49 protein-coding genes (2 of these 49 only partly in view) are annotated in these 57671 nt (G+C 42.0%); 37 read left to right on the forward strand and 12 right to left on the reverse strand.

The window, feature by feature from the left end:
* The 13 genes from pepN to rmf all read left to right on the forward strand — a co-directional run.
* Window positions 1–657, forward strand: the 3' end of a protein-coding gene (gene pepN, locus OPS28_RS10790) for an aminopeptidase N (RefSeq protein WP_265609461.1). The gene continues 1935 nt to the left of window position 1, outside the view; the window shows 657 of its 2592 coding nt (coding positions 1936–2592); its start codon lies off the left edge, out of view; its stop codon occupies window positions 655–657.
* Window positions 638–880, forward strand: a complete 243-nt coding sequence (locus tag OPS28_RS10795; RefSeq protein WP_265609462.1) for a DUF2835 family protein — start codon at window positions 638–640, stop codon at window positions 878–880. The genes pepN and OPS28_RS10795 overlap by 20 nt, the downstream gene beginning before the upstream one ends.
* 183 nt (window positions 881–1063) lie before the next feature.
* The gene (locus OPS28_RS10800; protein WP_265609463.1) at window positions 1064–3124 is read left to right on the forward strand and encodes a DUF1302 domain-containing protein; all 2061 of its coding nucleotides are present in this window, start codon (window positions 1064–1066) and stop codon (window positions 3122–3124) included.
* An 11-nt stretch (window positions 3125–3135) separates the two neighbouring features.
* A complete protein-coding gene (locus tag OPS28_RS10805; protein ID WP_265609464.1) occupies window positions 3136–4500 on the forward strand; it encodes a DUF1329 domain-containing protein in 1365 nt (454 codons plus the stop codon).
* Window positions 4501–4574: 74 nt separating this feature from the next.
* Complete coding sequence (locus OPS28_RS10810) at window positions 4575–5609, forward strand: WD40/YVTN/BNR-like repeat-containing protein (RefSeq protein WP_265609465.1); 1035 nt, start codon at window positions 4575–4577, stop codon at window positions 5607–5609.
* Window positions 5610–5617: 8 nt separating this feature from the next.
* Window positions 5618–7939 carry an efflux RND transporter permease subunit gene (locus tag OPS28_RS10815; RefSeq protein ID WP_265609466.1) on the forward strand — a complete coding sequence of 774 codons (2322 nt, stop codon included), beginning with the start codon at window positions 5618–5620 and terminating at the stop codon, window positions 7937–7939.
* 181 nt (window positions 7940–8120) lie between these two features.
* The gene (locus tag OPS28_RS10820; RefSeq protein ID WP_265609467.1) at window positions 8121–12959 is read left to right on the forward strand and encodes an NAD-glutamate dehydrogenase; all 4839 of its coding nucleotides are present in this window, start codon (window positions 8121–8123) and stop codon (window positions 12957–12959) included.
* 64 nt (window positions 12960–13023) lie between these two features.
* Window positions 13024–14031: a quinone-dependent dihydroorotate dehydrogenase gene (gene pyrD, locus OPS28_RS10825; protein WP_265609646.1), complete on the forward strand. Its 1008-nt coding sequence runs from the start codon at window positions 13024–13026 to the stop codon at window positions 14029–14031.
* A gap of 11 nt (window positions 14032–14042) precedes the next feature.
* Window positions 14043–16139, forward strand: coding sequence for a bifunctional 23S rRNA (guanine(2069)-N(7))-methyltransferase RlmK/23S rRNA (guanine(2445)-N(2))-methyltransferase RlmL (rlmKL, locus tag OPS28_RS10830; RefSeq protein WP_265609468.1), 2097 nt, complete (start codon window positions 14043–14045; stop codon window positions 16137–16139).
* Window positions 16133–16363 (forward strand): glutaredoxin family protein, encoded by a 231-nt coding sequence (locus OPS28_RS10835; protein WP_265609469.1) that lies wholly within the window; start codon window positions 16133–16135, stop codon window positions 16361–16363. The genes rlmKL and OPS28_RS10835 overlap by 7 nt, the downstream gene beginning before the upstream one ends.
* Window positions 16360–18300, forward strand: a complete 1941-nt coding sequence (uup, locus tag OPS28_RS10840) for an ATP-binding cassette ATPase Uup (RefSeq protein WP_265609470.1) — start codon at window positions 16360–16362, stop codon at window positions 18298–18300. Before OPS28_RS10835 ends, uup begins: the two co-directional genes overlap by 4 nt.
* 12 nt (window positions 18301–18312) lie before the next feature.
* Window positions 18313–20007 (forward strand): DUF3466 family protein, encoded by a 1695-nt coding sequence (locus tag OPS28_RS10845; RefSeq protein WP_265609471.1) that lies wholly within the window; start codon window positions 18313–18315, stop codon window positions 20005–20007.
* Between the two features lie 269 nt (window positions 20008–20276).
* On the forward strand, window positions 20277–20453 hold the full coding sequence (gene rmf / locus OPS28_RS10850) for a ribosome modulation factor (RefSeq protein ID WP_265609472.1): 177 nt from the start codon (window positions 20277–20279) through the stop codon (window positions 20451–20453).
* A 69-nt stretch (window positions 20454–20522) separates the two neighbouring features.
* Here the strand turns inward: rmf and fabA are convergent, their stop codons facing one another.
* Window positions 20523–21041: a bifunctional 3-hydroxydecanoyl-ACP dehydratase/trans-2-decenoyl-ACP isomerase gene (gene fabA / locus OPS28_RS10855; protein ID WP_265609473.1), complete on the reverse strand. Its 519-nt coding sequence runs from the start codon at window positions 21039–21041 to the stop codon at window positions 20523–20525.
* 141 nt (window positions 21042–21182) lie between these two features.
* Here fabA and OPS28_RS10860 point away from each other — a divergent pair, with 141 nt between their 5' ends.
* From OPS28_RS10860 to OPS28_RS10870, 3 genes are all read left to right on the forward strand, one after another.
* Window positions 21183–21443: a hypothetical protein gene (locus OPS28_RS10860; RefSeq protein ID WP_265609474.1), complete on the forward strand. Its 261-nt coding sequence runs from the start codon at window positions 21183–21185 to the stop codon at window positions 21441–21443.
* Between the two features lie 114 nt (window positions 21444–21557).
* The gene (locus OPS28_RS10865) at window positions 21558–22985 is read left to right on the forward strand and encodes a cryptochrome/photolyase family protein (RefSeq protein WP_265609475.1); all 1428 of its coding nucleotides are present in this window, start codon (window positions 21558–21560) and stop codon (window positions 22983–22985) included.
* Between the two features lie 229 nt (window positions 22986–23214).
* Window positions 23215–24276: a zinc-binding metallopeptidase family protein gene (locus OPS28_RS10870; RefSeq protein WP_265609476.1), complete on the forward strand. Its 1062-nt coding sequence runs from the start codon at window positions 23215–23217 to the stop codon at window positions 24274–24276.
* A 3-nt stretch (window positions 24277–24279) separates the two neighbouring features.
* On the opposite strand, the gene OPS28_RS10875 is transcribed toward OPS28_RS10870, so the two are convergent.
* Window positions 24280–25026, reverse strand: coding sequence for a peptidase (locus OPS28_RS10875; RefSeq protein WP_265609477.1), 747 nt, complete (start codon window positions 25024–25026; stop codon window positions 24280–24282).
* Between the two features lie 153 nt (window positions 25027–25179).
* On the opposite strand from OPS28_RS10875, the gene OPS28_RS10880 reads away from it, so the two are divergent.
* From OPS28_RS10880 to OPS28_RS10910, 7 genes are all read left to right on the forward strand, one after another.
* Window positions 25180–26634, forward strand: coding sequence for a circularly permuted type 2 ATP-grasp protein (locus OPS28_RS10880; RefSeq protein ID WP_265609647.1), 1455 nt, complete (start codon window positions 25180–25182; stop codon window positions 26632–26634).
* Window position 26635: 1 nt separating this feature from the next.
* Complete coding sequence (locus OPS28_RS10885; RefSeq protein WP_265609478.1) at window positions 26636–27556, forward strand: alpha-E domain-containing protein; 921 nt, start codon at window positions 26636–26638, stop codon at window positions 27554–27556.
* 135 nt (window positions 27557–27691) lie between these two features.
* Window positions 27692–28498: an EAL domain-containing protein gene (locus OPS28_RS10890; RefSeq protein ID WP_265609479.1), complete on the forward strand. Its 807-nt coding sequence runs from the start codon at window positions 27692–27694 to the stop codon at window positions 28496–28498.
* 538 nt (window positions 28499–29036) lie between these two features.
* A complete protein-coding gene (gene nagB-II, locus OPS28_RS10895; RefSeq protein ID WP_265609480.1) occupies window positions 29037–30035 on the forward strand; it encodes a glucosamine-6-phosphate deaminase NagB-II in 999 nt (332 codons plus the stop codon).
* An 8-nt stretch (window positions 30036–30043) separates the two neighbouring features.
* The gene (gene nagA, locus OPS28_RS10900; protein WP_265609481.1) at window positions 30044–31171 is read left to right on the forward strand and encodes an N-acetylglucosamine-6-phosphate deacetylase; all 1128 of its coding nucleotides are present in this window, start codon (window positions 30044–30046) and stop codon (window positions 31169–31171) included.
* Window positions 31172–31191: 20 nt separating this feature from the next.
* The gene (locus OPS28_RS10905; protein WP_265609482.1) at window positions 31192–32544 is read left to right on the forward strand and encodes a sugar MFS transporter; all 1353 of its coding nucleotides are present in this window, start codon (window positions 31192–31194) and stop codon (window positions 32542–32544) included.
* A 480-nt stretch (window positions 32545–33024) separates the two neighbouring features.
* Window positions 33025–33540: a DUF421 domain-containing protein gene (locus OPS28_RS10910; RefSeq protein WP_265609483.1), complete on the forward strand. Its 516-nt coding sequence runs from the start codon at window positions 33025–33027 to the stop codon at window positions 33538–33540.
* 879 nt (window positions 33541–34419) lie between these two features.
* On the opposite strand, the gene OPS28_RS10915 is transcribed toward OPS28_RS10910, so the two are convergent.
* The 5 genes from OPS28_RS10915 to OPS28_RS10935 all read right to left on the reverse strand — a co-directional run bounded on the left by OPS28_RS10915 (window position 34420) and on the right by OPS28_RS10935 (window position 39912).
* The gene (locus OPS28_RS10915; RefSeq protein WP_265609484.1) at window positions 34420–34914 is read right to left on the reverse strand and encodes a hypothetical protein; all 495 of its coding nucleotides are present in this window, start codon (window positions 34912–34914) and stop codon (window positions 34420–34422) included.
* Window positions 34915–35538: 624 nt separating this feature from the next.
* A complete protein-coding gene (locus OPS28_RS10920) occupies window positions 35539–36198 on the reverse strand; it encodes a hypothetical protein (RefSeq protein WP_265609485.1) in 660 nt (219 codons plus the stop codon).
* Window positions 36199–36561: 363 nt separating this feature from the next.
* On the reverse strand, window positions 36562–37731 hold the full coding sequence (locus tag OPS28_RS10925; RefSeq protein WP_265609486.1) for a DUF4785 domain-containing protein: 1170 nt from the start codon (window positions 37729–37731) through the stop codon (window positions 36562–36564).
* 11 nt (window positions 37732–37742) lie between these two features.
* The gene (locus OPS28_RS10930) at window positions 37743–38621 is read right to left on the reverse strand and encodes a hypothetical protein (RefSeq protein WP_265609487.1); all 879 of its coding nucleotides are present in this window, start codon (window positions 38619–38621) and stop codon (window positions 37743–37745) included.
* Between the two features lie 478 nt (window positions 38622–39099).
* A complete protein-coding gene (locus tag OPS28_RS10935) occupies window positions 39100–39912 on the reverse strand; it encodes a hypothetical protein (RefSeq protein ID WP_265609488.1) in 813 nt (270 codons plus the stop codon).
* A gap of 149 nt (window positions 39913–40061) precedes the next feature.
* On the opposite strand from OPS28_RS10935, the gene OPS28_RS10940 reads away from it, so the two are divergent.
* Entirely contained in the window at window positions 40062–40478 is a 417-nt protein-coding gene (locus tag OPS28_RS10940) for a hypothetical protein (RefSeq protein ID WP_265609489.1), read from the forward strand.
* Between the two features lie 372 nt (window positions 40479–40850).
* Here OPS28_RS10940 and OPS28_RS10945 read toward each other — a convergent pair whose 3' ends face one another.
* The 3 genes from OPS28_RS10945 to OPS28_RS10955 all read right to left on the reverse strand — a co-directional run bounded on the left by OPS28_RS10945 (window position 40851) and on the right by OPS28_RS10955 (window position 44377).
* Complete coding sequence (locus OPS28_RS10945) at window positions 40851–42344, reverse strand: FAD/NAD(P)-binding protein (protein WP_265609490.1); 1494 nt, start codon at window positions 42342–42344, stop codon at window positions 40851–40853.
* Window positions 42345–42376: 32 nt separating this feature from the next.
* Window positions 42377–43279, reverse strand: a complete 903-nt coding sequence (locus OPS28_RS10950) for an SDR family oxidoreductase (RefSeq protein ID WP_265609491.1) — start codon at window positions 43277–43279, stop codon at window positions 42377–42379.
* Between the two features lie 603 nt (window positions 43280–43882).
* A complete protein-coding gene (locus OPS28_RS10955; RefSeq protein WP_265609492.1) occupies window positions 43883–44377 on the reverse strand; it encodes a DUF421 domain-containing protein in 495 nt (164 codons plus the stop codon).
* Window positions 44378–44634: 257 nt separating this feature from the next.
* On the opposite strand from OPS28_RS10955, the gene OPS28_RS10960 reads away from it, so the two are divergent.
* The 4 genes from OPS28_RS10960 to OPS28_RS10975 all read left to right on the forward strand — a co-directional run bounded on the left by OPS28_RS10960 (window position 44635) and on the right by OPS28_RS10975 (window position 48525).
* The gene (locus tag OPS28_RS10960) at window positions 44635–46353 is read left to right on the forward strand and encodes a YrzE family protein (RefSeq protein ID WP_265609493.1); all 1719 of its coding nucleotides are present in this window, start codon (window positions 44635–44637) and stop codon (window positions 46351–46353) included.
* Between the two features lie 97 nt (window positions 46354–46450).
* Entirely contained in the window at window positions 46451–46831 is a 381-nt protein-coding gene (locus tag OPS28_RS10965) for a hypothetical protein (RefSeq protein ID WP_265609494.1), read from the forward strand.
* Between the two features lie 321 nt (window positions 46832–47152).
* Window positions 47153–47938 carry a PRC-barrel domain-containing protein gene (locus tag OPS28_RS10970; RefSeq protein WP_265609495.1) on the forward strand — a complete coding sequence of 262 codons (786 nt, stop codon included), beginning with the start codon at window positions 47153–47155 and terminating at the stop codon, window positions 47936–47938.
* Window positions 47939–47979: 41 nt separating this feature from the next.
* A complete protein-coding gene (locus OPS28_RS10975; protein WP_265609496.1) occupies window positions 47980–48525 on the forward strand; it encodes a hypothetical protein in 546 nt (181 codons plus the stop codon).
* Window positions 48526–48600: 75 nt separating this feature from the next.
* Here the strand turns inward: OPS28_RS10975 and OPS28_RS10980 are convergent, their stop codons facing one another.
* Window positions 48601–48984 (reverse strand): hypothetical protein, encoded by a 384-nt coding sequence (locus OPS28_RS10980; RefSeq protein ID WP_265609497.1) that lies wholly within the window; start codon window positions 48982–48984, stop codon window positions 48601–48603.
* 979 nt (window positions 48985–49963) lie between these two features.
* Here OPS28_RS10980 and OPS28_RS10985 point away from each other — a divergent pair.
* The 8 genes from OPS28_RS10985 to OPS28_RS11020 all read left to right on the forward strand — a co-directional run bounded on the left by OPS28_RS10985 (window position 49964) and on the right by OPS28_RS11020 (window position 56176).
* Entirely contained in the window at window positions 49964–50320 is a 357-nt protein-coding gene (locus OPS28_RS10985) for a hypothetical protein (RefSeq protein ID WP_265609498.1), read from the forward strand.
* Window positions 50295–50957, forward strand: a complete 663-nt coding sequence (gene gntA / locus OPS28_RS10990; RefSeq protein ID WP_265609499.1) for a guanitoxin biosynthesis heme-dependent pre-guanitoxin N-hydroxylase GntA — start codon at window positions 50295–50297, stop codon at window positions 50955–50957. The genes OPS28_RS10985 and gntA overlap by 26 nt, the downstream gene beginning before the upstream one ends.
* A gap of 1 nt (window position 50958) precedes the next feature.
* Window positions 50959–51546, forward strand: coding sequence for an urea carboxylase-associated family protein (locus OPS28_RS10995; RefSeq protein ID WP_265609500.1), 588 nt, complete (start codon window positions 50959–50961; stop codon window positions 51544–51546).
* Between the two features lie 148 nt (window positions 51547–51694).
* On the forward strand, window positions 51695–52285 hold the full coding sequence (locus OPS28_RS11000) for a hypothetical protein (RefSeq protein ID WP_265609501.1): 591 nt from the start codon (window positions 51695–51697) through the stop codon (window positions 52283–52285).
* A complete protein-coding gene (locus OPS28_RS11005; protein ID WP_265609502.1) occupies window positions 52282–53310 on the forward strand; it encodes a glycosyltransferase in 1029 nt (342 codons plus the stop codon). The genes OPS28_RS11000 and OPS28_RS11005 overlap by 4 nt, the downstream gene beginning before the upstream one ends.
* On the forward strand, window positions 53298–54335 hold the full coding sequence (locus OPS28_RS11010) for a glycosyltransferase (RefSeq protein ID WP_265609503.1): 1038 nt from the start codon (window positions 53298–53300) through the stop codon (window positions 54333–54335). The genes OPS28_RS11005 and OPS28_RS11010 overlap by 13 nt, the downstream gene beginning before the upstream one ends.
* The gene (locus OPS28_RS11015; RefSeq protein WP_265609504.1) at window positions 54322–55350 is read left to right on the forward strand and encodes a hypothetical protein; all 1029 of its coding nucleotides are present in this window, start codon (window positions 54322–54324) and stop codon (window positions 55348–55350) included. The genes OPS28_RS11010 and OPS28_RS11015 overlap by 14 nt, the downstream gene beginning before the upstream one ends.
* Complete coding sequence (locus OPS28_RS11020) at window positions 55337–56176, forward strand: glycosyltransferase family 2 protein (RefSeq protein WP_265609505.1); 840 nt, start codon at window positions 55337–55339, stop codon at window positions 56174–56176. The genes OPS28_RS11015 and OPS28_RS11020 overlap by 14 nt, the downstream gene beginning before the upstream one ends.
* 79 nt (window positions 56177–56255) lie before the next feature.
* Here OPS28_RS11020 and OPS28_RS11025 read toward each other — a convergent pair whose 3' ends face one another.
* Entirely contained in the window at window positions 56256–56423 is a 168-nt protein-coding gene (locus tag OPS28_RS11025; protein WP_265609506.1) for a hypothetical protein, read from the reverse strand.
* 520 nt (window positions 56424–56943) lie between these two features.
* On the opposite strand from OPS28_RS11025, the gene rpoH reads away from it, so the two are divergent.
* A protein-coding gene (rpoH, locus tag OPS28_RS11030) for an RNA polymerase sigma factor RpoH (RefSeq protein ID WP_265609507.1) crosses the window boundary here: on the forward strand, window positions 56944–57671 show its 5' portion. It continues 166 nt past the right edge of the window; 728 of the gene's 894 nt are visible here — the first part of the coding sequence; the start codon lies at window positions 56944–56946; the stop codon falls past the right edge of the window.

Raw genomic sequence — 57671 nt, forward strand, 5'->3', positions numbered from 1 at the left:
CACGAAATTTATGAATCCATTCAACTGCGCGATTATCAGTATCAACAACAAGATGTTATCGCCAGACGCTGTAAAAATGTATTGCTAAACCATTTAGCAAAACTAGAACAAAACGCTGAGTTAGTAAACAACCATTTCCACCACTCTGACAATATGACAAATACGCTTGGTGCTTTAAAAGCCGCGCAACAGACTAGTAGTGCGCTATTTCACAAACTTATGGATACGTTTGGCGAGCGCTGGAAGAATGACCCATTAGTATTGGACAAGTGGTTTTCTTTGCATGCCACTACAGATCGAGCTGACATACTTTCGCATCTGACAATGTTACAATCCCATCCACAATTCAGTATTGAAAATCCAAATCGAGTACGTTCGTTAATCGGAAGTTTTGCTTTTTATAATACCAGCGGATTTCATGCACTGGACGGCAGTGGTTATCGTTTTTTAACTGACTATTTGCTAAAGCTGGATGCAAGCAACCCACAAGTAGCAGCGCGATTAGTAACGCCGCTGACACAATGGCAACGATTTGACATACATCATCAGGACAAGATGAAAATGCAGCTGGCGCGTCTTCTTGAGCATGACGGCCTGAGTAGAGACGTTTATGAAAAAGTAAGTAAGAGCCTTGCTTATGAATCAAAAGTTAATTAATGGTACCGTTTATTTTTTCTCTATTTCATTATCGTATGGAAAGTGTGAAGCGTTTTACCGTCCAGGAAATAATGCTGTTGTAGTAACGGCGGACTCCGGTCATAGAGTTCAAATTCCAACGGCAAGATTACGTACATTTATTACCAAACAGGGTATTCAGGGAAGATTCAGGATGATTATTAATAATAGCAACAAAATTGTTTCATTTGAGAAGATAGGATAGTGTCAACTTTGAATGTTTGAAATAAAGATAAAAAATAACTGATTGATACCTTTCATGTTATGTATTGAATAACTGGTACGATTAGTTCTTGCGATTCCAGCGAAATGATGTAATCATTTTGTTAATCAATATGGTTGGTCTTTATGTCTTCGCTGTCAGCGTTGATTTAGGAGAATAAAAAATATGATAAACAGGCCTAGCGCATTTAAAAAGTCACCTATTGCCGCAGGAGTTATCGCCCTATTAGGCGCAGCTTCAATGCCAGCTCAAGCAGCTAACTGGCAATTTGGTGATGTAAGTATTTCACTCGACTCGAGTTTCACTCTTGCAACCAGTATTCGTACGGAAGACAGGGACTATAGTTTAATCGGGAACAGTAACCACCCTCAATTTAACTGGCGCGGTTATAATGCTGCCACCAACGTTATATATCCAAGCGCCGACGTGTGGGCTAATTCAAACGGCGCATATTCTACCAATGGTGATTTAGGTAACTTGGCGCACGATCCAGGTGATCCCTATTCAACTCAAGTTTCAGGCCTGCACGAGTTAGACGTTAACTTTGGCGACTACGGATTCTTTGCCAGTGGCTTTTGGTTCTACGATTTTGAACAAATGGACGGCGAACGTCCTTGGTCTAATCCTATAACCGGAAAACAGGTGGACCTATGTGATGATCCCGATGCGAAAGAGCTTCTTTGCCGGGATGCCCGCTTACTTGATGCATTTTTCTATGGTGATTGGTGGATAGGTAATAAACCACTTACCGTGCGTGTAGGTCAACAAGTTATCAGCTGGGGTGAAAGTACCTTTATCCAGCATGGAATCAATACAACCAATCCTATAGATGTAACGCGCGCTCGCGCCCCTGGCGCAGAGTTAAAAGAAGTGTTTATACCAGTTGGAATGGTTTTCGCCTCCTTAGGGTTAACCGACACGGTTAGTGTTTCAGGCTATTATCAATATGAGTGGGAACGCAGTTGGTTACCAGTAGCAGGCAGCTACTTTGCTACTAACGACTTTGCTGGCGAAGGTGGTCAGGCTAATAATGTGCAATTAGGTTTTACTGGTAATCCTGATATTGATTTAGATTTCCTTTTATCTTCATTAAATGATCTGGGCGCCGCACTTAATAAAGGAGCTGATCCTGCACAGATTTCAGAAGCTTATTTGGCATATCCAACTAAAGTAGCATTGAGAGCTTATTCCGACGATGCACATAATGATGCTGACGATCAGGGTCAATACGGCTTACGTTTAAGTTGGTTCGCTGAAGCATTGAATGAATCTGAATTGAGCTTCTATCATATTAATTACCACAGCCAGCGCCCATTAATTTCAGGGGTTACATCAAACTTCACTCCTGCAGCTATTCAGCGTGACTTGGGACGGTTGGCACAAGGTGTAGATCAATATAATGTGACCGAACTTGAAGCTTTCACCGAAGCACAGTTTTTCTACCCTGAAGACATCAAGCTTTATGGCTTCAGCTTTAATACTAACGTAGGGACTACTGCATTAGCGGGTGAAATTGCCTATCGTAAAGATGAGCCACTTCAGATTGATGATGTTGAATTGCTATATACCGCTATGCCAGAACAGTTAGCTAATGCAGGATTGCGTCCTGACCTTGAGGGTATTTCACAGCTAAATAACATTGGCCGCAATGTTGGACCGGGTCAGACTGCAGAAGGCTTCCTATTTTCTGATACGGTTCAAGCACAAATGACTCTTTCTCACGTATTCGGGCCCACACTGGGGTCTGATAACTTTATCCTGTTGGGCGAAGTAGGTTGGGTGAATGTTCTTGATTTCCCTGATCCAGACGTGATTCGTTTGAATGCACCTGGAACAGGTAGAACGCCTTCCCTTGAACCGACGCCGAGTGGTAATCCACGTACTGGTCTGCATATTGGTCTGTCAAATGGGCCCGAAGAAAATCCTTTCGCAACGGATGATGCTTGGGGTTACCGCTTATTAGCTGTAGCAGACTATAACAATGTATTTTCAGGTATTAACTTGCGTGCGCGTGCAACGTTTGCTCACGATGTGGATGGGACCACCCCCGATCCATTGTTCCTGTTTACTGAAGATGTTAAGTCAGCTAGTGTGGGGCTAACGTTTGATTATTTAAGCAAATGGTCTGCAACTGCTTCATATAGTTCGTTCTGGGGTGGGATTGGTACGACCAATGCGCTTGCAGATAGAGACTTTGTCTCATTTAACATCAAGTATTCAATTTAGAGGTGTCTAAGATGATTAATAAAGTAGGTTTGATTGCTGCGGCGATGTCGTTGGCGATAGGTAGCAGCGCGCTTGCGAAAGTGTCGGAAAGTGAGGCAAAAAAACTTGGTGATAGCCTTACACCTCTTGGTGCGGAAAAAGCTGGCAATGCTGACGGCAGCATCCCTGCATGGGATGGCGGCATCACTAAAGCTCCATCGGGATTTAATGTGGGTGATCATCACCCCGATCCCTTTAGCGGTGACAAAGTAAAATTTGAAATTACTGCTAAGAACTACAAACAGTATGCTGACAACCTTAGCGCAGGACAAATTAAGTTATTTGAAACTTATCCCGATACCTTCAAGATGCCAGTTTATGAAACCCGTAGAACAGCATCAAACCCTCAAGCTGTCTATGATGCTACACTAGCTAACGCGACACGAGCTGAACTACTGGATGGCGGTAATGGTATAAAAGGCGCGGCAGTAGGTATCCCTTTTCCAATTCCACAAAATGGTTTGGAAGTAATTTGGAACCACATTTTGCGTTATCGAGGGGAGGCTGTTGAACGTTCCGGCGGTCAGGCGGCAGTTACATCGTCCGGTAGCTACAACGTAATAGGTTTCGACGAGCAATTGTTACTAAAATATAGTGAACCTGATGCTACACCAGAACAATTGCTCGAAGACAATATCTTGTTCATGTTTAAACAGAAGGTAACTGAGCCTGCTCGTTTGGCTGGTACCGCTTTGTTAGTGCATGAGACAGTTGATCAAGTTAAAGAGCCACGTAAAGCCTGGACGTATAATACGGGTCAGCGACGTGTTCGACTTGCACCTAACATTGCATATGATACGCCAGGAACAGCGGCAGATGGTCTTCGTACCACAGATGATTTTGATATGTTTAATGGGTCGCCGAACCGTTACAATTGGGAGCTGAAAGGCAAGAAAGAGTTATATGTTGCTTACAATAACTATAAATTGCATGGCGAGAATGTAAAATATGAAGATATTTTGACGCCTAATCATATCAATCCTGATTTTACCCGATGGGAAAAACACCGTGTTTGGGTAGTTGAAGCCACGTTAAAAGATGGTTTCCGTCATATATATCAAAAACGGGTGTTCTTCATCGATGAGGATAGTTGGCAAATACAAGTAGCTGATATGTACGATAACCGCGGTGAGTTATATCGGGTCGCGTTTGCTTATGGTATCAACTATTATGAAGTACCAACCCATTGGTCGACGCTTGATGTGTATCATGACCTTAACTCACGTCGCTATCTAGCGATTGGCCTGGACAATGAAGAGAAAATGTACGATTTCTCAATTCGTCCGCGTGAGGTTGAGTTCACGCCGCAAGCATTACGGCGGGAAGGTATGCGCTAATCGAGTTTAAACGGTTGGCTATGCCAACCGTTTTTTTTTATACCAATTTAATTTAAAAAGGTTACTTGTTACTTATGAAAAAAGCCTTTCTGGCTATGGCCATAGTTTGTTTAAGTTTTTCTACAGCAGCAGAACAAGCTTATTTGGCACCGCTGGTAAAGCAATCTGTTTTACTTGATGTTGTCGCTTCAGAATATTTGGTAATCGTGGGCGAACGCGGCCATATATTGACTTCGAATGATGGCGAAGAATTTACGCAGCAAAGCGTACCTACGCACTCTACTTTAACAGCGGTGGACATTGTTGGTAATAATGTATGGGCTGTTGGGCACGACGCTATAATTTTGCACTCGCCAGATAAAGGAATAAATTGGCAAAAGCAATATTACAACCCTGATATCGAGCGACCGTTTTTAGATGTATTATTTTTCGATGAAAAACACGGTATCGCAGTAGGGGCGTACGGTTTATTTTATCGCACCATGAATGGGGGAGAAAGTTGGGAGTCAGAGCGCCACCCAACATTGCTCAGCGCTGATGATCAAGCGTACCTTGAACAAATTCGAGAAGAAGACGAAGACTTTTATCAACAGGAGTTAAACTCCATACTGCCTCATATCAATAGAGTAACGTTGGACGGAGACGTGCTTTACATGGCTGGCGAAGCAGGATTGTTAGCCTATAGCAATGATAAAGGTAAAACTTGGCAGCGCTACGAAGTTGATTATACTGGCTCGTTTTTCGATATTCGTCCCATTAGCGACGATACGGTCGTGGCAGTTGGATTGCGAGGTAATATTTTTAAAATGGAAAATCAGGGGGAGTGGGAATACGTAAGCACGTGTTCCACCAGTACGCTTAATTCGCTGTTGCCGCTCTCTAACGATGCTATTACAGCAATGGGTAACAACGGTATTCTCGTCACTATTGATAGACCATTACCTGACAGTTCCGATACTCCCTATACGCCTATTTATCAGTGTGAGCGACCTAAAGAAGTGTCTGTTCAGCAACTAGACGATAAAGCGGCAGTATTAAACGCAGTAAGATTCAACAACAAAATAATTGGTGTTAGCGCGAACGGCATCAAAAAACTTAATCTGGATTAACAAGCTTTATGTCAAGTATTACTCATTTAGCAGAACGCATTGTATTTGGAAACCGTAAAGTTGTCGTGTTTCTGTTCGCACTGGCAACGATATTTCTAGGCTACCAATCTTCCCTTATGCGACTCGATGCGGGGTTTGAGAAGAATATCCCGCTCAATCATGAATATATGCAAACCTACATGAAATACCGCAATGATTTTGGCGGTGCTAATAACGTGTTGGTATCGGTATGTGACAAGCAAGGTAACATTTATAATCAAAATTTCTTCGATACACTGAAAAACGTGCACGATCAGCTCTTCTTTATCAATGGCGTTAACCGTGCTTTAGTTGTCTCACTTTTTTCCCCTTCCACCCGGTTTACTGAAATCGTAGAAGGGGGATTTGCTGGCGGCCCAGTTATCCCAGCCGATTTTGACTCTTCCTCGCCTGAAGCGCTGCAGTTAGTCGCTGCCAACGTAGAGAAGGCCAATATAGTTGGTCGTCAGGTTGCCAGCGATTACAGCTGTGCGATGGTCACGGCGCAACTTTTAGATATCGACCCCCAAACTGGCGATCAACTTGATACACTAGAATTTGCCAATGAATTAGAAGAGAAGCTTCGTGGGCAATTCGGCTCGAAAGATATTTCTATTCATATTATTGGGTTCTCTAAAATGATCGGCGATGTAGCGGACGGAGCAAAAGATGTACTTCTTTTCTTTGCCATTGCGTTAGCTATTACAGCCGTCATGGTGTATTTCTTTTCACGCAATATCATGCTCACCATATTACCCCTCCTTTGTTCAGTTATTGCGGTAGTATGGCAACTCGGTCTGCTTTCATTTATGGGCTTTGGTTTAGATCCCATGTCTATACTTGTTCCGTTTCTAGTGTTCGCTATTGGCGTAAGTCACGGCGTACAGATGATTAACGCGGTTGAGAAAAAAGCAGTAGATGGGGCTGGAGCTAAACATGCAGCAATGAGCGCGTTTCGCACGTTGCTCGTTCCTGGAGGCATTGCTCTGTTATCCGATACCGTCGGTTTTATGACCTTGTTGGTTATTGATATTGGCATTATTCGCGAACTTGCGATCACCGCCAGTATGGGTGTAGCAGTGATTATTTTAACTAACCTAATTTTGCTGCCCGTATTGATGAGCTTCCTTAAGTTTGATGCGAAATATGTGGAAAAGTTTGCAGGAAAAGAAGAGCAAACCAGCAAATTCTGGAATATGGTGGCGTGCTGTTCCCATAAGTCCGTCGCGCCAATAATTCTCGTTGTCACAGCCATCTTATTTATTTTTGGACTTTATCAGTCTCAAAATATGAAAATCGGCGATTTACATGCGGGCGCCCCCGCTTTGCACGAGTCTTCTCGGTACAACCAAGATACCTTTCTCATTACTGACAAATATGAAGTAACGGTTGATTACATTTCAATTTTGGTAGAAACATCACCAGAAGCATGCACCTCGCATAGCGTGATGAAAGCGATGGACGACTTTCAGTGGAAGATGGAAAATGTGAAAGGTGTGCAATCCACGGTTTCCCTCGCATCAGTGGCTAAAATAGTGAATGCTGGATACAACGAAGGAAATGTGAAGTGGCAGGTGATTCCTCGTAATCAACAAACTCTTGTTCAAGCTATAGCGCGGATTCCCACTTCCTCTGGCTTACTAAATGGTAACTGCTCGGTAATGCCAGTTATTTTATTTATGGAAGATCACAAAGCGGAAACTATTTCTAGAGTAGTAGATGCAGTTAAAGAGTATCGTCAGGAGTATGAGACTGACGATATGAAATTTAGTCTCGCTTCAGGGCCGGTAGGAGTGATGGCTGCGACGAACGAAGCAGTGAAAAGCGCTCAAATGCCGATGATGGCTTATGTATTTGGCGCAGTTATATTACTTTGCCTACTGAGCTTCCGTTCGCTACGTGCAACGTTATCTGTAGTCATACCGTTGTATGTAGTATCGATTCTAGCGCAAGCATTAATGACTTACCTGGAAATCGGTCTGACTGTATCAACGTTACCAGTGATTGCTTTAGGTGTCGGTATCGGTGTGGATTATGGGATTTATATTCTTTCCACTATGAGCTACCGTTTGAAGCAGGGAGATTCTGTTCAGGTTGCCTATCTTGCTGCATTAAAAGAGCGAGGTAGTGCGGTGTTATTTACAGGAATTACCTTGGCAATTGGTGTAAGTACGTGGGTATTCTCATCGCTTAAATTCCAAATGGATATGGGAATTTTGCTAACATTTATGTTCTTAGTGAACATGTTAGGGGCCATTATCGTATTACCTGCACTGGCCAGACTTCTTTGGTATAAGCGAAATGAGCTATAATCGTTAAATATTTTTTTGCATAGCTAAGCAGAAAAGGGCCTTGATGGCCCTTTTTTATAGGTTAATTTTGCATACTTATCTATGCTGTTAATATCTCGTTAAATAAGGCTTTCATTAAAGCTGATATTTAGCGAAAATAGCTAGTGATACTCTGCACTTACGATAACAAAAAGGTTTATTCATGACAGTCACCTCTCAGCGGCATTCAGTACTGCTAGACAATGTATATTCACTTATTGACAAAAAAGTGGACGCAAAGCAAAAAGCGCTCGTTCAGCAGTTTGGTCGTCTGTTATATAAAAATATTTCAAATGATGATCTGGAACACCGCAACGACAGCGATCTTTACGGTGCAACTTTAAGTCTGTGGAATGCACTGGAAAAATTTGATAGTAAACAACCCTTCATTCGGGTTTTTAATCCAGAAATTGCAAAGCAGGGATGGCACTCCAGTCATACCATTGTCGAAATTATTGTTAAAGACATGCCATTCTTAGTGGACTCTGTCCGTATGGCGTTGAACCGCATGGGAATTAACTCTCATTTATTCCTTCATAGCCCAATCGGCTTAAAGCGCAACCAAGAAAACAAAATAACCGAGTTTGTCGAGCCTGGTAAAGCGGGTAATGGTATCACTAAAGAAACGGTGCTTTTTATTGAGATAGACCGTCAAACGGCTAAAAAAGATATAGACACGTTAACCAAAGAATTGCACTCAGTAGTTGATGAAGTGTGGTTGGCGGTAAATGACTGGCAAGCAATGGGCAGTAAGCTTGACGAAGTTATTAAGCAAGCTGACGAACTAAACTGGCCACTGTCTGCCGATGAAAGAAAGCAAACTAAAACCTTCTTGGACTGGTTAGCCGATCATAATTTCACCCTTATGGGCTATCGGTATTACGATGTAAAGGCTATTGAAGGCGATCATCGCTGGGTTCCAGCTAATGATTCTAGCCTTGGTTTGATGAAGAACTCAATAAGCGACCGCGAGCGTTTGGTTTCACATTTACCTGCTACGGCTAGAGCTGCCGCATTGAGTACCAACCCTCTTATCCTGACCAAAACGAATTCAAGAGCCCGCGTACACAGGCCTGCCTATATGGATTACATAGGGGTAAAAGCTTTTGATAAAGAAGGCCATGTAATAGGGGAACACCGCTTTCTAGGTCTTTATTCTGCGTCGTTCTATAACTCAAGTGCAATAGATTTACCTATCTTAAGTGAAAAAATAAAACGCGTATGCGATCACTCAGGTTTTGAACCCGGCACGCACGCGTATAAAGCATTCGTTAATATAATAGAAACTTATCCACGGGATGAGTTATTGCAGACACCTTCTGCAGAACTAGCGCAAATAGTAAAAGGTATTTTCCAAATGCAAGAGCGCGGTATCTCCAAGCTCTTTATAAGAAAAGATATTTTTGGTCGTTTTTTCTCTTGCCTTGTGTTTGTACCTAGAGAGCGCTACAACACGCAATTGCGTAAAGATACGCAAGCCTTACTTAAAGCTTCCTTAGGTGCTAAAGAAGAAGTTGAGTTTACTACTTATTTCTCCGAATCTGTCTATGCAAGAACACACTACATAGCTCGAGTCGATGACAACAATGCGGAATTTGATGTGAAGGAAATTGAAAAGAATATTATCGAGTTAACCAAGACGTGGAATGACAGATTAGCTGCATCGATTACTGCCGCGCATGGTGAAGCGAACGGTAAAGCGTTGGAAAAGAAATATCTTAACGCGTTCTCACGCAGCTATATGGAACAGAATTTACCCAGTGCGGCGCTAATTGATATTCAAAAGCTTGAATTGCTGGATGAAAGTCATACATTGGATATGCTTTTTTATCGACCGCAGGAAGAGCAGTCTGATAGCCAAATTGTGAAGCTTAAACTTTTCCATAAAGCTGAGCCTATTCATCTTTCAGATGTGTTGCCTATGCTGGAAAACTTTGGCCTTCGGGTAGTGGATGAAAGTCCGTACAAAATCACCTGTTCTGAAAACGAACGAAACTGGGTGATGGACTTCACAATGCTACACAAAAGTGGTCAGCATATGGATATGGAAAAGGCACAGGAACTGTTTCAAGATGCATTTTCAAAAGTGTGGCACAACAACCTTGAAGATGATGCATTTAACCGTTTGATCCTAGGCGGAGGAATGACGGGCAGACGGGTGACTATTTTACGTGCCTATGCAAAATATATGCGTCAGACCGGTAGCTCCTTCAGCCGAGATTATATTGCCAATACACTGTCAAACTATCCGGAAATCGCAAAGCTGTTGATTGATTTCTTTGAACAACGTTTTAATCCAAAAAAGAAACGCAATCCGAAAAAACAAGAGGCGATATTAAGCGAAATTAAATCACAGTTAGATAACGTAAGTAATCTGGACGATGACCGCATTATTCGTCGCTATCTGGACTTAATGAAAGCGACTTTGCGTACCAACTTTTATCAGCTGGATGATGCGGGTGAAGAAAAGCCATATGTATCATTCAAGATGATGCCCGAGCTTATTCCAGATATGCCATTGCCATTACCTAAGTTCGAGATATTTGTTTACAGCCCGCGCGTGGAAGGTGTTCACCTCCGCGGGGGGAAAGTGGCTCGAGGTGGTTTGCGCTGGTCAGATCGTCAAGAAGATTTCCGTACAGAGATTTTGGGCTTGGTAAAAGCACAGCAAGTAAAGAACACCGTTATTGTACCGGTAGGCGCAAAAGGCGGTTTTGTGTGTAAGCAACTCCCTTTTAGCGAAGGGCGTGCAGCTGTTCAAGCTGAAGGTCAAAGTTGTTACCGCACCTTCATCAGAAGTTTACTGGATATTACCGACAACATCGTTAATGGTGAAATCGTTCCGCCCAAAGATGTAGTGCGTCTGGACGAGGATGACCCTTATTTAGTGGTAGCTGCTGATAAAGGTACCGCTACATTTTCTGATATTGCCAACGGCATTGCAGCGGAATTTGACTTTTGGTTAGGGGATGCATTTGCTTCGGGTGGCAGTGTAGGCTACGACCATAAAAAAATGGGTATCACCGCCAGGGGTGGATGGGAGTCTGTTAAACGTCATTTCCGTGAGATGGGCATAAATTGCCAAACGACGGAATTCACTGCTATCGGCGTGGGTGACATGGCTGGTGATGTATTTGGTAATGGAATGTTGCTATCTGAACACACCAGATTAATTTCAGCTTTTAACCATTTACATATTTTCTTTGACCCCAATCCAGATGCAAAAACAAGCTATCAGGAACGCAAACGATTGTTTGAAAACCCATCACTGTCGTGGGAAGACTATGATAGTAAGTTGATCTCAACTGGGGGCGGTATTTTCAGTCGTGCAGCAAAATCAATTAAATTAACACCTGAAATGAAAAAATGGTTAGGTACACGTCAGCAGACAATGACCCCTAACGAACTAATACATAACATCCTGAAAATGCCAGTAGACTTACTTTGGAATGGCGGGATCGGCACGTATATCAAAAGTACCAAGGAAACTCACTCAGACGTAGGTGATCGTGCAAATGACGATTTACGCGTCAATGGTAAAGATGTACAAGCCAAAATAGTAGGCGAGGGTGGTAACTTGGGACTTACCCAACTGGGCCGTGTTGAATATGCTACTCACGGTGGTCGGGTCAACACAGATTTTATCGATAACGTAGGTGGTGTTGACTGTTCGGACAATGAAGTCAACATCAAAATACTATTAAACAGTCTGGTGGCAAATGGCGACCTTACCATAAAACAACGAAATGCGTTGCTTTATGAAATGACGGACGATGTGGCTGAATTAGTATTGCAGGATTGTTATCGTCAGACACAATCTATCTCTATTACTGAGCGATCAGGTGTGTCGTTACTAAAAGAACAGTTACGCTTTATTCACGGACTTGAAAGAGAGGGACTGTTAAATCGTGAATTAGAGTTTATTCCAAGTGACGATGAGATATCAGATCGGGTAGCATCTGATAAAGGTTTTACTCGTCCAGAGCTTAGTGTTTTGTCTGCTTATGGCAAAATGGTATTAAAGGATTCTTTGGATATTCCAGAAATCACATCAAACCCTTATCACAGCAAACTACTGATTACGGCGTTTCCCGAAGTATTGCGTGACAAATTCAGTCAGCAGATGCAAGAGCACCCGCTAAGAAGCGAAATTATCGCAACCAAGTTAACGAATAACATAGTTAACGATATGGGCCTTAATTTTGTTTTCAGAATGCAAGAAGAGACTGGCGCGACCGTGGACGAAATTGCTAATGCTTACTCAATAATTAAAGGCATTTTCAATATCGAAACAATCTGGGAAAAAATCGAAGATCTAGATAACCAGGTTCCTGCTGATTTACAATTAGAAATGCTGGAAGCGTGTCGTCGCATTATGCGCAGAGCTTCTCGTTGGTACTTACGCCATGGCAATAAGTCAATTGGTATTCAAGAATCGATTGATCGCTACCGTTCGACCTTTGAGAACCTGTCGCGTCATCTTCAGGACTATCTGGTAGAAGCAGAATATGCGCATCTGGAAAAAATGACGTTACGCTATACGAACGAAGGTGTACCGCAAGATATCGCGTATCAGGTAGCCAGTTTCTCCAATATGTTCTCAAGTTTGGACCTTGCACAAATCGATGAAGCAGATTCACACGAAACATCAGTTATCGCAAAGCTCTACTTCCAGTTAGGTTCACGACTTGAGTTGCACTGGTTTCTTGAACAAATTACTAATCAATCGGTTAGTAATCATTGGCAAGCATTGGCCAGAGCCTCATACCGCGAAGAATTGGACTGGCAGCAGCGCTCTATTACATCTAATTTATTGCAATCTCGGCCAGATGCGAAAGACGCTGACGAGATCCTAGATAGCTGGATAGAACAGAACCAGGCGTTATTGAAACGTTGGTATCACATGATGTCGGAGTTTAAAACTAGCAATACACACGAATTTGCCAAGTTTTCTGTCGCATTGCGTGAATTGATGCTTTTAAGCGTTAAGTCTAACCATTAGAATGGATGCATTTGTTACCTGACTAATAAAAGCCCTGGTATTCAGGGCTTTTTTATAAAAAATGATGCAATCACTTATTCAAAACTTACTGCTAAAATGCGAACCCGAAACCAGCCATAATTTGGCAATGAAATGGCTTCATCGCACACAGCACACACCATTAAAAAAACTTTACTCTCATAAAGCAGTAGATAAACCGACTACCGTTGCTGGAATTAAATTCAGCAATCCTGTAGGACTTGCCGCGGGGTTAGATAAAAATGGAGAATGCATAGACGCATTTGCTGCGATGGGGTTTGGCTTTATCGAAGTAGGTACAGTGACGCCTCGACCTCAAGCTGGCAATCCTAAACCAAGATTATTCAGGATCCCAGAAAAGCAAGCCATCATTAATCGTATGGGATTTAACAACAAAGGTGTTGATTATTTGGTAGAGCAAGTCAAGCGTGCTCAGTATAAAGGCGTTATTGGCATTAATATTGGGAAAAATAAAGATACACCGGAGGAAGATGCTTTAAACGATTACCTAATGTGTCTTAACAAGGTTTATCCCTACGCAAGCTACATTACTGTTAATATTTCATCACCTAACACGCCTGGCTTACGCAATCTGCAACATGGCGAAGCGCTTGCGCATCTGCTGAATGGCCTAAAGCAAGCGCAAGAAAAGCTATGTCAAACCCATAGCAAATACGTACCTATTTTTGTCAAGATTGCTCCCGATCTGTCCGACACGGAAATCGCCGATTTTGCTCATGCATTGATTGACGCGAAAATGGATGGAGTGATTGCAACGAATACCACGCTGGAGCGTAAACCTGTAGAAGGACTGCAAAATGCTGATGAGGCTGGGGGGTTAAGTGGTCAAGTGCTAGACGATAAAAGTTACCATGTGACTAAACAATTAGCCGCAAACCTTGACAGAGCGTTACCTATTATCAGTGTGGGTGGGATACACTCTGAGACAACAGCAAAACAGCGACTAGACGCGGGCGCTTCATTAGTTCAAGTGTACTCAGCGTTTATATACCAAGGTCCAGAATTAATCAGACGCATCACAAAGTCACTTTAACTAAGAGAATTATGAATTCAATATTACTTACGACCAGCAAGGGTTTAGATGAGCTGTTAGCTGAAGAGGTTAAAACACTGGTACCTGATGCACAGATTAAGTCTGCACCAGGTCAAATTAGTTTTTCAGGTACATTGGAGCAAGCCTATAACCTTTGCCTTTGGTCAAGATTGGCTAACCGCGTCGTATGGGTACTTGCCGAAAGTAAATTCAATGATGCCGAAGATCTTTATAATGTCGCTAAAGCGATTGACTGGTCGGAGAATCTTAATCCAAATCAAACGCTTAGCGTCGCTTTTCATGGTACTAACCGAGCTATTAAAAATACTCAGTTCGGCGCGGTTAAAATTAAAGATGCTATAGTTGATCAATTTGTAGAAGACTGTGGGATACGCCCCTCGGTGCAAAAATTCAAACCTGATTTGCCTATTTTTGCACGATGTAGACGCGACACGATAACGATTGGAATAGATTTAAGTGGTAGCAGCTTGCACCAACGAGCTTATCGACAGTCTACCGGTGAGGCTCCGCTAAAAGAGCACGTAGCGTGCGCCATTTTGATGCGCTCAGGTTGGAGCAAAGATCCTGCGCAACCCCTCGTCGACCCAATGTGTGGTTCTGGCACACTGGCGATAGAAGCTGCCTATATCCAACGGAATATTGCCCCAGGTATAAAACGTGAATATTGGGGATTTAGTCGGTGGAAAGCGCATGATGAGTCGCTGTGGGAACAGCTGGTCAATGCTGCCGTGAACGTTCAAAAAACTGGGTTGAACAATATTTTTGCAGCTGACATTGATCAAACACTGGTTTCAATTGCGCGAAAAAATGCAGACAACGCAGGTGTTTTCACGGATATACAATTTGCCCATTCAAATGCAACTACTTTTTGCCCGCCAGTGAAAACCACAGGATTTCTGGTTAGCAACCCCCCTTACGGAGAAAGGTTAGGGGAATTGACAGAACTAATTTCCTTATTTACTGCGTGGGGTCAACATCTAAAAACTGCATGGCAGGGGTGGAAAGTATCGCTACTGAGCAGCAACCGTGATTTACTAAGGTTATTAAAGCTCAAGTCCAGCAAAGACTATGCAATAAATAACGGAAAACTTGAGTGCCGTTTAGTCAATTACAATTTAGATGAAGACAATTGTCAGCAGTATAACGAAGGTAGTAACAATCACGAGTTTGCCAATCGTTTGCAAAAAAATCTCAAAAGACTAAACAAGTGGATTAAGTCACAGGATACCGACTGCTACCGAATTTATGATGCGGACTTACCCGATTACAATGTAGCGATTGACCGTTACGGCGATGCTTTGGTTATCCAGGAATATTCACCTCCAAAAACCGTTTCCGAAGAAAAAGCGAAACGTCGCCTACAGGAAGTGTTAATGCATGCACCAGCGGTGTGCGGTGTGCCTGGCAAAGATGTGTATTTGAAGGTACGCGAGAAACAAAAAGGCTCTCAACAATACAATAAGCTTTCGCAAAAAGGCGATAAGCGGGTAGTTCACGAAAATGGTGCGGAGTTTTTAGTTAACCTAACAGACTACCTTGACACAGGTTTGTTTCTGGATCATCGAGAAACCAGACAAATTGTTAAGAACAAATCTGCCAATAAAGATGTATTGAATTTATTTTCTTATACCGGTTCAGTGTCCGTTTTCGCCGCTTTAGGTAAAGCCCGTTCCGTTACCACAGTTGATATGTCCAATACCTATCTTGAATGGGCTAAAGAAAACTTTAAACAAAATAATTTGCGCGGCCCATATGCTTTTGTGCAAGCAGATTGTGTTAGCTGGCTTACAGATCATAACGCGCAGTATGACTTAATCTTTATTGATCCGCCTTCATTTTCAAATTCAAAGCGAATGAACACTACATGGGACGTGCAACGTGATCATGTTAACCTAATTGCGAGTGCAAAGAAGTGCTTACGTGAAGGTGGCGAAATTATATTTTCAAATAATCGACGTGGTTTCAAGCTTGCAAAAGACGAAGTAGAGGCGCTCGGATTACACATTAACGACATATCGAAACAAACTATTCCTACCGATTTTGCGCGGCATAGTAATATTCATCAATGTTGGATTTTGTCATGTTAAGGCTTGTTCTATACACTGGCCCAGATTGTCATCTTTGTAATGACGCGCTGGATGTAATAGCCCAGCTCAAACAACCAGTCATGGTTGAAAAAGTTAACATCCGTGATAGTACTGAACTTTATCATTTATACGGAGCGCGTATCCCGGTTGTAAAACGAAAAGACACAGGCGCAGAACTTGGCTGGCCATTCAATGTAGATTCACTCGAGCAGTATATAAAATGAGTTTAATTCAGCTAAAAAATATTTCATTAATGTTTGGTAGTCCGCCATTGCTTAACAACATAGATCTTGTCGTTCAACCCAAAGAAAGGCTTTGTCTTGTGGGGAGAAATGGCAGCGGAAAATCTACCCTGTTAAAAGTTATAGCTGGGGAGATTAATGCAGACGATGGGCAAAGAATAATTGACAATGACACCATTATTGCAAGATTAGAGCAGGATCCCCCACAAACGAATGATATAACTATTTTTGATTATGTTGCAGAAGGATTGGCTGAGTTAGGTGAAACCATAAAATCCTATTTTCATCAAACCCAGGTAGTTACCGAGGATCCATCAGAAGTTAACTTGATTCGTCTCCAAAATTTACAGGAACAGTTAGAAACACAGGATGCCTGGCAATTTGAACAGAAGATAGAACAAACTCTTTCACAGCTACAATTACAGCCAGACACAAAGCTAACCGAACTATCTGGAGGCTGGAGGAGAAAAGCTGCACTTGCTCGAACGCTAGTTCGCTCACCGGATATATTGTTATTGGATGAACCCACCAACCACTTGGATATTTCCATGATAGAGTGGTTGGAGAAGTCTCTTGCTACCTACAACGGGGCCATTATCTTTATCAGTCATGACCGTTCTTTTATAAGGCGTATGGCCACACGAATAATCGATTTAGATAGAGGAACCTTAAACAGTTACCCAGGCAACTACGCCGCTTACCTTGACAAAAAACAGCAAGATCTCGAAGTAGAAGCCGCCCAAAATGCCGAATTTGACAAAAAGTTAGCTCAGGAAGAGGTATGGATCCGTCAAGGTATTAAAGCGCGCCGCACCCGTAATGAAGGTCGAGTCAGAGCACTTAAAAAATTGAGAGAACAACGTAACCAGCGACGAGAGGTTCAAGGTAATGCAGTTGTATCTCAGTCGGCTTCAGTTCGGTCCGGGAAAACTGTTTTTGAAGCAAAACATCTTAGTTACTCTATTGAAGGTAAGTCACTGGTTGAAGATTTTAACCTAACCTTATTAAGAGGCGATAAAATTGCGCTGATCGGTCCAAATGGATGTGGGAAAACCACCCTTATCAAACTTTTATTGGGCCAAATACAGCCTGATTCAGGTAGTTGTAAACAAGGTGCTAATCTGGAAATTGCGTATTTTGACCAACATAGACAAGGTTTAGATCTGGAAAAATCGGTCATCGATGTGGTTGGGGATGGTAAACGCGATCTAACCGTTAATGGTCAGCCTAGGCATGTAATCAGCTATCTGCAAGATTATCTCTTTACGCCAGAGCGAGTTAATGCGCCGGTAAAGTCTTTATCGGGAGGCGAGAAAAACCGTCTGATGCTGGCAAAGCTAATGCTCAAACCAAGCAACGTATTAGTACTGGACGAGCCCACTAACGATCTCGATGTTGAAACGTTGGAAATGCTTGAATCATTGCTTTTGAATTATGAAGGCACGGTATTGCTAGTTAGCCACGATAGGGAATTTGTAGATAATGTTGCTGATAGCGCATTATTTTTCGCTGGCGAAGGAGAGGTACAAGAGTTTGTTGGTGGATTTACAGATATAGAACAATGGTATAAAGCTAAGGGAATATCAGTTTTTGACGTTTTCGAGAGAAAATTAATCAAATCGGCTAGCAGTGAAACTAATGCTATCGAAAACAGTCCAAAGCCAGCATCATTAAATAAAAAGCCAAAAAAGCTTTCCTACAAGGCCCAACGTGAATTAGAAAGCTTACCTTTGGAGATAGAGTCGCTAGAAGAAAAACTGGCAGAATTACAACAAGCAGTTAATCAACCTGAATTTTTTAAACAATCAAGTGACGAGACCTCTAAAGCGCTTGCACAGCTAGGCGAGATAGAGAACACCTTAGCAGCGAAATATGCTCGCTGGGATGAATTAGAAAGTACGCTGGAAGATCAGCAGTAAATAGGATAATCCATGAAAATAAAGCCAATTGCAGCCGCATTGTTAACCTTAACCAGCTTAAGTTCCATTGCTGCAACATATTCAATAACACCATTACCTGTTTCAGATAAAGCGAAAAGTACATTCGCAAATTCCATCGACAACAGTGGTACCATGTTGGTTACTACGAGTAATGAATACAACCCACCGATAGATATAGAGCGTCTGGAACAAACTAACTTTTTCACAGCCAATGAATCTACCATAGAAAGCGAAGAAGATATCAAAAATGGCATCTTTAGTGATGTTGATTACACTCTCATCGTTTTTTATTTAACCAGCCAAAATGCTTTTACTTTAAAAAAGCAAAATATTGCTCAGTATAATAGCTATAGCACTGACTTAGTTGAGGCTAACCTCATACCAGGCTTCGATAACTATGTTGAAAAATTTCAAAATTATAGTAAATCGGTCAACACTATTGCGCGCGATAGTGTTGAGGGTAATTTTATAGTTGGTTATTCGCAATCTCCTTTCGAGGATATTGAGTATACGGACGAAAGTGGTGAAGTTGTTACATACACTGTTAACGATACATATCGCAGAGCATTTGTTCAGGTAGGCTCAGAAACAACGGCACTACTACCAGAAGATACTCTGGCGAATGGAATTTCTGAAGCATACGCTGTAAACAATATCTTTCAAGCTGCAGGATACAGTTCAACCCTATTTTCAGATGAAGTTCGCTCCAGTGTAAAAAAGTGCTCAGATGACGAAACACGATCTGACCTCCCAGAAGAGGTTTGTATCTACAATTTGGTTACCTCTGACACCTATAAAAATAATGCGTCAAAACGCGCTACCATTTGGCAGCTCACAGCAAATGGGGAAGTGGTAGCACGGGAAACTTTTCCCCTAACATTTGAGCCAGAAAATAATAAGTTTGCTTGGGAAAACCGTATCTTAGATATAAACAATAATGGTATAGCTGTAGGGTGGTCACATACCGGTGAAGCAGTCAGTATTTTGTATCCTGAAAGCCAAGTTAAATCGTTTATTTTAGAAACTGACGCCACGTATTTTGCAAATGGCGAGACCAAGTCCTTTTTAACGGACAAGCAAGATATTTCCAGCAGATCTGTAGCGATTAATGACGCAGGGTGGATTACAGGCACTGTTTTTCGGGCGCCGAATGAAATAGCCAGAGAGCGTTTCTTTATACATAACATCGAAACAAATGAGACCCATTACCCTGAAGGTTTTTTTGTGAATGCAGGGGTTATACCTCTTTCAATAAATAACAATAATGTGGTGGTGGGGAAAGCAGATATAGAAGCTAGTAATGAGCGTAATCGTGAAACCCATGCTTTTATGTACAACATAGACGCTGATAATTTTGTTGACTTAAACCAGCTTACTTCTTGCGATACGAATTATACGCTTGTTGAGGCAGTAGATATAAACGACAATAACGAAATTATTGCTAATGCCAGAATGCGCGCAAACGATACCTACTTTACAGGTAACGACCTTAAAGATGAAGACGGTAACAAAGTCGCTATCGATAAAATAGTGGCGGTCAAGCTGACTCCTATTGAAAATGGTCAGGTTGAGTCTTGTGAAGCAAAAGAAGAGCAAAAGTATGAAAGAGCGGGGGCCAGTAATACGCTCATTTCGTTATTAGGATTAAGTGCGTTATTTGTTTTACGAAGAAGAAAACCATTTTAGAAACAGAAAAAACGCCCTCGGGCGTTTTTTTTTACACAAAATTCGCTGCTAACGAAAAATTTATGACAAAAAAGTGAAATAAAAAATATGTATAAAATTAACAGCTTACTGTTTGTCAATTAGTCATATCAAAAATCTTTGTTGAACCATTTTGTCTATTGCGCTATCTCAGTATTGTGCAAAGCATTTTATCGGCACTAACAGTATGAATTTGGTAAGAGCGCTCGGTAGGTGTTTTTTTGCACGTTAACCAAAAAAGAGGCTTATCAATGAAAAGACAAAAAAGAGATAAACTGACTCGCGCCCATGCAAAAGGGTATCAAGCAGGAATAAGCGGTCGTTCTAAGGAAAACTGTCCATTTCAATCTAATGATGCGCGATCGCATTGGTTAGGGGGATGGCGAGAAGCTGTAGAGGATCGACATCTTGGTTTGTCAGTTCGGTAATCATCTCTTTGTGAGGTAGTAAAGAAGCCCCGTTAAGGGGCTTTTACTTTTTAAGGCCTTAATAAAAAATTAAAAAGAAGAAGTGTCCTGGAATAGTCCTACTTTTAAATCAGAAGCGCTATATATTTGGCGACCGTCAACTTCGACGATACCATCTGCCATACCCATAAATAATTTCCGTTTTACGACCCGCTTCATATCAATACGGTAAGTGACTTTCTTGGCGCTAGGCAATATTTGCCCTGTAAATTTAACTTGGCCAACCCCCAAGGCTCGACCTTTGCCTGGACCGCCGCTCCATCCTAAGAAAAATCCTACGAGTTGCCACATGGCGTCTAATCCTAAACAGCCTGGCATCACAGGATCGCCAGGGAAGTGGCACGCGAAAAACCATAAGTCTTCAGTAATATCAAACTCAGCGATGATTTGTCCTTTACCATGTTCTCCACCGTCATCGGTAATACTGACAATTCTGTCCATCATCAGCATATTTGGAGCGGGCAATTGGCTATTGCCGGGGCCAAACATCTCACCCCGACTACAGGCTAATAAGTCGTCCCGATCAAAACTATTTTTTCTTTCTGTCATTACTTAGTATCGCTTCTTTGAAATGAATGGTTAATTTAGCGAACACTTGTACGCTAAACAACTCCGAACAGTCATTTATTTAACGCTTTTTACCATGTTAAACTTTCCACATTATGACAATACCCTTCGAGCTGCCTTTTTATGAAAAATGAAAAAAACGAAATTTCCTCTGCAAACGCTGAAAAACAACGCCGTTTCAGAGAGCGCCAAAAACAGGCAGGGAAAAAGATGATTCGGGGATATGTCAGCCCTCAAGCCCAAATCTGCTACGATGAAATAAGAGAAAAGACAGGGTGGAGTGACAGTGAAACGTTGTCTAACGCGCTAAGGGTGTTATTTGCAGCATATAAATGCGGGCAAATTAAACTGCTGAACGAGTGGTTAAAAGATCATAAGCGATGATACCATTACAGTCTGAGGTCCAAAAGATTCATTTAGCGAGTTGCGCTTTTTTTAACCCTTTTGCTCACTTCATACCGTAATAAAGCAGCAGAGAAAGAACAATAGGTTGTTGATGTGACGGTTTCTACCACATTGGTCTGGTTCAGACAGGATTTACGCGTTAAAGATAACCCTGCACTTACCGCTGCGTGCGATAACGGGAAAATCATCCCAATCTATATTAACGACACCTCCTGTCCGAAAAAATATCAACGAGGCGCGGCTTCAAATTGGTGGCTTCACAACAGCTTAAAATCGTTACAAAAGGGACTTGGCGGTAACCTTCAGCTGTTTGAAGGTGATCCGTCACAAATAGTCGTTGATTTGCTCAAAGTGTATAAATGCGACGCAGTAGTGTGGAATCGTTGCTATGAGCCGTGGCGAACTGAGCGCGACAATGATCTTAAAAAGCAATTAGCTAACCTAGGTGTAAACGCGACTTCATTTAATGGCTCTTTGCTATGGGAACCTTTTGATATCAGTAAAAAAGACGGAGACCCCTACAAAGTTTTCACGCCATTCTACAAAAAAGGATGCCTACAAGATGGGGCACCTCCGCGCTATCCAATAGGTACACCAAGTAGAATCACCTACCAGAAAGTGCTTGAAAAGGGGATTTCGCTGGATGCGTTAGCTTTACTACCTGAAAAAAGATGGTATCAGACAATAGAAAAAAACTGGTCGCCCGGTGAAGAAGGAGCAGCCGACAGGTTAGCTAATTTCCTCACTAATGATATCGATAACTACAAATTTGCACGGGATGAACCTTCAGTTCAAGGGACATCGTTATTATCACCACACTTACACTTTGGCGAGTTATCGCCACATCAGGTGTGGTATGCGGTTAAAGATAAATACCGGAGCAAGCAGAGTGTACACGTAGATACCTTTTTAAGTGAATTAGGTTGGCGCGAGTTCAACTATCATTTACATTTTCATTTTCCTTCAATGTGCCATTCTAATTTCAATCCTAAATTCAATAACTTCAAATGGGAAACAGATGTATCTTCCCTGCGCGCGTGGCAACAGGGCAGAACAGGAATTCCTATTGTGGATGCGGGTATGCGAGAATTGTGGCAAACAGGCTTTATGCATAACCGTGTGCGTATGGTAGTCGCTTCATTTTTAGTTAAGAATTTACTTATCGACTGGCGAAAAGGGGAGGAGTGGTTCTGGGATTGTTTACTTGACGCCGACCTGGCCAACAATAATGCAAATTGGCAATGGGTGGCAGGCAGTGGCGCTGACGCTGCGCCTTATTTCAGAATTTTTAACCCCGTCCTGCAGGGAGAAAAATTCGATAAGCATGGCGAATATGTTTGCACCTACTGTCCTGAATTAGCAAAACTTCCCCCCAAATATATCCACCAGCCTTGGAGCGCCAGTAAAGAGGTACTGCAAGATGCTGGGATAATCCTTGGGGAGGAGTATCCTGAGCCTATTGTTGACTTAAAGACTAGTCGTCGACGCGCGCTTGACCGTTATGATCGTTTAACATCCTGAATAACATTTTTGTATTTTTTAAGCATTATATGATCTTAAATTCATTGAGAGGAAAGGTCTTTTAACGAATCTGGGTTATGCGTAACCGATTAACCTGTTGTTTTATAAATCTAAATATATATTGCAATTGTTAACAGCTATTTAATTCAGACAGGTCAAAATTTAGCTACCGTTTATTCAAATTTACGTTACACTTGCACGGTCAGTCATACGAAATAAGGGCATTGGCTTGCGTAACTTTTTATGCGAATGTGGCAATACACTATATTTTGCAAATTCTTTTTGTTTGTCCTGCAACCGTCCGGTAGGCTTCATAAGTGGCCAGCTAGCACTATCTTCTTGCGAAGTGAGTTATGACAATGTGTGGACAGCTAACCTCGATAATCAACAATACAAGCCCTGTAAAAATTATTCTGAATTTCACGTTTGCAACTGGCTGATACCTATCACTAGTGATAACGCCTATTGTGCAAGTTGTGAGCTCACTTCTCATATTCCCGATCTTTCCAAAGAAGAAAATATTGAACTGTGGTATCGAATGGAAGTGGCGAAACGGCGTCTTATCTACACTTTAAAAAAGCTGGATCTACCCGTATGGCGAATGAAGCCTGACGAACCGTCTCTTCGCTTTCGTTTTTTGGAAGATGAAACAGAAGATGAATATGGTAATGAACTTACCGTAAAATCAACGGTTATTACCGGTCACGATAATGGCGTAATTACCCTTAATTTAAAAGAAGCGGAAGATGCTTCACGGGTGCTAATGCGTGAAAAAATGAATGAGCGATATCGCACGCTGATAGGGCATTTGAGACACGAATCGGGTCATTTTTATTGGAACGTATTGATCCAACATACCGAATTATTGTCAGCTTTTCGGGACTTGTTTGGCGACGAAAGGCAAGACTATACCCAATCTTTAGAGAGCTATTACTCCCTAGGTCCGCCCGACAATTGGCAGGAAAACTTTATAAGCGCATACGCCAGTATGCATCCCTGGGAAGATTGGGCCGAAACCTGGGCTCATTATTTACATATTGTCGATACGTTAGAAACCGCGACCGAATATCAGGTCAGTATTATGCGCCATAAAATGGTGAATCCGTTACAAGATAATTTGTACGCACAGTCCTTCGATGCTACCTATGAGGATTGGTGCCGACTAACTACGGTATTAAATGCATTAAATCGAAGTATGGGATTAGATGATGCCTATCCCTTTATCATTTCAGACAAAGCGCTACAAAAGCTATTTTTCGTCCATAAAATTGTGAGTCAACAGCCTTATTAAGCGTTAATCAGCTTCTTTTTTCTCCCAATCAAATCGGGGAAGTCGATTAAACGCTCGCTTTAACCCTTGCGTCCATTGTTTCTGCAGAGATTTATACATAGGGCTATCCAGGGTGAGAGTTTGATGAAAGAGCTCGTTTATTCGGTTGTTCTGATAGATCGCGAGTTCTACTGGCGGGCCAACTGAGATATTACTTCGAATCGTAGAATCGAGTGACACTAAGGCAGCCCGTGCAGCATCCTCTAAAGTCGTGCTGGCTTGTACAATACGATCCAAAATTGGTTTGCCGTATTTGTGCTCGCCAATTTGTAAGTAAGGCGTATCGTTTGAGGCAGAGATATAATTACCTTGAGGATAGATCATAAAAATTTCCGGGGGCTGTCCTTCTATTTGGCCACCTAAGATGAAACTGGATTCTGCACTCGTGCCGCTTTTTTCCATCGCTTTAGCATGCATCTGTTGTTCTATTTGACTTAGGTTTCCAATATAACTTGCCGCCTCATGCAAATGTTTTGCTTTGCGTAGGTCTATTTCAGCATCAGGATTTTCCAGATCCAGGTATAGCGCATTGACTACTGCTTGTGAGGTAGCCAAGCTTCCCGATGTCAATAAAACACAGACTCGCTCCCCGGGCCATACAAAACGGGTCATTTTACTGTATGTGGCAATGTTATCCACGCCGGCATTCGTTCGCGTGTCCGACGCAAAGACCAGTCCTTTGTTTACTTTAATAGCGAGGCAGTAAGTCACTGTTCGGTTCCTAAGTAAGTTAATTAAATCTGAATACGTAAATTTTGTAAGTTAGCTGCAATGTTACAATTGAATTTAAAAGAATTTTTGACCTTTTGCTCTTTTGAAGCTTAGATGAGTATAAAACAACCAAAGCATCAACGAGAATATTGTATGGCTATTCGCTGGGGAAATTACTATCCAACACCGTTTTACGACGAGCTTATTCGCGTGCGGAACAAGCCGCGGAACGCAGCCCAGGATTTATGTGATTATTTAAAGCAACTCAGCGATAGCGAAATTAGTGAATTTAAGACAGCCTCTACGACGGCTATTCAGGTAATGGGCATAACTTTTACTGTCTATACGGAAGAAGAAGGCTCTATCGACCGTGCCTGGCCATTCGACATTATTCCTCGCATTATTCCTAGGAAAGAATGGGAGCAAGTTGAAGAAGGCTTGAAGCAGCGTGTAAAAGCGCTAAATATGTTCATCAATGATTTATACAATGAGCAACAAGTAGTAAAAGACAACATTATTCCGGAAAGTATTTTAGAACATTCAAAAAATTTCTTACCAGAATGTCGTGGAATCACCCCCCCTCATGGGATTTGGGCGCATATTTGTGGTTCTGATTTAGTACGTGATGAAAATGGAACCATTTATGTTTTAGAAGACAACCTTCGTGTTCCTTCAGGTGTCTCGTACATGTTGGAAAACCGGCATGTGATGAAACGCGTTTTTCCCGACATGTTTGAAAAATATAATATTCTGCCAATTGATGATTATCCGTCGCAACTGTACGACATGTTATCGGACATGTCCCCACGAAAAGTAGAACAACCAGAAATTGTAGTACTCACGCCTGGAATTTTTAATTCTGCCTACTTTGAACATGCTTATTTAGCCCAGCAGATGGGAGCCGAGCTCGTGGTAGGCAGTGATTTAGTAGTTGATGAAGATGACATAGTCTATATGCGAACGGTTGAAGGGTTGTCGAGAGTAGACGTTGTTTACCGTCGGATAGACGATGCCTTTCTCGATCCAGAAGCCTTTAAAGAAGACTCCATGTTGGGCGTGCCTGGCCTGTTGCGTGCCTGGAAAGCAGGTAATGTTGGGTTAGTAAATGCGCCTGGGGCCGGGGTAGCGGACGATAAGGTGGTTTATGCATTTGTACCGGATCTTATCCGTTACTATTTAAATGAGGAACCGCTTATCCCCAATGTTCCTACTTACAAATGTATTAACAAAGATGAACGTGATTATGTCATCGACAATATCGAGAAGATGGTGGTGAAACCGGCAAACGAGTCAGGGGGGTACGGAATGTTAATAGGCCCGCATGCAACGAAAGCTGAACGGGAAAAATTTGTACGCTTGATAAGGCGGGATCCTCGGAATTACGTTGCTCAGCCTATGCTTTTGCTTTCTACTGCACCTACATTGATTGACACAAAAGTGGAGCCGAGACACTTAGATTTACGACCCTTTATTTTATCCGGTAAACACACCAGTGTGACTATGGGTGGACTCACACGCGTTGCGATGCGAAAAGGCTCCACAGTAGTTAATTCATCCCAAGGCGGAGGTAGTAAAGATACCTGGATCGTAGACACGGAGGAAAACTAAGATGCTATCCAGAGTTGCCAATCATATCTACTGGCTCGCCCGCTATCTTGAACGAGCCGAAAATACTGCTCGTTTAGTTCAGGTCAATACACACTTACTATTAGACTTACCAAAAGATATTACCTTAGGCTGGGAACCCATCGTTGACATACTTTCATTCCGCGAAACTTTTCATGAGCGGTACGAAACAGCTGATGAAAAGAGCATAATTAAATTCGTAGTGTCAGATCCGCTTAACCCAGGGTCAATCATTAATTGTTTAGCAAACGCAAAAGAAAATGCGCGTATCATACGCGAAATTATACCTTCAGAAGCGTGGGAATTGATCAATAACCTCTTCGCCACAGCAAAAGAAGATAGCCAAAGCGTACTAACCCGACGACATCGATTTAAATGTTTGGAGAAAATTGTTTCAGGTAACCAAACTATTACTGGTTTAATGGGCGGAACCATGAACAGGGATGTTGGTTATTCATTTTTGCGGCTGGGGCGTCATCTTGAACGGGCCGATATGACCACGCGAATTATTGATGTTCGATCAGCATCTTTATTACCCGATATATCGGGTAAACTTAGTGCTTTCGAAAATATTCAGTGGATGAGCGTACTAAAATCTTTAACAGCTTATCAGATGTACCGACAAGAGATGCGTCTGAGGATCAGCCGTGAAGATATTCTTGAGTTTCTACTAAAACGGGATATCTTTCCCCGCTCCATTAGTCATTCAATAAAACAATTGATCAAATGTGCGGGCGAGTTACCTAAGTCGCAACCCGTGAAAGAAAAGGTAGTTAAAGTATCTAAAGAATTGGAAAAGCTGGATACCCGCGATCTTAAACAGGAAAAGTTACATACGTTTATTGATGATTTGCAAACATCATTGATTAAAATTCACAACGCCATCAACGAGACCTATTTCTAATGCGCTATAACGATAGGGGGTAATTAACAAGAAAAGCGTTAAAACAATGAGTCCAATTTAACCCAAGCACTATGTTTGTATTTTTTGTCTGTAAACGCTACAAATTATAATACTCAAGTATAAAAGGAAATATCAGTGCGATTTGGTAATGTTAATCAAGAGGATCTACATAAAAATATCACTGCAAAGGAGCAAGAGCCTCTACCTTGTGCTGCTTGTCGACAAGGGACGACCTTTGAAAAAAATTTTTCAATGGCCTTTCAGCCTTTAGTCGACCTTTCATCAAGAGAAACATACGGCTACGAAGCGTTAGTCAGGGGAATGAATGGCGAACCGGCGGCCACAGTGATCAATGAAGTAACCGCTGAAAACATCTATCAGTTTGATCAGACTTGTCGCGTTAAAGCGATTGCCTTGGCGGCGCAACATAACTTGACTAAGAAGCTTAGTATTAACTTTTTACCCGGGGCAATTCATCGGCCCGACGCATGTATTAAAACTACCCTTGCAGCAGCAAAAAAATATGACTTCCCCATCTCGCGGTTAAATTTTGAAATGGTAGAAACAGATCATGTACCTGAAATCCACAGGCTAGAAGAAACGATTGATTATTATAGAAAGATTGGTTTCAACACTGCTTTGGATGATTTTGGTTCAGGCTATGCGAACCTGGACTGGTTAGCCTATTTGAATCCCGATAGTATAAAAATAGATATTTCTTTAATTAGGAACATCGATAAAGTCACTAAACGTAGACTAATCGTCAGTCATTTACAACGCCTTGCCTCTACCCTCAATGTTGAAGTGGTAGCCGAGGGGGTTGAAACAAAAGCTGAACGAGATGTGCTAGCTGAAATGGGGGTTACCAAACAACAAGGCTTTTACTTTGCTAAGCCTCAATTCGAAGAATTTATAGCCGTACCAGAAGAAGTATTCAAGTAAGTGAAAATCAGGGTTAAGCCTTTAATTTAACCTGAGTAATCCACTTGATTATTTCCGTTTGCTTATTTGAAGAGCATTGAAATAATATTTCTGGAATGTAAAAGGCTTCAATTCAGACAATATACCTCATTATCTGTTCATATTAGCTTATCAAAAGGTTGTTGCTCTGCGTTAAAGTTCACGAAGTGAAAAACCATTATTTTCGTTTACGCTGCCGACGCAACTACTTCAAATCAATATGGTGTTAGAGTATTTGCATTGAGCCGGATGAACGAGGGCATCAGATTCACGACCTATAAAATATGTGCAAACTCGCGTGATTTTTCAGAATCATTGGTAAATAGGGTAAGGTTCGTTCTGATAACAGAGAGCAATGCGTATAAACAATGAAACCGCCGGACCTATAGGCGGGTGAGACGCACAAACAGCGTTATATTCGTTAGGTGAGTTGATAGCAATTATATAATAGGTCGTTGGGCCGAATTAGTAAGGGACAATATGGTTTTCCGGAAAACATATTTTATCGGGAGAAAGTAGTATGACGTTCAGTATGCTGGCTAGAGAAGCACGACAGGCACCTCAAGTTATCCAGCGGCAGTTGCAGCAAAATGCGCCTATATGTACTGAATTGGTGAAACAAATAAATAAGCGTCCCATCACTATGGTGTGTATCATTGGACGAGGCTCATCCGATCACGCAGGGGTTTTCGCAAAATACTTAATAGAAGTGGAATTAGGGCTTCCAGTATGCTCTGCCGCTCCCTCTGTTTCTACCGTGTTTAATCGCCAGCTAAAATTAAAGAATGCATTGGTAATATGCATTTCCCAGTCAGGACAGAGCCCAGATATTATTAGACAAGCTGAGGCTGCGCGAAATTCAGGCGCCTATTGTGTAGCACTGGTAAATAACCAAACTTCACCACTTGCTGAAGTAGTACATGCCACTTTACCTCTCCACGCAGGTGAAGAAAAAGCGGTTGCAGCCACAAAAAGTTATCTGGCTACACTTAGTGCATTAATACAACTCACTGCATATTGGAGTCAGAACGAAGCGTTAATAAAGGATTTAAAACTCTTGCCTGGTTTATTAGGTCAAACAATTGAAGCTCCATCTCAACTTAGATTGAAGGATATTCAAAACGTAGCACACTGCGTGGCATTAGGTCGTAGCTTTGGTTATGCGATTGGGCGGGAAATAGCGCTGAAATTAAAAGAAGTATGCGGTGTACAAGCGGAGCCATTCAGTAGTGCGGAGTTTTTACATGGCCCAGTTACATTGGCGACCAAAAATCTTACTGCTATAGATATTCGCATCAATGACGAAAGTGCGGCCTCGCACACTAGCTTGATGAGCGATATAAATGCGAAGGGCGCTCGTAGTATCCAAATCACCCATATACCAAGCCAGCTAAATTTTAGGCTTTTACCGCTAGCTGTATTACAACGATTTTACATTGATATTGAAGCCATTGCCACACAGATGGGACGGGACCCCGATAGGCCAACAGGGCTGAAAAAAGTAACCCAGACGCTATAGGTAGACACATGACAACTTATTACACAAAACAGCTTTTTGATGGCCAAACTCTACACCATAATTGTGTGTTAACTACAGAAAGCGGACGGGTAAAATCGATTGAAAACAATCTAAGCTTCACTGGTGATGCTTTTGACGGGATAATCTGTCCTGGTTTTATCGATACGCAGGTCAATGGCGGGGGGGGCTTTATGCTTAATCACGACCCCTCACGCAAAGCAGTAGATGGTATAGCAAAGGCCCACCAACAGTTCGGTACCACCGCTTTGTTACCTACGCTTATTACCGACAGGCAAGATAAAATGCTGGTTGCCGCTGATACCATAGCCGCTGCAATTGCTGGAAATCATCAAAGTGTTATTGGCGTCCATTTTGAAGGGCCACATCTAAGTACCGCTAAGCGAGGAATACATTCTTCTGATTCAATACGGAAAATAAATGACAACGATATAGACATGTATTTGCGCAACGATCTCGGTAAAGTCATGCTTACAATCGCACCAGAATCCTTAAGTCCGGATATAATCAAAGAACTAAGCGAAAAAGGTGTGTTCATATCATTGGGGCACTCCAATGCTGACGTCGATACCGTGATAGCAGCCATTGATGCGGGTGCTACTGCATTCACCCATTTATTTAATGCCATGTCCGGTTTAAAGGCCAGAGAACCTGGGATGATTGGGGCAGCATTAATCCATCAGCACGCTTATGTTGGCCTTATTGCTGATATGCATCACGTGCATCCTGCCAATTGCTTACTCGCTGCAAACTGCATCGGCGCAGATAGGTTGATGCTGGTTACCGACGCAATGGCACATGTCGGTAGCGCTATGCAAAATATGAAGTGGGAGAATACCGTTATCACCCGTTATGGCGAAAAATTACTAACGGAAGAGGGTACTTTTGCGGGGTCATGTCTTGATATGGCAAACGCAGTAAAAAATATGGTCAATCAAGTAGGGATTGAATTGGGTGAAGTACTTAAAATGGCTACATCAACTCCCGCACAATTCCTTAACTTAACAGGCCGGGGGGTGTTAAAGCCTGGTTGCCGAGCCGACTTTGTACACTTAGACCATAACCTTTCGGTGCGACAATGTTGGGTAGGCGGGCAACCTATGCTAGATAATAATTAGGTTACAAAAGGACTTTGTATATGCGAGTACAAGCTATACGCGTAAAAGCTCCAGACAGCTTTTGGCCGATGCTAATAATAGGCGGCTTGTTTTTTATTTTCGGCTTTATTACCTGGCTTAATGGTGCTTTGGTTCCGTTTCTACAAATTGTTTGCGACCTGAATGAAGTAGAAGCAATCACCATTGCTTCTACATTTTATTTTGCAGCCTTTGTCATGGCGCTTCCGATGGCGAAAGTGCTAGAAAGTACGGGCTACAAAAAAGCGATGTCTATTGGCTTATCGATTATTGCGATAGGCGCTCTGTTTTTTATTCCTGCCGCAAAATCTCAATCGTTTCTCGTGTTTTTGCTGGCACAATTTATTTTAGGGACAGGCTTAACATTACTGCAAACCGCTTCAAACCCATACATCGTAAAAATAGGCCCACAAGTAACCGCAGCTGTACGAATCTCTATCATGGGAATTCTAAACAAAATGGCAGGCGTTATTGCGCCCGTCGTTTTTACTGCATTAGTTATTGGTGAATTTTCTCATGTAAACATACAGTACATTGATGGGTTAAGTAACGCGTCTCGTGAGGCGGAAATTGCCCAACTGGCATCTGGCTTGATTGAACCCTATTTTTGGATGGCGCTAGCTTTAATTATAATGGCCATTGCTTTGATTAAATCAGAATTACCTGAACTGATTTCAGCTGATGAAAAAGAAAACCAACATCAGCAGGGGGATAAAAAACTTACTGACTATCCACATCTTGTTCTCGGCGCAATTTCCTTATTTATTTACGTAGGTATAGAGGTCATTGCCGGTGATACTATCGGGCTTTTAGGCTCGAAGCTAGGGATAGCCAATGCCACATCACTTACCTCTTATACTATGGCGTTTATGGTAATTGGGTATATATCAGGTCTTATTGTCATCCCGCGTGCTATGACCGAGCGCCAGGCACTGATGGGTTCAGCCCTCATAGGCGCAGTATTAACTTTATTAATTGTGTTCGCATCTACTAGCTCGACAGTTATTTCTCATATTTTATGGGTATGGGCAGGGCTACCTGAACTACCTGATGTCATTGTCTATATTGCCTTACTGGGTTTTGCCAACGCTATTGTATGGCCTGCTATATGGCCCTTGGCGCTCAATGGTTTAGGTAGCCTTACGGCAAAAGGTTCGGCATTGTTGATCATGGGTATCGCTGGCGGCGCTATTTTACCATTAATTTACGGCTTTCTTGCTGAAGCTATTTCAAGTCAAACCGCTTACGCCATGATGCTACCGTGTTATCTGCTTATTTTTTACTATGCTATTCACGGCTGTCGTTTGTCGCCTAAATCATCACAGTGTGGCGGCCTACACGAATCGAAGCCATAGATATACTTCGCGGTCTATCGTTGGCCTTTCGATTTGAGTCAATAACCCTGGTTATTGAGAGGATATTTACGCACCCTTGCAACATGTCGGCTGGCACGGTATGACGACCCCCGCTCTGGTTTTTCCATTCTTTCTTTTTGTTGCGGTACTTCTATGTTTTATTCCCTAAAACACGCTATTGAGAGGGGAGAATAGCCTGTTTACACAATAGTAAAACGCGGGTTAACGATCGTCTGGATTGGCTTATTACTACATACTTATCTTTTTATCAGCCTCCAGGGATAATGACGCTTTATCGGTATACTGCGACGCATAGGTTTATGATTTTAGTTTTGTGGGTATATTATTGGTGTCGATTCACTGGCTTATTGCAACAAAGTTTACGACCCCATGAAATTACGTCCCATCGGTGAAGGCTGTTTGTTAATAATTTAAGTATATGTAATTGAGTTATTATCAAATGGTAAAACTGGAGAGAGCATGTTTGTCGGTTATATAGAACTAGATATTGTATTAAGAGGGTTGCTGTTAACGCTTATTGCCATGAGCTGGGTTGTTATATTAGTACGTATCAATGGGCTGCGTTCATTTTCAAAGATGACTAATTTTGATTTTGTTATGACAGTTGCGATCGGTTCTCTTTTAGCTGGGGCAAGCCAAGCTACTCAATGGCTAGAATACTTTCAGATCTTAATTGCGATGGCAGGTATGTTTATCGTTCAATTTTCTTCAGCCTATATAAGAAAACGCTCAGAAAAAGCGGAGTCTTTAATGCAAAACCAACCCATAATTTTAATGCGAAACGGTAAAGTCCTCAATGAAGCATTATCCTACACACGCGTTGCAGAAAGCGATTTGTACGCAAAATTACGCGAGGCAAATGTGTTGAAGCTTGCAGATGTAAGGGCTGTAGTTTTGGAAACCACAGGCGATATTTCAGTGCTACATGGTAGTGAGTGTGAGGAAAAAGTGCTACATGGAACCAAGTATTGTTAGGAACTTGCGATATTAAAGTAAGGTAACTATCTTTTGTAATCCTTTACTATAAAACTGGTAGCAACGATGAGTGTATCTGAATGTATAAAAGCGTGTCAGCAATGTTTGATCGCATGCAGCGAATGCGCCTGGAGTATGCTTAACACCGAGAACGACAAGTCTGACTGTCCAAAATGTTGTTTAGAATGTGAAGATATTTGTAAGCTCTGTATTACAGCTTGCGCGAGACAAAGCGAGCACTTGACTGAAATTTGTAAATTATGTGCACAAGTATGCCAATATTGTGCTGAGCAATGCGAAATGACTGATCATGATTGTTGCGCTAAATGTGCGAAAGAATGTCGCAAATGCGCTGAAGCTTGCCTGGCGTGTTGCTAAGTTGCCTATCTGACTGAACGTGAATAGAAGTTGTTTGCGCGAGTTTAGGCGTTCTCTGCATTTTATGGCTGGGGTAGTAAACAACACCTTTATTACCTTCCTATCGTCTTAAAAACCGATATCGGCAAACGCCTGATGAACTTTGTAGCCGTCACATCGGGGCCTCGAGGCGTGCATTGTGGTTAAACGGTAACGATGAAGAGCGAGGAGGGTGGTTAGTACAATGTATGTATTGTAGACGAAACCAATATGTACATAAGGGATACTTGCGGGCTAAAGAGATGACCACGAATGTTTAAACCGGTAATCCAGCTGCTACCCATTACCACTAAACTAGAAGTTATTTTGAATAGGGCCGGCACCGTTAGCTTCTGATAACGAGAGCGTTCATAAGAAAACAAGGCCGAAGGAATATTCTATTAACTAGAAACTTGCTATCAGTAGGTTTATCGGATCAAAAAAACCAGCGCAACGAGCGCTGGCTTTTCTAAAAACAATAAATTACTCAGCACTTACCTGAACGTTTTTCGTTTTCAATTCATTTACGAATTTTGAAATAGGCGTATCATTACAAACAATGCTGGTAGCTTTAAACGCACTTAGGCCGTGATTTTTTGCTGCACGTTTGACGCCAACTACAGCCGCGTCTGCACACACTTTAGATTCTTTATTGTTTTGAGCTACAAGCACAACATTTTTCTTCGTATCTAGATGCTTGTTAGCAATTCTATCTACAATAGTTGCACCGGTGTAACGGTTAGCGAATGAGTTTACCGACACGCCATTACATTTAAGATTTCTAGCAAAACGCTTAAATGACTTACCAGATTCATTTGCAACTCTAACGGCCGCATCTAAGCCTTGGGTAGCAGCTGCAAGGCAAACACGAGATTCCAAAGAGTCATCTTTTATAAATAAACCCACTTTTTCATTAGCTTGGGAATTGAAAGAAAGTGCAGAACCTGCAATTAATGCGATAGCAAAAATAGTTTTCATAATATAAGCCTTAACAACTGTGAATAAAAAGTAATCGTTCAATAATTCTGGCGCGCATTATAGGGCGGGATGGATAAAAAACAATCACCTAAAAGACTTATAACGTATCGGTCAGTGAACATAGTTATTTAAAAAAAGACCTTTGTTAATCAGCTGAAAAAATATCGAATTATTTGTGATTTTTTCGAAGCAGTAGTTAAATAATTTAACCTAAAATCAGTAGGTAAGATAAATAATAGGTGCGAATCCCGAGTGATGCCGTCACCCATTCTACTTTCCCTTTGAAGAAGGTGTAGCTGTTCGCCAGAAAGCCAAATTGGCAAAACTTTTACTGTTGTTAGCGTTGCCTGCCATATAGTTGGCAATTAACTTGCTACAACAAATTGTTTGAACAGCGACGAAGAATAAATAGATAAAAAAAGTGAGAAGTGCGAAGTGAGACGTGAGAAGTGAGAAGTGAGAAGTGAGACCATGTTGACCGTTAAATTCACTGCGCCAGCGACCATTTTCACTATACCGCAAGTAACTTCTTATCATTGCATGGAAGACGTGTGGGTATGATATGTCGAAATTTCGGTCATAAATCGTAAATGAGAATGGAGCGGTACGCCCCATTCAATATTACTAATGGCCTTTAGAAGCACCGCCCCAACTGTCTAGGATTGGTTCCATTTTCTTAGGAATATAAGGTTGGTCAGGTTCAAATCTATCCAAATCATCGGGGGCACGTTCATCCAACACCTCTCCAACAGGGGCTTCCAATTTCTTAACTACGTGCGCAGCGGCAAAACCAATACAACCGCCAATCAATAGTTTGGACAAACGAGAGGTTCTGCGTGTCTTTTGAGAACGATCTCTTATAGCAGATGCGGCATAACCCGCCACGGAGGCCGCTAACAATGGACCGGATGCCTGGGGAATGGTTCCGCCAAGTGCTGCGACAGCGGCCGCATTGTCAGTAGAATTATCTATTGCTTCATCTACAGCGTGAACGATTCTATTGTCAGATGAACGGTTTCTACGCGTTATCGCATTGACGCCTGAACTAACCATCCCCGCTATCGCAGTACCGATTGTGGCTTTAAGTAAAAATCGCTGAAGTGGCTGGTTTTTTGTTAATTTCGACACCGAGTAGGCCGTTGCAGTGAGCGCTATCAGGGAAGGCGGCTTTGTTACCACAGTCAATGGCTCAGAGGTCATCGCTTTTTCTGTACGGCGCTTTTTTTGTTTAACCCTTTTCAATAGCTGATACGCTAGTAAACCTTTAGTTCCTAAACCCAACATAAATAGATCCTTTTGCTAAAGATAAAAAAAATTCGATCTCAATTTATATAGTCAACATCCACAAATAGATCTTTCAAGAACGGGGCATCGATGCAGTGGGGTTATGCATGAAGCAATACTCCACTGTACGTTAAGGTAATTAAGGTAGTGGTGATAACGGTCAACTCCCATAAGGTAAATAGTGTTTCAGGTATGATGGTGTCTGACTTCGTAAACTATTGATAGACGGCACTGACTTGATTTGCCTGCGGTCGCCAGCGCAGATCAGATAAATTGTATAGCGGTTTTCGCGACGAACATTCTGGATGAATTAAATAAGCTTTATAGGAAAAAAGGGTCGCTAATGCGACCCTTATAGAACCATTAAAATTTTGTCGATTGTTTATAATTCAAACGATCATTTGATTCATCTAATAAAGCAAGCTGGCCTTGATCATAAAGCCTGACATTACCTATTTCGTATGGGCCGACAATCGCTTTATTTTGCACTTTGCTTAAATTAAATGGTAAGCGGATATCACTTTTACCGCTATTAACGTCCTGCGCAGCGTGGCCTTCCATTATCGCTACTCTGCGACCCTCTTTATTGTGGCCATATAACACCGCTCTTACTTCAAATCTTCCAGGCTTAAATGCCATGAATGAGATGCTAGCAGTAGCAGGTTCGTCTTCCAGTAACGAATAACTGTTTAGCTTTCCAGTCTTAGTGGACATAGCTACCGCCACTTTCGCATTTCGCTGTAAGCGTTGGCCTCCGACATCAGCATTAAGTATAACTTCAATATCATATAATCCCTCACGCGGGGATAACACATTCTTAAGCGTGGGCGACATCACGAGTACTTCATGCGAACCCTTTTTAAGGTTGAGAGGAATACGTTCCCCATCGGGAGCATGCAAAATTGCTTTAACATCAGCATTTTGTTTATCCAGCACTAATTTGCGTCGCGAAAATAGGCTTAGTGAAACGTTGGCCAAGTGAGATTGCCCGGATTTTATACGTTGGTATGGCGCAAAAACATCCAAACTTACCGGTGAATTTTTATCCTTTACCGTCATCACAAATAACTGGTCGTCGGCAAATACCTGAGTAGACTGCAAAGTTAACGGTTCATCTGAGTTGGCGTCAGCAACCGTTACCGCTGCCGAACGGGCAAAGAATCCGGTTTCGCGTAACGCATCTTCCGAAACCATTTTGCTTGCTACCGGCTGGCCATGCTCTCCTTCTAAATGCAGTTGTTTAACATCTATAGGGGGTGCCGCTTTCGTAGTTGCATGATGTGAAAGGAGCACTAACGGGCTAGCTCCATTATTTTGAATAGCAACACCTTGCTTCAATTCTTTACCAGTTACTTCTTTCCAAAAAGACTTACTCGATTCCATAGCGGGTTGATCAGCATTTAATAGCGTCTCCGTGGGGGTAATAGCAAAGCTATAGGATACATAGTCACCTCGGGTGGGTGTATTGGCTGTGACAGCAAGTGATAGCGTGATAGCTGAAATAAATGTAATGAGATTATTAATTGGTTTCATATGTCATCCTCCTATATATCGTCGCGTATAATGCTATCCAGATTGAAGCATTTGCGTCTGGATTGTTGATGACTCAAGGGTTCGCGCCCTTTTGTGCGTTGCTTATCTCTAAACCATAATGTACCGGCAGCTTCCTGAGAACTACATTCTATAAATCCATCAGAACACGAATTTAGCCAGTTTTGCGTAAATTCCAGTGCAACCTGGTTCTGATAGCCTGCACAATAGCTATCGCCATCCCAGATAGCAGAATCAACATCGGTACCTACAATATTTTTAAAGGGCTTAGGAAGAGAGGGGCGTCCGGATGTGCCTAATAGATAAGTGTTGTTATAGTAACTCATCCAACTGGTTTGTTGTTGTTTTACTGCTTCGCTCTGGTAACCCAGAATCCATCCTAGTACTGATTCAAAAACATTTCCGTTAATAACGGCATTAGCTAGTGGTGTACCTGCACTGGAAGCCGCTATAGCAGTGACATTGGTAATTCTATCAATAATACCAGGAAATCGGCTGTCAGTGGTTGGATTGGACATCATCCATCTCATCATATTGCCGCCATGAGAATGCGTGATCACATACATTTGCGTAATTCCCTGTGATTGGATAAATTGAGTGAGTTGGCTAGCCAGACAACCAGTAGCCGCAGCATCCCACATGTTTTTTTCAAAGTCGCAATTTATCACTATGTAGCGTGAGCCATTACCCGACATAACAGAATTAACAAATTCTGATTTCCAGTAATTATTTAACGCATCATTCTGGGTCCCCGTACCATGTACAAATGCCACGCCGTAGTTAGCGTGCGCTGAGAAAGCACCTAGTAAGAAGAAGAGTAGGAGGGCATACTTCAGTTTCCTGTCTTTATATCGTTCAATAAAGTTGAGCATGATTTTTCCTTATGTATAAAGTTAAGGTCCGCACTGATCGGACCTGCTATAAGACTAGTCGTCTTCATAAAATTAACAAATTAACAACGACGAAATCAGAAAAGAAATGAATCGATTCACCAATAACAAAGCTGGACCAGCCTGACCACGTAATTATGTGCGCCAACATTTTGTCCTAGTGGGTTCAATGGTAAAACGTAATGAAGAGATCTGAATTGCCCTATATATCTTCACTGGAGAATATACCGATCTTTCACTGTCCTAAATTGTAACGTGTCTTGATTGGTCTTAAAAAACTGAAAAAAAGTATGGCTCAGATGTATTAGCCGATAAAGTATAATGCCTAGCGTGGTTTGACGTACATCACCCTACGTTTCTTATGCGGTGGACGAACGCGGTAGTAACGAATAGCAAGCACAGTTTGTACGGCGCTAAATGATAAGTGATAAGTGATAAGTGATAAGTGATAAGACGATAACTATACGTCTGTGGGCCAGAATTGTGATAAATGTCGCTCTGCAGTTTGGGTAACCACGTCTTGATTCAGGGCATACTGCTCACCGAGAAATAAGTGTGCAAGTTCATTATCTACCAGTGCTGTACATACTATATCAATGGCATCTTCTAATCGCTCAGCCCCTTCACAATAACGCACGTGATGTTCGATATGCCCGTAATGGCCGATTTGCCGCCTTAACCACTTTTTGATTATCATTTTTCCAAGTTGTTTATACCGAGCTTGATGCGAACCAAACACTACAAAAAATGTTTTATCCAGGGGGATCGAAACACGTGATTTTATCTCGTTCAATGTATGTACCGTTTTTTTGATTTCCTGTTTTGCCACTACATCCATTATTTGCGCAAAGATGGGGGCGAGATCAGTTTTTAACATTGAGATATCGGTAAACTTGTTTTCCTTTGTATTCGTGGCCCAATCTTCGATTAGACTGAACAGCTTACGTATGATGGGTAAATTAGTTTCACCTTTATACGTGCGCGTATAATCGAGGATTTCTCGCTGATCCTGCGCGAACATTAACAACAATGGAAGGTGCGTAGCAGCTTTGATCTCATGATAATCTTTGCCCACAACGACATGTTCAGTAGTGTTACCACCTATGATAGAAATTAATCGATCATCCATTCTGACAACGAGATGATAATCACCCGTTAAAATAGCTTCTTTGTAACATTGTTTTCGTTCAGCATAGCGTTGATGAAATGTTTGATTTACTTGGTGCAGGGGGCCTTGTTCGGGTAATTTAGCGGTGTCTTTTATAGAAGTCATAATCTTTCCCATCTCAGTGTTGCTTTTTAGTTACCTGTTAAAGACCTTATACGTTCATTAGCGTCTCTTTATGGATAATAAATTTAATATTGTATTGCCCTATAATCACCTATTCTGTAAAGGTAACGAAATTTTAGGAGATAAAATACGTGGTCTCTAGCGCCCATCAGTACCGTTTTTTTACTGTTCAAAACGTATTGTTCGACATTCCAAGTAACGTATATGATGAAAGAAAAGTTGATCAGTGGTTAAAAGCAGTAATAGAAGAGGGAGGTAAGTATGATAAATGGATTATTTTTTCGTTACCCGATGTTAGTCTTGAAATTTCTGTTAGTGCGGCATCTAACCTGTGCGACCTTTTACCTCAGCTTCGCGTGTACGGTTGCTTAGGTATCCTTATGTGCGCCACACATACTAATGCTAAGATTTTCCATCACGCAATTAAATCTACCCCGCCAACCTTTGACATCATCGTGAGTGAATCTATGGAATATCTATGTCAAAAAGCCGAAGAAGTATTGGGAGAGCAGGGGAAACTTAATATTTTTCATGGTAAAAGTAGCTAGAACGATTTATCAATAGTGGTTGGTCAGGTTAAAGACTGGGGGAGGTTATTAATCGACCTTCATCGGTAACAGAATATTAGGGCAATTCAATGCACTCTATATGCGTTTGTCTTTCCTTCTGTGAACAACTTTTCAGTATGTAGGAAGCTCCTAGTGAATTTGGTTTTGTCTCTATAAAACCGGCTAAAATCAATACTTCTATAGTGGTGAAATGCTGTCCCTATTGAACTTTTATTATTGAATATTGTGTAAAAGGTGGAGATTAGGGCTGGCAAGTCTTCCGACGTATTCATCCTCGCCAGCCCATATCATCTGTCAATAAACGCAGTAATAAAGGCAAATTGTCGAGAGCTCACTTTACGTGACACTATGTTACCCGTAAGGGGCGGTCCACACTCTGTCGTGTTCAAGTAAAGTGAGTAGTGAAGATGCTACTTGTTCATTTAACCTATTGCACTCTGTTAGACCGGGTAAGCTTGCGGTGAAACGGCTGTACGGCGTTCCACACAATACGCTTGAATTTGAACCGCCTTTAGCAGTCTGCGTTTCTTTTGTGCTTACGGCGTGGAGGGATGAAGGAAGGCCACCGAAGCACAATGTTGAATGATAAGAATTAATGGCAGAACGACAGTCAATGACCAGTTTATCGGCTTGGGAATCCGCTAGTTGCTCTTCTGAAACGGATTCTGCTTTTATACTTAAGCAGTTAGCATTTATGAGTGCCAATAAGCGAACGGCGCTACTCACAGGAAGTGCCGCAAGTGCTTTGGCAATCAAAGGCTGCATCTTTTGAACACTTTGGCGTAGCATATCTTGTTGTTCAAGCAAGTTAGTCTGATCGATAACCGTTAAAAACGCATCAATTATTTCTTGCCAACTTATTTCTTTCATATTAGTTGCGGCACTATACGCAACTAGCTCAATTCGTAGCTTATTTTTCGCATCGCATGATACTGTGGTGTTGCTTAAAAACGCCAATGCATCACTGAATGTCTTGTATTGGATTTGACGATGAATATAAGGTAAATATCGCGCAAAAAAGGGCAAACAAACTCGCTGATACAGGGCTTCAATTCGTGGAGGAGAGTGACTGCACAATTTCCTCATTTCAGTAACAATGTCGTTAATACGATGACTGGGATACCATAAGCTCGGGAAAACGCCCGATGGCGACAACGCCTTAATGTTAAGAGTGCGGTGCGGTATATAAATAAGGGTATTGTCTCCTTCGATGAATTCACCATGCCATGCCGCTAATGCCAGGATGGTGTCGATAGCTGTTAAGGAGCTACCTACAACCCTATAACAAGAGCCGCTTCGATTGGCGGGCTGACATACGGGATAGGGAGAATGGGGCCTTATTGTGCTACCTAATCCCGCATTATTTACTACCGCTTTATAGCCACCGAAACATTGCCCGTTCGCCATTAGTGAAAAAGAATCGTGGTGCTTATGGATAGTGGTAACCTTATGGTGAGATAGTACACTTACGGTCACATTGTTACGGAGCAGTTTATTCACCGAATGATAAAAATTAAACGTAAGATATTCACCTAATATTTTTCTCGTAATAACCTCATCATCCTGATATCTAATGTTGCCGCCATAAACGATATTGTATTGAGTAAATGAAACACCTAAAGGCGGCAGATCGACGGGATGCAAATTCGATAAAAGATATGGAGCGCTATTTTCCCGGTTATACGGATAGCCACAACCTACCCAATCATTAGCTTCAAAAATATCGATATCAATATTTTCAACGCCTTTTACCAACAAATGGTGCAGTAAATATACGGTAGAGGCTCCCGCACCAATCACCGCGATTTTGGGCTTATCCGCAATAATAGTTAATGCCACTGTCATGACAATAGACTTCCTACTATGAATACAGTTGGCTAGGGAAGATGTTCGCCTCCTGTCACTCCCAGAATCTCGGCTGTAATATAACTGGCTTCTTGAGAGGCTAAAAATACATAGGCTGGCGCTAATTCGATAGGTTGCCCAGGCCGGCCTAAGGGAACATGTTCTCCAAAACCTTCAAGCTTTTCGGGTGGCTGGCCCCCCGATTGCTGAAGTGGCGTCCATACCGGACCGGGCGCTACGCCGTTTACTCTTATCCCTTTATCGATTAACATTTTTGCCAACCCGTGTGTAAATGCGGTAATAGCGCCTTTTGTAGAAGCATAGTCGAGCAGTCCTGCTGAAGGCTGGTAGGATTGAATGGAAGTTGAATTTATAATTGCTGAGCCGGGAGGCATGAGTTTAACAGCCGCTTTGGTAATATAAAACATGGCAAAAATATTGGTTTCAAAGGTGGTTCGAAACTGTTCTGATGTCAGCGTATCAAAGTCATCTTCATGCTGTTGCTTACCCGCATTATTCACCAGGATATCGATGCCGTCTAAAAATTCAGCTGCCTGTTTGACGAGTTGATAACAAAATGTCTCGTCTTTAATATCACCTGCGATCCCTTTTACTGTCCTTCCTTCTTTAGCTAATAACGCGAGCAAAGATTTAGCGTCGTCTTCCTCGCTGGGTAGATAGTTAATAACTACATTGGCTCCTTCACGGGCATACGCAATTGCTACCGCGCGACCTATTCCAGAATCACCTCCTGTAATAAGTGCTTTACGACCTGTTAACCGTCCTTTTCCCACATAAAGTGTATCGCCGTGTTCTGCTTCTGGAGCAAGTTTTTTGTCTAAGGCTGGGTCGGGCTGGTTAGGGTTAGGCCGTGTTTTCCCCGGCGGATATTGGTAACGTGGATCTTGCATTGTGAACTGGTCTGAATTATTCATAATTAGTTCCTTCTGACGCCTGATTCATTAATGCTTACTTTAAATACGATCATTAGGTTTTCTAAAATTACGTTAATTTAGCGAAGACGTGTTTGGGATCCGCTATAGCCCACATGCGGGGAATTTCTTTTTGATAGAGTGGAACCTAGTAACCCTGCTTGCACCCCAGATGCGCCGAGGCCGCGCCTAGGCTACTTTTTACTTTTTACTTTTTACTTTTTACTTCCTACTTTTTATTTTTTTCTCGAAAGTACATCTGAGACAGGAAAGGTCCATTATTTAATTCGCGCTCGGCCGATTATCTCTTTGCTGCGTTGTCTGGGGGGAAACTAATAGCGGGGCCTATGAAGGTGACGAACATTGCGCGACGTATCAGCACCTATGCCACGGAGAATAATGCAATTCATCTTCATTCCATTGCGGTCGAAGATTTTTGTTTGCGGTTAAGCTAACCTCTATCGGAATACACAACCCTGCTAATATGCTAAGTACTTTGTACTTTGTACTTTGTACTAAGTACTTAGTACTATAAGCTCTAGAGTTTCATTCATAATTAACCCTTAATGGAAAAGTCTGGCCGTTATCACATGTTATTTGTTTTTGCTAACGAAGCTCTTCCAATACACGTTCAACATCATCACAACAATGTATGACACTCATGGAGCCACTAGGCTCAAGGATAACCAGCGCAACCTCTTTTTCACTGCTATATCCCTTCATTCTTATTGCACTGCGCACTTCGCCCTCAGTAATTCTATGCTTTTTTAATGCACTTTTATCAACCTGACCATTTACCACCAATACAGAGGGGGACATAAGCACAAAGTCGCTAAAACGTTCAGAGTAAACACACAGTTTAGTAAAGCAGTATTGTAGTAAGAGTAAACAACAAATGGCGGATGCGCCCTCTATGATGGTAACCCTATCACTTAGGGCAGTCGTACCCATTAGCGCACCGATTGCGATAGTGACTAGCCAGTCGAAATTATTAAACTTAGCGCTCGCGCGTTTACCCAACACTACCACCATCGTCATACTTATTAAATAAATACACAATGTGGAATAAAGCACCACTATAACACTTTCAAATTGGCTCATATTTTGTACATTGCCTACGCTAGAAACTAAAAAACGTTTTGATAATAAAGGTATAACGTAAAAATTATCTTAATACCACTTCGAAAAAATCTGATCTAAAGCGGCATTTCATTCTGTATATGAGGAAACAATCTAATGCCATATGCGCTTTTCAATTTATGCAATAACGTTTAAAAGCATGTTCTGCAGTCTGCTGATTTTTAACTCGACAAATTGAAATAACCTTTGGGTTTTTACTAATCAAGTAAGGAATAATGATGATGCGAAAAACACTTTTATTGACAGCCGCTGTAGGCTTATTAAGTCTATCAACCACTGCTTTTGCACAAACTAGTCTCGATGTAGGAAATTCTCTGGCAGGACACTTCTTCGTCAGTCTAATTGCCGGTGTAATGATTGCAGTAGGGATCCAATTTCTGTTAAGCAATCTTGCTATAGCGTTGGGAATTACTGCTATCGGCGATGTTCGCGATTACGAGCACAGTAGCAGTTCTTCCTCGTCCTCCTCTTCATCGTCCTCTTCTTCCTCGTCCTCAGACTCGTCTGCTAAGTCGATTGGTCGAAAGGTCAGTACCGGACTGGGTATTTTTACTACGTTAACTATGTCTATTTCATTATTTGCTGCAACCTGGTTAGCAATTGATTTGAGTTTAATAAGCAGTGTACTAAACGGCGCAATCGTTGGGCTGGTAATTTGGGCATTTTTCTTTCTGCTGGCGCTACTTGTGGACGTTAAGTTAACTACAGCAATTTGTGGAAATCTGGTATCTCTTGTTCAACAGGGTTTAAGTGGCGCTTCAGGTGCAGTATCAGGACTTTTTTCACAAAGTGAACAAAGTAAAGCACGTTCGTTCGCAAAAGAAACTGTAAAAGCTATCCATGACGAAGTACGAAAAGAGTTTGATACTTCCGACTTGGATAGCAAAATCAAAAAGTACATTGACCGCGCCACTGAAAGTAGCTTCTCTGCAAAAGATTTTCGTAAAGAGCTTGAAACGCTAATTAATGAAATTGAAGTAGAAGAACAATACGTAACTGACGATCCTAATATGACCAAAAAGTTAATATTAGACATCGCAAGCAAACGACCTTCGATGAGCGATGACCAGAAAAAACAACTCTCTGAGTCGATTGATCATATCAAAGCATCTATGCAGGAGAATGATTCTCATCAGGCACGTGCAACTGCAGCTTTCGATAAGCTGACTCCGGGAGATGAAGCACAAGGCCAACAATATCGTGAAAAGATTAGCGAGTTTTTAGATAAAACAGGTCAAGAAGAACTTTCTTCTGAGGAGCTTGAGCGCGATCTAGAATCTATTTTTGATAACCCTGCCAGCGCGCAGCGAATTATCCAAAACCGAATGAGCAAATTGGACAGAAATTCGATAAAAGCGCTAATTGCAAGCCATAAAGATATGGATGAAAGTAAAGCGGATAAAATCCTTAATGCATATGATAAGGTTATTGCTAAATTTGATAGTGCAACTTCATCTTCCTCAAGCACTAGCGAGACGCCCAATCTTCCGGCTAAACGCAGTAAAGCTGAAACACGAGTACAACGCTGGTTTGATCGTATGCAACGTCCTGAGTTACGTTATCGTGATTTAAAGGCCGACTTTATGACGATCTTAAATGATCCTTCTGAAGCACCTGATGTGCTATCAAAACGCTTAGATAAAATGGATGAACGCACGGTACGTGCATTATTGACTAACAACGACCAAGTCAACGAAAGCGACCTGGACAACTATATGCAACAGTTTGAAGACGCGAAAAAGGAAGTCCGCCAACGTCTCAATACGATGCAGGCAGAAGCGGAAAAACGTATTGCTGATGTTAAACATTTTGCTTTTGTTGAAGCAGAAGCCGTTCGCGCCACTGCGGCATCTGCCGCATGGTGGTTATTTGTAAGTGCACTTGCGAGCGCGGGTGCTGCGGCGTTGGCCGGTGCCTTGGCAAGTAATTTAATTTAATTCAATTTAAAAAATAATGACTACAGCATGGGGGAAACCCCATGCTGAACAAACTTAGAGGTACGACATGTTCATGGCAATAGGTGGTAGTTTAATAATGACATGTCTTGTTATTGCTTTTCACTATCATTCCCTCCGTGCAGTAACTGCACTTTCCGAAAAATTCCCTAAAGGGTTTAAACGTAATTTTACCGTGGTAGCTTGTATATATGCCGTGCATTGTATAGAAATAGCTTGGTTCGCCCTTGAGATTTACCTTGCGCACGAAGTGATGGGGTTGGAAGGGTTTAAAGGAGAGTGGGTTCCCACCATAGATAACTACTTACATATGGCCGCAAGCGCATTCACAACATTAGGATTGTTTGCTGCTTCCCCAACAGGCAATATGGCGTTAGTGTTCGATATTATCGCGCTAACCGGTTTCACCATGTTGACTTGGTCCGCTACGCATTATTACAGCATTTTTTCACGCAACTAAGATCGTTACGTCCTACATACGTGCGTTCATTGTGTATGTAATTGTTACGAAGTCATTATAAATTTGCACCAGTTTTTGTACTCTTCTAAATATCATTTTGGAGGCCCTCTATCATTGCATTTTTTTAATAACGCGTCTGCGCCACTTATTTAAGAAACAAATAGGTCGGCTTTATCTAACCTAACATCAATGGTTTAGTGAATTCGATGATGGTTGGATTTAGCCTGCCGTATATCTAAATACGCGAACGGAATTTCTCACTGGTTTATTTTTTGCTGCACTAACATTGCAAATTTATTGAAACATACTTGTGGAGAAATTATGAATACTACGAACAGAAGTACCATCCATTTACCCACTAATACTAAAACCAATGTAGCGTATGCTATCGCATTAGCGTTGGGTATCGCGCTACCAATTGGTGCAACTGCACAGGATAACATCGAGCCTGAAAACGCTCAGGTAGAAGTCATTAAAGGTAAGACTGATGTTAAGGTCAAACAGCCCGCGCCCGAGGTCGATGTAGCACAAAAAGAACCTGAAGTAGACGTTGAAGTAGGCGAGGCCACGGTAGACGTAGCATATCAGGAGCCTGAAATAGATATCGAGCAGCAGGAGCCAGAAGTTAACGTTGTGCAAGCCGAACCAGAAATTGTGGTGAAATCGGCAGAGCCTGAAGTGACCTTTAATAAAGCGGAGCCTGAAATCCATATTGAAAAAAGTGAACCCGAAATTGCGGTAGTGCGCAAAGATGAAGAAGGTGAACTTCGAGAAGACAGCGATATCGCCTCTATTAATCATCTTACCATTGAGGAATTAGAGGGCAGGGACGTGGTTAACGCCAATGGAGAAGAAGTAGGTAGCATTGCTCAGGTTGTGAAATCTAACAACGGCGATGTTTCGCTTGTCATCGAATCAGGCGGAGTACTGGGTTTGGGTTCAGAAAAATCAGTTTTATCAGTGAATGAAGTCGAATTACAAAGCGAGGAAATCGTATGGAATACTAATAATTCGGCCGAAAATTTACCCCAGTATAACGAATCGAATTTTGTTGAACTGACACGTAAGGAACAGCGTGTGGAAGATCTTATCAGCATGAATCGATAGGATTTGACGTAACTCGATCACAGATAAAGTAAGGAGAAATAATGAAACATTTTACATTAAGTATTTTAGCTTCAGCTGCTCTTTCGACCACCGTTATGGCTGGGCCTATAGAAAAATCCCCCTTAGGGAATAACGATGCCAAAGCAATGAGTTCGTCCGACTATGAAAATGTATTAGCTAAGTACGATAAAAATGGAAACGGTGAGTTAGATAAGAAGGAGCTCAAACGCTATTTTGAAGATAATTCATCGACCAGTACGTTGGCAAGCAGTGAACAGCGCAAAGGCGATAAAGTTACTGTGACGCAGAAACCTGCACAAATTACGGTAAATCAAAAACCTGCACAAATTACAGTACGGCAGCCAAAACCTGAGGTAACGATTACCACCCAGGATCCCGATATTACTATCGACCAACCCGAACCTAAGGTAGAGGTCGCGCAGTCAAAGCCGCAAATAAAAGTTGACCCGGGCAAACCTGCCATCGATGTTCAACAAGAAGATCCTCAAATTGACGTAAAACAGCGAGATCCATCTGTTGAAGTTGAGGAAAGCGAATTAGAAGTCGCAGTAAACAAAAAACGTTAGGGTCAGCAGTACGTGGCAGACAGTTCCGTGTAGCTTCTCCTTTCGGTCTGCCACGGCCCCATCTTAGACACCAAGTTAGTCGATATTTCCGAAGCTGGTCGGCAGCGATTGTTGATTTTGTGACTCTTTAAAATAAAGCGTAATAGGAGGAGTATGATGGTGTGAAACTGCTGCATACCATATTTTTCCTGCAATACAATTAACCATCAAATCAATAGCTTCACAACCCTGTAGGGCAAATTTATTCAATGAACCTGCGAAGGCATCCGCCACAGGGGGAGTAACCCCAAACGAAGGGTGAGGATTCAGTCTCAACTCCCACTTGGATAATAATGCAGTGCGTTCAAGTACTAAAGATTGCCAAAAATCAAAGGTCGTCATAGACCAATTTCCTGACAATTCAGACACGATCCTGTTGTGTATCATGTCCAGTACATAGTGTTCTTTAGAATGTCTCATTACTGCTATTTCACCTATATCGATTGTCATCTATCAGTGTAAATATCGGCGAGTAGAATATAACCGACATTATCCAAAAGGATGATTTTCGAGCAATGTATACATGACATTTATTGTTTTCGAATTCATACCTGTTTTTTCATCTCAATTTCAACAACTTAGTGAAATGCTTTAGGATTTGGAATAATTGGACAAGAGAATTGTGCTGTCTATTATCTGCAATCAACGAAAAAAAATAACGATTTATCTAGTGAAAAGGGAGCCTCCCTACACCGTGATGGAAAATGGCTACCCGAATTTCTGCGAAATCTAATCAATCCAACTGAGCCTTATGATTCGTGTCATCTTGGTAGCATATCCTCTGATGCCTACCCTTACAAAAGTTTAACCTCTCTTTTTCATTTCGTGAGCTATTGTTCAAAAGCAGTAATTGATAACTTCATTTTTTAAGGAAATTATTATGGGCACGCAACAAGATAATCAACGCAATAACCAAAAAGATCAGCAACGTGACGAATATCGTCAAAAGCAGGATCGGCAGCAGAAACCATCGCAACCCTCTGAGCCAAACAGATAGGGTCGACCTCAGGGGTGGCGTCTAGCGCCACCCATTTAATTTTTCCTCTCAATTAATAGCGTAGGGCGTATTTCTTTTTCTATCTCCCACCATGTAACTATAAGCTTGCTTTTCTTCCCTCTTTACACAAGTCATAGCGGTGGGGTGGATTCAGACCCAGAGCTAAATAGCGGCGTATTCAAGCGGGCGGATACCGGATTCTAAAAATTACATAATTTCATACCCTACGAACATTCTACATTCACATGATTCGCGAAAATGAACTGTAAATCTATAAGCAACTGATATTAAGTAAGAATTAAGACGGCATGTGCTTTGCAAAAGAAAATCTACTTTACGCGTAAATGTTTTCAAGGTTGCTTTTTTATGCTTATTCATCACGCCGTTAGCGTAGGGGTAATTGTGAAGACTCACATCAACGTTTTACATCATTGGATTACTCCGTCAGGACACGCTCACAGCGCGCCGGATAGACTCGTTATTATATGTATATCCTCGCTGCGTCCACATTCAGCACAAACTTGCGATGCGCCGCCTATTACTCTCGATTTTCATACGGGTCAGGGGATGATTGACGTGGTTGCACGGAACAAGCGTGCCCAAATAGGCCTCATTGCTCCCAATTATCTTCCCTGCGAACCGCATATTACCAGAGAGTCTTCTGGGAAGAAAAAATTAGACGACATGTCTGCTCAGGGGTTCCATATTAACCATGGTATAACAGAGGTACATTATGAGTTGCAGAAAACCTTTTGTTGAAGATGGCATAACCGAATTTATCGCACAGAAAGCGTTTCCGTGCCTAGGGGCGAAGACGGCGTTAGCGAAAGAGAACTTGTGTATAAATTGCTATGGAGATATTGCAAATATAGATAACACCGCAGATATACTCGGTGATCTTTATCACTTCATAGACGAGTTCGATATTCATCAAACCATGTATTCATCATTCATCTGCGTGTTTGAAGAGAGTGATAATTTAGACGAAAAAGAATTCGAGACGGCGCTGTGGGAAAAACTGCAGTCGATGCATGACTTAGACAGCCGGTTATGTCGATGGGATCCGCATGTAGCTAAAGACCCTCAAAATAGTCACTTTAGTTTCTCAATAGGCGAACATGGCTTTTTTGTTATTGGTCTAAATCCGAATAGTTCCCGTAGAAGCAGACAGTTCGAATTCCCTGCCATCGTCTTTAATCTTCATCAACAATTTGAATATTTGCGTGAACAAGGGCGTTTCGAACACTTTAGAGATACCATTCGAGAACGTGATACGCGTTTCTCAGGCTCAGCGAATCCTATGCTGGCCAGCCACGGCGAGAGCTCAGAAGTTTATCAATACAGCGGCCGGAAAATAGAACAAAACTGGACATGTCCATTCAAACAAAAGGCGTAATATGGAAAATAGAATCGCACCGCGAAGCGGAACTGCATTTATTTTAAAGAAAAAACAAAGACTAAAGGTCATCGACCCACAAGGTGAGCAAGTTTCAGATATTTACTGCTTAAACTTAAACGAGAAGCAGGAGTTTTTGTCTTCAGGACGCTCGTTAGATTACAACGAAAGTATTGCGTTCGGCCAAGGTAGCTTACTTTATTCCAATAAAAGTAACGTGATGCTGGAAATAGTGGAAGACACCGTACAACACCATGATTTTCTTTTGACCCCCTGTAGTAAAGATACGTTTCGACACTTTTACCCAAACGAAACGCCTGTTCCAGGCTGTCATGGCAATTTAGTCGAAGCGTTCAAAGAGTATGACATTCCTGAACATTATATAGGGACTACGTTTAACATTTTTATGAATGTCGACGTAAACGGAGAGGGGCGAATTTCGGTATTACCTCCAACCAGTAAAGCGGGCGACTACACAATATTCGAAGCCAAAATGGATTTGATAGTTGGCTTAACCGCATGTTCTGCGGGAGAGTCTAATAATTTTAGCTACAAACCAATCCATTACACCATCTTAGATCCCCTTTAACAAAATAGGGAAGAAAACATGACTTTGTTAACGTTTAATGAATTGAGGGATGAAATATATCAAGCAAAAAAAATGTTACGAAAACTGCCATCCTGGAAGCTTTCAGAACGTTTGCAGGTAGAACTTCGACTTAAACGATTACAGGCGTATGACAAGAGTCGATGACACTACACAAGAAGGTCTGGAGCTTACTGGTATCTTTGTGACCTATAATATGCCAGATGAAGTATGCAACAACGTTAGACGCTTTGTTTGCCAGTTCCCGCGCGCGAAAGCGTTAGTGGTGGATAACGCTCCTAATAAGTCAAAACGTAGTAGCCCCTGTCTTGAACATCGGCTAACGTCACTAGGAGCTGCTATCACTTATATCCCAAGCACATTTAACTGTCGTTTTAACGCATATAATATGGCATTGCAGCAAATTAACACGCCTAACGTTGTTTTTCGAACAGATGATGACTCATTTGACGAAAGCCAGACCTGTGAGTTACTTAATCGGAAATGGACAAAGTTTGCGATATCGCCTTACTATTACGACGATAAACTATTTTATCCTTCCGACCATCGCCATCCACTTGAGATAGGGATTTATGAAACGGATTATTTAAAATCTTTTACCCCATTTTCACACATAGACGGCAGCGACTGGGCCGTGTTGCAAAAGCTGTATCAAGATCATGAACCGTTTATACACTCTGACGTAATTTTGCATAAAGTACCTCACGGAAGAGATGTATGAAAATAATTATTATTGCGCACCCTCGGTTTCCTATAGCCTCTCCCTACGCGGGCGGTCTTGAAGCTTTTACTGCCTCATTGATTGAATACTATCAGTTACACCACGAGGTCATCCTTTACGCCCACCCCGACAGTAAGGTGTCGTGCGAATTACGCAGCTTCCCGATTGATAACCGCATCGCTAAAGCGTATCCGGAATTAGTGGAAAATGATTATTTATTACGGGTGCTGGAAGATATCAAATCGCTGCCATTTGATATAATTCATAATAATGCTATTAGTGCTTTACCACCTATATGGGCCGCGAAAAACGATGTGCCTATGCTGACTACTCTGCACACACCGCCATATACCAAACTTAAAGTTGCCGCTACGCTCGCCTCTTATTCACCTTTTGTCCACTATAATGCAATATCATATTGCGTGGCTGAACAATGGCGGCCCTATGTCCATCATCACATAGACGTCATATATAACGGAATTGATTTAGCTCGTTGGCGAACGAGTAAAACGACGACTGGGTATCTTTTTGCTTTCGGACGTATCACTCCGGCTAAGGGCTTTGACCTTGCATTGAAAGCAGCAAATCTGTTGGAGCTACCGCTATTGTTCGCAGGTCCGGTCTACGACAAGACGTACTACACACAGCGAATTAAGCCCAATCTCAAAAATGGTTCTCGTTATTTAGGCCATTTAGATCATATCGCTTTGCAAAAACACTTAGAAAAGGCCAAGGCGGTGGTCTTTGGTACACGTTGGGATGAACCTTTTGGGTTAGCAACGGTAGAGGCAATGGCTACCAGTACTCCGGTGGCAAGTTTTGCGCGCGGTGCGTTTCCGGAAATTGTCTCCGACCAGGGAGGCGTGTTAGCGGAAGGCAATACCGTGAATAGTCTGGCCGAAGCAATAGAAGGAAGTTTTAAGCTTCATCCAGATGACGTTATTGGTAGGGCAGGAAAGTTTCCTTTAGCCACCATGTGTCAAAACTATTTGAATAAACTAGAAGGAATTGTGTGCAAATTTTAATGATTACCGCTCCAAGTGTTTCTCTTCTGGAGCCTTTTGCAGGAGGTACCGAGGCATTTGTGGTTCGTCTTGCGAATGCATTGGTAAAAAAAGGTCACCGTATTGACGTGCTTTGCCATTCTGCCAGTGAAGACAACCTGTTTAATACGATCAAGTTAGAAGAGTCTCCTTATCGATTATGCGACGCGGTCACTAGCGAAGAAGATGCTCAGCAGCTTTATCAGGCAGCTCAACTTGGACTTGCAGATCTTTCCCGCTATGACGTGGTGCATTTTCACAGCTACTTTACTGCGATGTATGATTTTTCTGTGTTCCAGGAAAGGCAAAACATCATTACTTTACACACACCTCCATCGCCCAGACTGACGGCGCTACACCAGCTACACAGTGCGCGAAGTGATGATATCTATGTGTCCGTATCTTCTCGGTTAGCGACCGAATGGCAACCTCTTATTAATAATGAGATACATGTCATCCACAATGGCATCACGTTACCCGATGATGACGTGTTAACACAGCGTAAGAACCAACTGTTGTGGGTAGGAAGAATTTGTGAAGACAAAGATGTTACGACTGCTATTGAGTGCGCTCGTGCGATTGATATGCGATTAATAATCGCTGGACCTATCATCAATCAAGATTACTTTGACCACCGCGTCGCCCCCCAACTGAGCGATACTATTCAGTACGCCGGCCATCTAGAACAAGGCGAGCTATCGTCTTTGTATTTGACGTCCAAAGCGTTGCTAAATACCGCCAAGTGGAACGAGCCTTTTGGTTTAACCACACTGGAGGCGCTGAGTTACGGGACCCCGGTTATTGGATTTACAACTTCCTTACCACCAGAGTTGCGTATCCCTCCTTACACACAAACATTGCCATCCCCCGACATAGCTCACCTACGTAATGCTATTGAAACGGTGGATACGCTTGATCCACTTTCTTGTAGAAAGGTTGCATCGCTGTTTTCCCTGGATGCTACCGTAACCGAATACGAAAAAAGGTATCTTGATGTCATCGGGTAAGATTGGTTGGTATGTTCATCACCATGGTAATGGGCATCTGCAACAGGCTAATCGTCTTATTCCCTACCTCAATTCTCATAAACCTATTTTATTTTGCGCGGTGGAGTCCTTTGCGAAGAGGCTACGTGAGGCGTTTCCTAGGCTACAGGTATATGTTTTACCTGAAAAATATTCAAAACCACGCGATCGAAATACTACGCGTACCTTTGCCAACGCGTTTGAAGGTACACCTTACGCTGGCAGTGCGACACAGCGGGCCGCTTTTTTTACCTCAATTCTTCAAAAAGAAAGAATTTCTCTCTTTATCTCAGACGTGTCTGCCGAGCTTACTATCCTCGCCCGGGGGGCGGGTGTCAAAACGGTTATGTTTCATCTGCATGGCAATGTAATGAAAGATCCGACTCAAGTTTTCGCATACGAATGTGCCGCAGCCTTGTTCGCCCCGTTTCCGAAAGCGCTAGAAGATAGCCATTATGCCTATGAAGATAAAACTTATTATTTGGGTTGGTTAGCGCCATATGGGCCACCCACACAAGAATCTGAACCTGATGACACACTCACGATTATTCACTCTCATCATCAATGGGTTGTAAAGATGGTTAACGCGTTAGCCACTCAGGTAAAACATATCCATGTCATCGGCACTACCATAGACGGCATTCCTAATGTGACCAGTACCCAGTATGTTAATAGGCTAGTTGATAAGGTTAAATCGAAAAATGTCATTATTGCTGGCGGCAATAACTTGGTGGGCGAGATGGTGCAAGCGGGAAAGAAAATAATGATAGCACCTGAGCCGCGCCCTTATGAGGAACAATATTATAAAGCTAAAGCGATGGAGCGAGAAGGGTGGGCGGTATGTCTAGATTTTACGAGTTATGAGCCTTCCGAAAACGAAATTTTAAACGCTTACGCGCAATTAAAACAGCTAAAACCAATACCAACCCAACACTCGCCAGATGACATAGCGCGTAGATTTACTCAGATTATAGAGGTGCAGAATGAAGAGTTTTAGCGTTATCACGCTTGTACGAAATCGCGAAAAACAGTTGCGTAATATGCTCCAAAGCGTGGCCATGAGCGAGGTATTGCCCGTTGATGTCGTGGTAGTTCGAATGGAGTTAAAAAATACCTCCATTGAAAAAGACTTTCCAGAATTAGACATTAAACAAGTGGTGGTCGACGATGGCGCTTTACCGCTCGCTAAAGCCCGAAATGTATGCGCTTCTCATGCAACAGGTGAAACACTCGTTTTTGTTGATGTAGATTGTATATGCAGCCCTACCTTATTTTCATCTTTGCTTACTCACAATCATGTAGGCGTAATAAGTAGCGCCTCCGTAAAATATTTATCAGAGGTGCCTTCCGAGGGGCACTATTTAGCACTTGAAAAAAGTGCTATTACACACCCAAATAGAGAGGAAATACCAAATTACACTGCCGTACGGCATACCTTATTTTGGTCACTTATTTTCGCTATAAATCGACAAGATTTTTTGTTGTTGAAAGGGTTTGATGAAGCATTCATAGGGTATGGAGGTGAAGATACTGATTTTGCAGAGCGTTTCCACCAAAAGGGGATGAGACTGGAATTTATCGATGAATATGTTCTTCATCAATACCATCCTAAGTATGATCCTCCCCTTAACCATGTAGTCGATATTTGTACGAACGCGAACTACTTTAAACAAAAGCATGGATATTTTCCCATGTATACCTGGCTAAACAAATTCTGTGAATTGGGTTTTTTACAGTTTGTTAAGCCAGCAGACCGGTATAATGTAGTAAGGCAGCCAACAAAAAATGATTTATCCACCGCCTTGTCATTGTTGCCATATTGAATTTTAGGGATGGGTTAGGCCTATTTTTTTATATAGGCTAATCGTGACCTAGTTATGCCCGCTCCATAATCGACCCTAATTAGCTGCTGGTTAGGCGCATTAATCTGCCAATTTCGGACAATTTTTTAAACTTATTTTCATCATGGGGTGTAAAAATTTCATCGATTATCAACGATGTGGCGATGGCCAAACCGGTCAGAAGGGACGTTATCAGCATAGCTTCAGTATACACGACTACTCTGTTCAAATTGAAACACCATAGAAAGCGAGCTAGGGTAGGGGGAGTACCAATCCCAGTCCCACTATGGCGCTTTACCTCTAGGTAATTTCTCATAAATATCATATGCATACATTTGCATTGCTGGTTTTACAGTCGTTCAGTTTCGTCTTTTTCCCCAAAACGGTCCCTTCATACGACATTACGTTGTTCCATTAGCTTCGCGAGAGCTCACGGCGGCTACATTACATTCTTAGTTGTTGAGAAAGTGGGCATAAAATTATTATTTTTATTTTTGGCTTAGCATATCTACTCGTCAATACAGTAGATGCTTAAACTAAGCCCCCATAATTGATAGGCTGTTCGGCTCATATTCACGCGGAATAAACTTACTCAAATGGAGTTAGGTCGGAAGTAGGAAGCTATAAGTGAAAAAACATTGATTGGAAACAGCGTCAAAACACATAAGAAATAGGTATAACATTTGCAGGTTTTTTGTACGCAAAATGATGCCGTGAACTACGTTTTGGGGAAAGTTTGGGGGGTTAAAATGAATACTCTAGTTTCTCAATCATATTTACGACCATCTGCTCAAGGCAATTTTCAGCAGTACTTAACCTATATTCAATCTATTCCTTTACTCTCTGCTGAGGAAGAAAAATCTCTTATCACAAGGTATTCCCAAGAAAACGATGTACTAGTAGTCAAAACATTAATTCTGTCGCATTTACGTTTTGTTTATACCGTTGCTAAGGGGTATACAGGCTATGGTTTACCAATAGAGGATATGGTACAGGAGGGTAATATTGGTCTGATGAAAGCAGTAAAGAAATTCGATTTGTCATTTGGTTGCCGACTCGCCACTTATGCTGTGCATTTCATTAAAGCTGAGATTCAAGAGTACATTTTCAACAACTGGAAATTGGTAAAAGTAGCAACCACAAAAGCAAAACGAAAACTTTTCTTCAACCTTCGTAAACGTAAACGCTCGACAAACTGGCTTACTTATAAGGAAGCCAGTGCAGTAGCCAATGAACTAAACGTTAGTGTTGAAAATGTGAAGGAAATGGAAGCTCGATTACACTTAAACGACCATTATTTAGGCGCATGTAGTGCTGATGAGTCGGTTGACAGTGTGAGTACAAGTAAATCCGCTACATTAGCATTGGAAGATAGGCGATTTGCGCCAGCCTCAAATATCGAAGTAGAAGACCTTAGTGATAAACAACAGCGGGGTTTACGAACAGCCTTATCCAGTTTAGATGCACGTAGCCAGGA

Source organism: Alteromonas sp. ASW11-130, from assembly GCF_026183735.1.
Taxonomy (GTDB): domain Bacteria; phylum Pseudomonadota; class Gammaproteobacteria; order Enterobacterales; family Alteromonadaceae; genus Alteromonas.

Coding starts and splice junctions, on each gene's coding strand:
- OPS28_RS10860 (WP_265609474.1), top strand. CDS start 21,183: ATGAAAAATGAAAAAAACGAAATTTCCTCTGCAAACGCTGAAAAACAA.
- OPS28_RS10975 (WP_265609496.1), top strand. CDS start 47,980: ATGAAACATTTTACATTAAGTATTTTAGCTTCAGCTGCTCTTTCGACC.
- OPS28_RS10930 (WP_265609487.1), bottom strand. CDS start 38,621: ATGCTCAACTTTATTGAACGATATAAAGACAGGAAACTGAAGTATGCC.
- OPS28_RS11005 (WP_265609502.1), top strand. CDS start 52,282: ATGAAAATAATTATTATTGCGCACCCTCGGTTTCCTATAGCCTCTCCC.
- OPS28_RS10845 (WP_265609471.1), top strand. CDS start 18,313: ATGAAAATAAAGCCAATTGCAGCCGCATTGTTAACCTTAACCAGCTTA.
- gntA (WP_265609499.1), top strand. CDS start 50,295: ATGAGTTGCAGAAAACCTTTTGTTGAAGATGGCATAACCGAATTTATC.
- OPS28_RS10995 (WP_265609500.1), top strand. CDS start 50,959: ATGGAAAATAGAATCGCACCGCGAAGCGGAACTGCATTTATTTTAAAG.
- OPS28_RS11000 (WP_265609501.1), top strand. CDS start 51,695: ATGACAAGAGTCGATGACACTACACAAGAAGGTCTGGAGCTTACTGGT.
- OPS28_RS10800 (WP_265609463.1), top strand. CDS start 1,064: ATGATAAACAGGCCTAGCGCATTTAAAAAGTCACCTATTGCCGCAGGA.
- OPS28_RS10910 (WP_265609483.1), top strand. CDS start 33,025: ATGTTTGTCGGTTATATAGAACTAGATATTGTATTAAGAGGGTTGCTG.
- OPS28_RS10955 (WP_265609492.1), bottom strand. CDS start 44,377: ATGAGCCAATTTGAAAGTGTTATAGTGGTGCTTTATTCCACATTGTGT.
- OPS28_RS10905 (WP_265609482.1), top strand. CDS start 31,192: ATGCGAGTACAAGCTATACGCGTAAAAGCTCCAGACAGCTTTTGGCCG.
- OPS28_RS10880 (WP_265609647.1), top strand. CDS start 25,180: ATGGCTATTCGCTGGGGAAATTACTATCCAACACCGTTTTACGACGAG.
- rmf (WP_265609472.1), top strand. CDS start 20,277: ATGAAAAGACAAAAAAGAGATAAACTGACTCGCGCCCATGCAAAAGGG.
- OPS28_RS10795 (WP_265609462.1), top strand. CDS start 638: ATGAATCAAAAGTTAATTAATGGTACCGTTTATTTTTTCTCTATTTCA.
- OPS28_RS10820 (WP_265609467.1), top strand. CDS start 8,121: ATGACAGTCACCTCTCAGCGGCATTCAGTACTGCTAGACAATGTATAT.
- OPS28_RS10935 (WP_265609488.1), bottom strand. CDS start 39,912: ATGACTTCTATAAAAGACACCGCTAAATTACCCGAACAAGGCCCCCTG.
- OPS28_RS10980 (WP_265609497.1), bottom strand. CDS start 48,984: ATGAGACATTCTAAAGAACACTATGTACTGGACATGATACACAACAGG.
- OPS28_RS10920 (WP_265609485.1), bottom strand. CDS start 36,198: ATGTTGGGTTTAGGAACTAAAGGTTTACTAGCGTATCAGCTATTGAAA.
- pyrD (WP_265609646.1), top strand. CDS start 13,024: ATGCAATCACTTATTCAAAACTTACTGCTAAAATGCGAACCCGAAACC.
- OPS28_RS10805 (WP_265609464.1), top strand. CDS start 3,136: ATGATTAATAAAGTAGGTTTGATTGCTGCGGCGATGTCGTTGGCGATA.
- OPS28_RS10915 (WP_265609484.1), bottom strand. CDS start 34,914: ATGAAAACTATTTTTGCTATCGCATTAATTGCAGGTTCTGCACTTTCT.
- OPS28_RS10945 (WP_265609490.1), bottom strand. CDS start 42,344: ATGACAGTGGCATTAACTATTATTGCGGATAAGCCCAAAATCGCGGTG.
- OPS28_RS10810 (WP_265609465.1), top strand. CDS start 4,575: ATGAAAAAAGCCTTTCTGGCTATGGCCATAGTTTGTTTAAGTTTTTCT.
- nagB-II (WP_265609480.1), top strand. CDS start 29,037: ATGACGTTCAGTATGCTGGCTAGAGAAGCACGACAGGCACCTCAAGTT.
- fabA (WP_265609473.1), bottom strand. CDS start 21,041: ATGACAGAAAGAAAAAATAGTTTTGATCGGGACGACTTATTAGCCTGT.
- OPS28_RS10970 (WP_265609495.1), top strand. CDS start 47,153: ATGAATACTACGAACAGAAGTACCATCCATTTACCCACTAATACTAAA.
- nagA (WP_265609481.1), top strand. CDS start 30,044: ATGACAACTTATTACACAAAACAGCTTTTTGATGGCCAAACTCTACAC.
- OPS28_RS10950 (WP_265609491.1), bottom strand. CDS start 43,279: ATGAATAATTCAGACCAGTTCACAATGCAAGATCCACGTTACCAATAT.
- OPS28_RS10925 (WP_265609486.1), bottom strand. CDS start 37,731: ATGAAACCAATTAATAATCTCATTACATTTATTTCAGCTATCACGCTA.
- OPS28_RS11020 (WP_265609505.1), top strand. CDS start 55,337: ATGAAGAGTTTTAGCGTTATCACGCTTGTACGAAATCGCGAAAAACAG.
- OPS28_RS10960 (WP_265609493.1), top strand. CDS start 44,635: ATGATGCGAAAAACACTTTTATTGACAGCCGCTGTAGGCTTATTAAGT.
- uup (WP_265609470.1), top strand. CDS start 16,360: ATGAGTTTAATTCAGCTAAAAAATATTTCATTAATGTTTGGTAGTCCG.
- OPS28_RS11015 (WP_265609504.1), top strand. CDS start 54,322: ATGTCATCGGGTAAGATTGGTTGGTATGTTCATCACCATGGTAATGGG.
- OPS28_RS10815 (WP_265609466.1), top strand. CDS start 5,618: ATGTCAAGTATTACTCATTTAGCAGAACGCATTGTATTTGGAAACCGT.
- OPS28_RS10965 (WP_265609494.1), top strand. CDS start 46,451: ATGACATGTCTTGTTATTGCTTTTCACTATCATTCCCTCCGTGCAGTA.
- OPS28_RS10835 (WP_265609469.1), top strand. CDS start 16,133: ATGTTAAGGCTTGTTCTATACACTGGCCCAGATTGTCATCTTTGTAAT.
- rlmKL (WP_265609468.1), top strand. CDS start 14,043: ATGAATTCAATATTACTTACGACCAGCAAGGGTTTAGATGAGCTGTTA.
- OPS28_RS10885 (WP_265609478.1), top strand. CDS start 26,636: ATGCTATCCAGAGTTGCCAATCATATCTACTGGCTCGCCCGCTATCTT.